Below are 54,562 nucleotides of genomic sequence, written 5' to 3'. Positions count from 1 at the left end.
GGTGTTCTGCGTGGTCCCCGTGTGGACCGACCAGGCCGACTTCGACCGCCACGCGACCACGTGGGGGGCCTGACGTGAGCGGCTTCGAGCGACACCGCAGGTCCGGGCGCGTCATCGCCACGTTCACCGGCTTCGAGGCCGACCTCCTGCGGTCACTGGCCTCGCAGATGGTCGAGCTGCTGCGCAACGAGCGCGCCGAGCCCGCCGCCCCGAGCGCCGACCCGTTCGACGCGATGATGGCCGAGTTCTCCGGCGCCACGACGATCCCCGACGACCCGGTGCTCGCCCGGCTCTTCCCCACCGCCTATCCCGACGACGAGGAGGCGGCCGCCGACTTCCGCCGCTTCACCGAGGGCGGCCTGCGCGACGGCAAGGCGGCCACGGCCGGCTCGATCATCGACACCCTGGAGGAGGCCGGGCTGCCGTCCGAGCTGGACCAGGACGGCCTTGTCATCGACGTCGAGCTCACCGACGCCGAGGCCGAGACGTGGATGCGCGCCTTCACCGACATCCGGCTCGCGCTGGCCACCCGGCTCGGCGTCGAGGCCGGCGACGAGCACTACTGGCACTCGCTGCCCGACGACGACCCGCGGGCGCAGGCCCACGACATCTACGAGTGGGTGGGCTACCTCCAGGAGACCGTGGTCGAGGCGCTCACCTCGTGAGCGGACGGTGAGCCGCCCGTGAGCCCGGTGCCCGACTTCGTCCTGGCGCTGCGCGAGAAGATCGGGCACGACCCGCTCTGGCTCCCCGGGGTCACCGCGGTCGTCCGCCGCGGCGACCAGGTGCTGCTGGTCAAGCGCGCCGACAACGGCCACTGGACGCCCGTCACCGGGATCCCCGAGCCGGGGGAGGAGCCGGCCGAGGCCGCCGCCCGGGAGGCGCGGGAGGAGACCGGCGTCCGGATCCGGGTGGACCGGCTGGCCTCCACCGGCGTGCACGGCGAGATCGTGCACGCCAACGGCGACCGCGCGTCCTACCTCGACCTCACCTTCGCCTGCACCTGGGTCGAGGGCGAGGCCCACGTGGCCGACGACGAGTCGAGCGAGGTGCGGTGGTGGCCCGTCGGTGCGCTGCCGCCGATGTCGGAGCTGATGACCGCCCGCATCGAGGCCGCCCTCGGCGACGACCCCGAGGCACGGTTCGTGCGCCCGCCGGGCCAGCACGACGTCGAGCCGCCGCCCGTCCTCGCGCCGCCGGTGCCCGTCCTCGGCGTCGACGCCTGCCCGGCCGGCTGGGTGGGGGTGGTGCTCGACACCGGGCTGCGCGCCTCCGTCTACGTCGCACCCGACATCGCCGGGCTCGTCGAGCTGGTCCGCGATCAGCACGACGTCGCGGTCGCGGCCGTCGACATCCCGATCGGACTGCCCGACGCGGGCGGCCGGAAGGCGGACGCGCAGGCCCGGCGCGCGCTGGTGGGGAAGGCGTCGTCGGTGTTCTCCACGCCGGTGCGGGCCGCGCTCGAGGCGGAGACCTACGAGCAGGCGCGCGCGGCCAACCTCGCCGCGACCGACGGGCGCACCAGCGTGAGCGCCCAGGCCTACGCGCTGCGGGAGAAGGTGCTGCAGGTCGACGCGTGGGTGCGCGGGCGGCCAGGCGTCCTCGTGATCGAGGTGCACCCCGAGCTGAGCTTCGCCCGGATGGCGGGCGCGCCCGTGCGGGCGCGCAAGAAGGACGCCGACGGCGTCCGCGCCCGGCGCGAGGCGCTCGCCGCCCACGGGGTCGTGGCGCCGGCGTGGTTCCGCGGCGCGGGCTTCGGCGAGGACGACCTGCTCGACGCCTGCGCGGCCGCGTGGACGGCCGTGCGCCACGCGCACGGGGTCGCGGAGTCGTACCCCGAGGAGCCCGAGGTCTTCTCCGACGGGGTCCCGGCCGCGATCTGGGCCTGAGCGGCGTACGCCCACCCTGCCCGGGGCGCTGCTCAGCCCGAGTGGGTCAACACGCCGTAGCGCTCGCGCGAGGCGAGGGCCCAGCGCGAGACGGGCACCGACACCAGCGCCACCGCGAGCATCAGCGCGGCCAGCACCAGCCAGCCGGTCTCGCCCATCTCGACGCAGAGCAGGGTCACCACGGGCGGGCCGACGACGGCGATCACGCTGAACCCCAGCCCGGCGAACCCCTGGTACTGGCCCTGCTTCTCGTGCGGTGCGAGACCCATCTGGAGCCCCCACTGGCCGCCGGAGCCGATCATCTCGCCGACGACGTGGACCAGCGAGCCGACGACCAGCACGACCACCGCGAAGGTGGCGTCGCCCCGGTCGGCCAGGGCGACGATGGCGAAGCCGGCGGCGATCCACACCGCGCCGCGCACCAGCGCGCGGGCGCCCGCCTCGACCGAGTCGGCGCGCCGGGACAGCCGGACCTGGAAGAGCGCGACGCAGGCGGTGTTGACGATGAGCAGGATCGCGACCATGACCGGCGGCGCGGAGGTGCGCTCGGAGATGTAGAGCGCCAGGCCGAGCTCCATCACGAAGAAGTGCAGCGAGAACAGCCCGGTCAGCGCCACCACGACGACGTAGGGCCAGTCGCGCAGCACCGCCAGGCGCGGCTCGCCCTCGACGCGGACGTAGGCCGGCAGGTCGGGCAGCCGCGTGGTGTTCCACGCCGCGAAGCCGGTGAAGACCGCGTTGAGGACGAACACCGAGATGTAGGCCCACGGCTCGTCCACGACGAGGGCCGCGCCGCCGAAGACCGAGCCGAGGCCGATCGCGGTGTTGGTCACCGCGCGGAGGTAGGCCTTGAACTGCACGCCGCGCCCACCCGTGGCGAGCTGGGCGATGACGCCCTGCTGCACGGACCCGGCCGAGCGTTCGAAGAAGGTGAGCAGCGCCAGCAGCAGCGCGAGCTGCCACGGCGTGCGGGCCAGCGCCGGCAGCGCGCTGGTGAGGGCGGCGCCGACCATGAACGCCGTCAGCACCCGCCGCGGTCCCCGGCTGTCGGCGAGCTGGCCGGCCGGCACCTGCACGACGATCCCGACCACGGCCGCGACGGCCATCGCCAACGCGACCTCGGCGGCAGAGAAGCCGACCTGTCGGGTGAAGTAGAGCGCGCTGGTGGTCATCACCGCGCCGGCCCCGAACCGGTTGGCGAACGACCCCAGCGCCAGCACCCGCAGGTCCCGCTCGAGCGGGATCCCCCTCCGGGTCAGCGGCGCGTGCGCCTGCGACGACGACATGACTCTCCTCGACAAAGTATCTCGACGTCGAGACTATGTCGTGAGACGCGGGCCGGCCGCATCGGCCTCGTGCCTACGCTTGGCTGCGTGCTGACCTTGGACCAGGAGATCTACGACGCGATCGTGGCGCACGCGCGCCGCGACCACCCCGACGAGGCCTGCGGAGTCGTCGCGGGTCCCGAGGGCAGCGACCGTCCCGAGCGGTTCGTCCCGATGGTCAACGCGGCCGGCAGCCCGACGTTCTACGAGTTCGACTCCAGCGAGCTGCTCGCGCTCTACAAGGAGATGGACGCCCGCGACGAGGAGCCGGTGGTGATCTACCACTCCCACACCGCCACCGAGGCCTACCCCAGCCGCACCGACATCAACCTGGCCAGCGAGCCCCACGCCCACTACGTGCTCGTCAGCACACGCGAGCACGGGAATAGTGAGGGCCCGGTGGAGTTCAGGTCCTACAGGATCGTCGACGGGGTCGTGACCGAGGAGGACGTCACGGTCGCACCGACGACAGAGACGCCAGAGACACCCGAGCAGACCGAGGAAGCGAGCACCCCCTGATGGCCATCGAGGTCCGGATCCCCACCATCCTGCGCACCTACACCGACGGCGCCAAGGCCGTCGAGGGATCGGGCGGCACGCTGTCCGCGCTGATCGACGACCTCGAGGGCAGCCACCCCGGCATCAAGGACCGCCTCGTCGAGGAGAAGGCCGGCTCGGTCGACCTGCGCCGCTTCGTCAACATCTACATCAACGACGAGGACGTCCGCTTCATCGGTGGCCTCGACGCCGAGCTCTCCGACGGCGACCAGGTCGTCGTGCTGCCCGCCGTCGCGGGCGGCTGCTGAGCCAGAGCGCTCAGCCCAGGATCCCGCGCTCGTAGGCCCTCGCCACCGCGGCGGCGCGGTCGCTGACGCCGAGCTTGTCGTAGGCGTGGACGAGGTGGGTCTTCACCGTCGCCTCGCTGACGAACAGCTCCTCGGCGATCAGTCGGTTGGAGCGCCCCCGCGCCACCAGCGTGAGCACCTCCCGCTCGCGCGCGCTCAGCACGCCCGACGCGGCCGGGCGGCGTACGTGCGAGGCCAGCCGCGCCGCCACGGCCGGGGACAGCACGGTCTCCCCGGCGGCCGTGGCGCGCACCGCGTCGAAGAGCGTCTCGGCGGGAGTGTCCTTGAGGAGGTAGCCCGTCGCCCCGGCCTCGATCGCCGCGACGGTGTCGCTGTCGGTGTCGTAGGTCGTCAGCACCAGGACCGCGGCCCGCGAGCCGCGCTCGCGCAGGGCGCGGACCGCGTCGACGCCGCCACCGCCGGGCATCCGCAGGTCCATCACGACCACGTCGGGGTCGGTCGCGACGACCCGCTCGACCGCCTCGGGACCGCTCGCCGCCTCGCCGACGACCTCGAAGCCGTCGACGCCGGCGAGCATGCTGCGCACGCCGTCGCGGACGACGGGGTGGTCGTCGACCACCACGATGCGCACCGTCATGCCGCCTCCCTCGCCAGGGCGGGGAGGCGGGCGGAGACCGCGGTGCCGCGACCCCGCTCCGACTCCAGCGCCAGGGCGCCTGCCAGCCGCGCGACGCGCTGGCGCATCCCGCGCAGGCCGAACGAGCTCGACGCCGTCGGGGCGGCGACGTCGAAGCCGACCCCGTCGTCGCGCACGTCGAGGACGACCTCGTCGCCGTCGTAGGACAGCGTCACCCCGACCCGGGTCGCCTCGGCGTGCTTGGCGACGTTGGCCAGCGACTCCTGCGCGATGCGCAGCACGGTCGCCTCCACCTCGGGGTGCAGCGGCACGGCGTCGCCGACGACGACCGCGTCCGCGCGCACCTCGTGCTCGGCGGACCACGAGGCCACCACGCCCGCCAGGGCCTCGGCCAGGGTGGTGCCGTCGAGGTCGCCGGGGGACAGGTCGAGCATCGAGCGGCGCGCCTCCGCCAGCGCCTGGCGGGCCAGGCCGAGGGCGCGCTGCTGGCGCTCGCCGCCGACCGACGCCTCGAGCTGGGTGACGATGCCCGCCAGGCTCTGGGCGATGGTGTCGTGGATCTCGCCGGCCAGCCGGGCGCGCTCCTCCTGCACTCCGGCCTCACGCGCCTGGGCGACCAGCTGCTCGTGCAGGCTGCGGTTCTCCGCCAGCGCCTCCTCGAGCCCGGCGTTGAGGCGCTCGAGCTCGGCGGTGCGCTGCTCGGTGCGCAGCGACACCTTCATGAAGGCGGTGGCCAGACCGGCGTTGAGCAGGATGAGGGCGCCGAAGACGGATGCCTGGGCGGGATCCTGTGGTGGGAAGCCGCCGGACTGCGAGCCCGCCTGGGTGATCCCGACGACCACCATGCCGGCGTAGACCCAGCGTCCCTTGAGCGACTCGAAGGCGTCGAAGAAGCCGGCGACGCCGAAGATGCCGTAGAACGGGTTGAGCCAGCAGAGCACGAAGGCCAGCGCGGTGCGCCCCGCGTAGTGGATCGCGCTGGGTCTGGGCGTCGCGATCATCCACGCGGCGGTGAGGGCCGAGAGGGCGAGCGTCCAGCGGACGTCGGCCGCGCCCACCCCGAGTGCCGGGGCGGCCGCGGTCGCGACGACGGTGGCGAGCCCGAGCAGTCCGAACGGCAGCCAGCGCAGCCACCGCTCGTCGCTGGCCTGCTCGTGCGCGAGGGCAGCGGCCCACCCGCCGCTCTGCCCGCGCGCCCCCTCGCTCATGGCCTCATCCTTGCAGTCCGTGGCGCTCCTCTCACTCCCATCGGAACCGCCGCACGGCCACGAGGGAGAGCACGACCGTCCAGGCGAGCATCACGGCGAGGTCGGTGAGGTCGGGTGCGCGTCCCACGAGGGAGTCGTTGAGAGCCTCCGCGGCGGCGCCGAGGGGCGTGGCGACCACCAAGTCGTGCAGCCAGCCGCCCATGCCCTGCACCGGCAGCCACACGCCGGAGGTGAACATCATCGGGAAGAACACGATGGTGCCGACGGTCTGGACCACGCGCGTGTTGGAGGACACGGCGGTCACGACCGCGCCGACCGAGAACGCCGCGGCCGTCGCCAGCACCATGCTGACGGCGTACCACCCCAGGGAGGAGGGCAGCGGCACGTCGTAGACGAGGCGGGCGCTCGTGAGTGCCAGGACGATCGCGGCGAGCACGGCGGCGGCATGCAACCCGACCTGGGCGCCGAGCAGGGACGCGGGATGCATCGGCGTGGTGCGCAGCCGCCGCAGCACGCCGCTCTCGCGGTAGCCGGCGATCACCGGTGGCATCGCCATGATCGCGGCCATGATCATCGCCAGGATGGCGCAGACCGAGGCGTAGAGGTCGATGACGCGCTGGCCGCCGAGATCGTCCTCCGGCGTTCGGTAGCCCGGCACCAGGCCGATGATCAGCAGCAGGATGGTCGGGAACAGCAGGATCCAGAAGAGGGACCCGAGCTCGCGGCCGAACAGCCTCGCCTCGGTGCGTACGACCGCGGCCGTGGGGGAGGTGCGCGGCGTGCGGGCCGTCTCGGTGGGCGTGCCGGGTGTGGTCGAGGTGCTCATGCGGGGGTCTCCTCGAGGGTCTCGGTGAGCTGGAGGTAGGCGGTGTCGAGGGTGCCGTCGACCACGCGCAGGCCGTGCGGGGTGACCTGCTGGCCGGCCAGTCGCTCGAGGACCTCGAGCGCGGCGCCGTCTCGCCCCTCCACGACGATCCGGTCCGACTCGGTCCGGACCGCGGAGACCGACGCGAGCTCGCGGAGCGACTCGAGGTCGAGCGGGTGGTCGGTGGTGAAGGAGGTGACCGTGGCGGCGCTCGCTCCGGCGATGAGCGCGTCGGGGGTGTCGAGCGCCCGGATCCGGCCGCCGTCGATGATGGCGATCCGGTCGCACAGCTGCTGCGCCTCCTCCATCGAGTGCGTCACGAGCAGCACCGTGACCCCGTCCGCGCGCAGGTCGCGCACGATCTGCCACACGTCGCGGCGGGCGCGGGGATCGAGCCCGGTGCTGAGCTCGTCGAGGATCACCACGCGCGGACGGCCCACCAGGGCCAGCGCGATGGAGAGACGCTGCTGCTGGCCCCCGCTCAGGTCGCGGAACCTCGTGCGCAGCTGCTCCTCGAGCCCGAGCCTGCCGAGGAGGTCCCCCGACGGCAGCGGGTCGTCGTACAGCGCGGACCACAGTCGCAGCGCCTCGTCGACGGTGATCTTCGGCTGTAGTCGGCTCTCCTGCAGCTGGACGCCGAGCAGCCGGGTGAGCGCGGCGCGCTCCGTGCGCGGGTCGAGGCCGGCGACGCGCACGGTGCCCGCGTCGGGCACCCGCAGCCCGGCGACGCACTCGACGGTGGTGGTCTTGCCGGCCCCGTTGGGGCCGAGGACGCCGAGCACCTCGCCCTCGGCGACCTCGAGGGAGACGTCGTCGACGGCGAGGGTGTCGCCGTAGGCCTTGCGCAGGTGCGAGATCGAGATCATGGCGCCAGCCTCGTCGTCGGCGCCGTCTCGCACATCGGGCAACCGGCGCCTCCGGCCATCCACCGATCGGTGGATGTCATGCTGGACGCATGCGCTTCGACAGCCTCCTGGAGTCGGTCGGCGGCACGCCCCTCGTCGGGCTGCCCCGGCTCTCGCCGAGCCCGGACGTCCGGATCTGGGCCAAGCTGGAGGACCGCAACCCGACCGGCTCCATCAAGGACCGGCCGGCGCTGAGGATGATCGAGCAGGCGGAGAAGGACGGCACGCTGCGGCCGGGGTGCACGATCCTCGAGCCGACCAGCGGCAACACCGGCATCTCCCTGGCGATGGCCGCCAAGCTCAAGGGCTACCGCATCGTGTGCGTCATGCCGGAGAACACCTCCGAGGAGCGGCGCCAGCTGCTGCGCATGTGGGGTGCGGAGATCGTCTCCTCGCCCGCTGCCGGCGGGTCCAACGAGGCCGTGCGCGTCGCCAAGCAGGTCGCGGGGGAGCACCCCGACTGGGTCATGCTCTACCAGTACGGCAACGAGGCCAACGCGCTCGCGCACGAGGAGGGCACCGGCCCCGAGCTGCTCGCCGACCTCCCCGAGATCACCCACTTCGTCGCCGGCCTCGGCACCACCGGCACCCTGATGGGGGTCTCCCGCTTCTTCCGCCGCGCCAAGCCCGACGTGCGCATCGTCGCCGCCGAGCCGCGCTACGGCGAGCTGGTCTACGGACTGCGCAACCTCGACGAGGGCTTCGTCCCCGAGCTCTACGACGCCTCGCTCATCGACTCGCGCTTCAGCGTCGGCCCGCGCGACGCCGTACGCCGGGTGCGCGAGCTGCTCGAGCTGGAGGGCATCTTCGCCGGCATCTCCACCGGTGCGATCCTGCACGCCGCGCTCGGGCAGGCAGCCCGCGCGGTCAAGGCGGGGGAGCGCGCCGAGATCGCGTTCGTGGTGTGCGACGGCGGCTGGAAGTACCTGTCGACCGGCGCCTACGAGGGCACCGTCGACGAGGCCGAGGACCGCCTCGACGGCCAGCTCTGGGCCTAGGAGCCCGCTCCCGCATCGCCGCCCGGCCCGTGACGGAGGCCTCTGGTGGCTACCGGCTCCCCTCCTTACCGTCAGGGCATGAACGCGCCCGCCCACCTCTCGGGACGCTCCGTCGAGCCCCCCGGCCGCACCGCGTCGCCCAAGAGCCACAAGCGCGACAGCCGTCCCGCCCGCGCGAAGGGCAGCCCGATGCTGATCGTGCTGATGATGATCGTGGTGCTTCCCTCGGTGCTGCTCGCCGACCACTGGGGCGCCGGCGCGGCGGGGATCATCGGCGGCCTGACGGGCATGTTCTCGCTCGTGGCGTTCATGGGCGGTCCGCTCCGACCCGACCTGCGGGTCGCTGCCGTGCTGGGCCCGCTGCTCGTCGTCGCCGCGGCCGTCCCCCGGCTGGTCGCGGAGGCGTCCCGCCCGGCGGCGATCGCCCTCGTGGTGCTGCTGACGTTCGTCGCGGCGCTGCTGCCCCTGGTCGGTGCCCGCTTCGCCAACGCGGGGATGGGCCTCGGGATGACCACCATGTTCGGCTACGGCTACGCGCCGATGGGCGGGGCCGACCATCGGCAGGTCTTCGCCGCCGCCATCGCGGGTGTCGTCGTCGCCCTCCTGCTGCGCATCCTCATGGGCATCGCCGACCCGTCCAAGCCGACGCGCGAGCAGGTGGCCGCGGTGCTGGTCGCCGACGACGTCGCGGGCGCCACCGCCACGGCGTTCAGCACCTGGCTCAGCGACGGCAGGCAGCGCTGGCTCGCCGACTCCCTCGAGGCGGCCTCCGACTACCGGCTCGCGGTGCGCGCCGCCCAGGTGGACGGGCTGGCTGCCGACGATGTGGCCGGGCTCCGGGCCCGGGCCGAGGAGCTCGCGGGGGAGCTGCGGGCCAAGCCGGGTCGTGACAAGGGCGGCACGGCCGACACGTCGGGCGAGGCCGCCGCGACCGCAGCCGTCGGGGCGCCGGCGCCGCGGCCGGTGCCGTCCGCCACGGACGGGCCCCTCGCCGACGCCGTCCGGGCGCTCGACACCATCGAGCGGGCCGTGCGCGAGCGCGACGCCACGCCCGTCGAGCTCGAGCGCACCCGGCGCCACGAGCTCCAGGACGCACTGCTGCACCCCTCGGCCAGGCTGACCTCGATCCAGCTCCGCCACGCGCTCCGCACGGCGCTCGCCGTGCTGCTGATGCTGATCATCACCTCGGGCCTCGAGCGCGGCGACCCGCTGGTCTCGACCTCGCTGCTCGCCACCTTCAGCATCCTCCAGGCCAGCTGGAGTGACACGGCGACCAAGACCCGCAACAAGATCGTCGGCGTGGTCGCCGGCTCGCTCACGGTCGCGGTGGTGCTGCTGGTCGTGCCGTCCGACCTGCTCGTCGCCGTCGCGGCGATCTCCCTGTGCCTGGGGCTGTGGTACGTCGTGACCCGCCCGGCGCTCGGCAACGCCTTCATGGTCGTGGTCAGCGTCGGGTTCAACTCGGTCAGCCGCGACCTCGACCCCGTCGCCCTCCTCGTGCAGTACGTCGGGCTCACCGCCAGTGCCGTGCTGGTCGGGGTCGTCCTGGGGTTCACCGTCATCCCGCGCTTCCGGCCCGCGCCGCTGCGGCGACGCATCGAGACAGCCGCCGAGGCCACCGCGACCGCCCTCCGGGCCTCGTCGGACGGCTCCCGGCCGATGGGAGCGGAGGTGATCACGCTGTTCCGCGACGCTGCCCGCACGCAGGACGACCTGGTGCCCGACCGCGAGGACCTCGACGAGCGGCAGCGCGCCGAGCTCGACACGCTCCGCACCGTGCTGGGCGACCTGACCGTCCTCGCCGGCGCCACCGACCTCGCCCGCGACGAGGTCGACCGGGTGGTGCGCGCGCTGAGCCCCGAGGGGACAGCGGCCCCGGGTGCGCCGACAGTGTCGCTCCCGGGCGACGAGCGGACCTCGCCCACCCCGGCATCCTCGACCGTGTGGGAGCTGGCCCAGCAGGCCGGCTCGGCCGAGCGCTACCTCCTCGAGACGCTGCCGGCCGGCGCCTGAGCCCGACGGCGCTGATCGTGGCGGACGTCAGCGGGTGTTGGCCGCGATGGCCACGACGGCCGTCGCGGGCGAGCCGACCACGAGGTCGGATGAGGCGCCCGTGAGCACGACCTGCACCGTCTCGCGGGCCTCGGTCTCGCGGTCGTCGAGGATCCGGACGGGCACACGCTGCTCCACCTGCCCGGCGGCGAAGTCGAGCTGACCCTGCGCGGCCACGAAGTCCTCGCCCGGGCTGGCCGTGCCGGCCTGGACGGCGTAGGTGACCTGCACCGGCGCGCTCGGCGCCGACTGCAGCCGCACGGGCACCCATATCGTGTGCTCGCGCTCGGTGGCGCGGTGCCGGATGCCGCCGAGGCGCACCTCGTTGAGGCTCAGCCACTGGATGCGCCGGGTGAGCCAGTCGCGGAGGAAGTCGACCTCGGCCTGGCGGTCGCGCCCGCGGTGGGTCCAGTCCAGGTCGCCCGCGGCGTGCCACCGGTCCCAGTCGGCCTCGGCGGCGGGAGCCAGCGTCGCCGCCGCGGAGGGGATCTGGGAGACGACCTCGCGCACCCCCGGCTTGAGCCGGGCCCAGCGGCTCTTGACCCGCTCCGAGAACGCCGGGTCCTGGAGCATCCGCGTGATCCAGTGCCGCCCGAGACGGGTGTGCCAGGTGTCGGGCTCGCTCGAGGCGCGCCACCGCGTCCCAGCGCTGAGGTCGAAGTCCCAGACGGGGCCGAAGACGAAGCGCTTGCCCGGCACCCAGCTGAAGTGCACGCTCGACTGGAAGTTGGAGTCCTGGTTGGCGAAGAGCTCCTGCACGATGTACCAGTCGATCATCCTGCCGACGTCGACATGGGCGGCGTACCCACGCTCGGGGTCGGCGAAGTCGGGACCGTAGAGGACGTCCTCGAAGCGCGACACCGCGCGCCGGACCTCGCGGCGCTGTCGCTTGGTGACCTCGTCGGGGTCCTTGAACGCCACGGGCGTCCCGCGCCGGGTGCGGAAGCCGGGCTCGTCGTCGCGCAGGTAGCGCTGGTTGACCTCGAGCAGGTAGCCGTCGTCGGGCAGGTCCACGCGACCCGCGCCGACCTCGACCTGCTCGGTGAGCAGGTAGAGGCCCTGGGGCTGGCCGTTGAGGACGACCTCGACGAAGCGGAACTGCGGCGTCCACCGCAGCCGCGTCTGCGCGGCCACGGCGAACGCGGCGGCCGTGCGCAGCGAGCTGCGGTCGCCGTAGCCCGCCAGCAGCACCCACTCGTCGAAGGCGCGCGTGCCGACGAGCGCGGCGTCCTGCTCGAGCTTGAGCTTGTAGGGCTTCTTCGACCAGCCCCAGGTCGAGTTGCCGCGCCCGCGGACCTCGGTGACCCGCGTGACGCCGTCCAGCGTCACCGTGCCCGGCACGTAGTCCTCACGACCGACGGCGACCCCGCCGGTGTCGATGACCAGCTGCGAGGGGGCGGCCGGCGGCCAGCCGACCGCGGCGGCGGTGCCGTCAGGACCTGCGGCCCGGGCGGACGCCGGTGTGAGCGCCAGCGTCGACGCCGTGACCGCGAGGGCGACCACCGTGGAGAGCTTCTTCAGGACGGACACGACGTCTCCTCTGCCCGTTGTGTGGGCGATCGGTGGTCAGGCAGGTGGACGTGAGACGTCGAGGTCGAGGCGCAGGTTGTGCTCGCTTCCCGGCACGGCGCCGAGGTCGAGCAGGTCGAGCGCGAGGTTGGCGAGGTCGCCGTTGCGGACGGGCTGGACGGACTGCCGGTAGGTGGTGCGCCGCATGCCCGGGTCGAGGTAGTCGTCGGCGTTGAGCTCGTAGAGGTCCGCCCCGGCCTCGACGCCCGGACCGGCCACCATGAAGGGCACCCGATAGTTGGCGAGCCGGCGGGGGTCGGAGTGGCTCGCGCCGAGTCCGCCGTGGTCGCTGGTCAGGATGATGGCGGTGCGGCCGACGAGCTCGGGGTCGGACCGCACGGCACCGACGATGACCCCGAGCAGCCCGTCGACCTTCTCGACGGCCCGCAGATAGCGCGAGGACATGAAGCCGTGGTCGTGACCCGCCGAGTCGGGGAGCGAGAGGTGCACGAACCGGAAGGCGCGCTCGTGGTCGCGCAGGTCGCGCCGGACCGACCGGGCGAGCAGGGTGTTGTCGAGCTGGATGCGGGTGGTGTCGATGCTCCGCGGCCAGCTGCGCTTCCACAGGGAGAACTTCGTCTTGCTCGCGAAGAGCGCCGTCGAGCCCCCTGCGGCCTTGACCTGGGTGAACACGGACTCGACCCGCTGCCCGGCCGCCGACTGGACGGTCGCCGGGCGGCGCCGGTCGTCGTTCCACGTCACGCCGTGCCCGCCCGTGCTGGCCTCGACCCGGCGGCCGGTCACCATGCCGGTGTGGTTGGGCAGCGTGATGGTGAGCTCGCGCTCGGTGCGGGCGTTGAGCGTCGAGGCGCCGGAGTCCATCAGGTCGTGCAGGTGCGGGGTGCGCTCTCGCCCCAGCTTGGCGAGGGCGTCGGTGTTGAGCCCGTCGACCGAGATGGCGACCACGGAGTCGATGGCGTCGTCGGCCGACACCCGCGGCGTGGGTGGCGGCAGCTCGCCGTCGGGGACCGCGGCCGGGGCCGACGCCGGGCACACCGCGAGGGCGGTGCAGGCGAGCAGGGAGGCGAGCACGGAGCGCAGGGTCACCGGGCGACCCTAACCCGGAGGGAGGGGGTGTGACGGGGCCGACGCACGTGATCGCGTGACCGACGCCAGCCCGAGCGCCTAGCCTGCTGCCTGTGCCGACGCCCCCCGCGAGAGAGACCGCAGACGCCCCCATCGGCATCTTCGACTCCGGCTTCGGCGGGCTCACCGTCGCCCGCTCGGTGATCGACCAGCTCCCGCACGAGTCGGTCACCTACCTCGGCGACACCGCCCGGCAGCCCTACGGCCAGAAGCCCATCGGCGAGGTCCGCGAGTATGCCCTCGAGTGCCTCGACCACCTCTACGAGCAGGGCGTCAAGGCACTGGTCATCGCGTGCAACTCAGCCAGCGCGGCGATGCTCCGTGACGCCCGCGAGCGCTACGACGTCCCGGTCGTCGAGGTGATCCTGCCGGCGGCGCGACGGGCCGCGGCCGCCACCCGCAACCAGCGGGTGGGCGTCATCTGCACCCGGGCGACCGCGAGCTCGATGGCCTACGACGACGCGTTCGCCGCCGCTCCCCACCTGGACCTCCACATCCGGGCCTGCCCGCGGTTCGTCGACTTCGTCGAGCAGGGCGTCACCGGCGGCGACGAGCTCCTCGCCGCCGCGCACGACTACCTCGACCCGCTCGCGGACGCCGGCGTGGACACGCTCATCCTCGGCTGCACCCACTACCCGCTGCTCACCGGCGTCATCTCCTACGTGATGGGCGACGAGGTCACGCTCGTGAGCTCGGCGGAGGAGTGCGCCAAGGACGTCTACAAGATGCTGGCCGGCACGGGCCTGATGCGACCCGACGGGGAGCCGACCTACACGTTCTCGACCACGGGCAGCCCCGACGACTTCGCCACGGTCGGGCGCCGCTTCCTCGGCTCCGAGCTGCTCGGGGCGACGCAGTTCGCCGGAGGTCGGGCGTGAGCCCGCACCCGCTGCGGCTCACCGTCGTGGGCTGCTCGGGCTCCTATCCCGGTCCCGAGTCGGCCGCGAGCTGCTACCTGCTCGAGGCCGAGCAGGACGGCCGCACGTGGCGGATCCTCCTCGACCTGGGCAACGGCGCGCTCGGCCAGCTCCACCGCTACGTCGACCCGCTGAGCATCGACGCGGTGTTCCTCAGCCACCTCCACGCCGACCACTGCCTCGACCTGTGCGGCTACTACGTGATGCGCAAGTACCACCCGACCGGTGCACAGCCGTCGATCCCGGTGTGGGGCCCCGACGGCACGGCCGCGCGGATGGCACGCGCCTACGATCTGCCCCTCGAGCCGGGCATGACCGAGGAGTTCGACTTCCGCGTCTACGGCGACCGCGACGACGGTGACCGCGCCGAGGTCGAGCTGGGCCCGTTCCGGGTCGAGGCTCGCCGGGTGGTCCACCCGGTCGCGGCCTACGCACTCCGCGTCACCGCCGGCGGCCGCACACTCGTCTACTCCGGCGACACCGCTCCGTGCGCCGAGCTCGACGAGATCGCAGCCGGCACCGACCTGCTGCTCGCCGAGGCGTCGTTCCGCACCGGGGACCCCAATCCCGCCGACCTCCACCTCACCGGCGCCGACTGCGCCCGCACCGCCGCACGTGCCGGCGCCGAGCGGCTCGTGCTCACCCACGTCCCGCCGTGGCACGACCCGGCCGACGCCGAGGCCGAGGCCCGCGCCGCGTGGGACGGCCCGGTCGAGCTGGCCCGCGCCGGGGCGACGTACGACGTCTAGACGAGGCCCGCGTCGTGCACGACCATCGCCACCTGCACGCGGTTGGTGCACTCGAGCTTGGTGAGCAGGCGTGACACGTGCGACTTGACGGTCGGGATCGACAGGTAGAGCTCCGAGGCGATCTCGGAGTTGCTGAGCCCGCGGCCCACGCACACGGCGACCTCGAGCTCACGCTCGGTCAGCACCGTCAGCCGGTCGGCGGCGGTGGAGGTGCGCGCGCTCGGCGAGCTCCCGCGCAGCCGCGAGACCAGGCTGCGGGTGGCGGACGGTGACAGCATCGCGTCGCCCGCCGCCACGGTGCGGATGGCGCCGACGATGTCGGCGGGCGCGGTGTCCTTGAGCAGGAAGCCGTCGGCGCCCGCCGCCACGGCGCGCAGGACGTGGTCGTCGGCGTCGAAGGTGGTCAGCACGACCACGGCCGGCGGCGACGGACGCGAGTGGAGCACCTGCGTGGCCTCCAGGCCGTCCATCACCGGCATCCGGATGTCCATGAGCACCACGTCGGGCTCGTGCTGGGCGACCTGCGCCAGGCCCTCCTCGCCGTCGGCGGCCTCGCCCACGACCTCGAGGTCCGACTGGCCCCCGAGCATGAGGGTGAGCGCAGAGCGCACGAGCGGGTCGTCGTCGACGAGCAGCACGCGGATCACGGCGCCCACGGTAACCAAGCCTCCAGGACGAACGTCGCCCCCTCCGTGCGCTTCTCGAGCCGGCCGCCGCGCAGCTCGGTGCGCTCGCGCAGCCCGACGAGCCCGAGGCCGGCCCCCGGCGCCGCGCTGGGACGCTCGCCCAACGGGTTGCTCACCACCACCGTGATGCCGCGCTCCTCGTCGCCCGCGGAGCGGATCCGCACCTGCGCGCCGGGCGCGTGCTTGCGCACGTTGGTGATGCCCTCCTGCACGATCCGGTAGACCGTGCGACCGGTGGCGGGCGGGACCGCGGCGGTCGTGTCCACCTCGTCGTCCCAGTCGACCTCGAGGCCGAGCGAGCGCGCCTCGTCGATGAGCGCGGGGACGTCGTCGTACGTCGGCTGCGGGCGGGCGGTGGGCGGACTCGGGTCGTCCTGGCGCAGCACGCCCAGCACCCCGCGCAGCTCGTGGAGCGCGTCGTTGGCCTGGCGCTGGATCTCACCGAGGCCCTCGCGGAGCTGGTCGGCGTGGAGGTCGGCGCGGAAGGCGAGGGCTCCGGCCTGCATGGAGACCTGCGTGATGCGGTGCGCCACCACGTCGTGCATCTCGCGCGCGATGCGGGCCCGCTCCGCCGAGCGGGCCTTGCCGACCCGCAGCTCCTGCTCGTGCTCGAGCCGCTCGGCGCGGTGGCGCAGGTCGCCGAGCAGCTCGCGTCGCGACCCGATGTAGAGGCCCCACCCCATGACCCCGGCGTTGACCGCCACGTTGACCAGGGCGGTCACCACGAGGTCGTCGCCGCGGACCGGCGCGACCGTCGCCCACGCCTGCGCCGCGACGATGCTGGTGCCGCCAACCAGCAGCACCTCGCGCCAGCGTCGGCGGGTGGCGACCGACAGCGCCGCCAGGGTGGCGGGCCCGGCCGCGATGCCGGAGAGGGCGCTCAGCCCGGCGACCGCCAGCGCGACCTGCACCGGGGCCTGCCGGCGGAAGTGGACGAGGACATAGGAGGCTGCGCCGAGCGCGAGCTCGACGCCGAAGAGGAGGCGGTGCTCGCGCCACTCGGTCGCCGCCACCACCTGCCAGACGGCCGCGGAGAACACCAGGCAGGCGGCGTAGCGCCATGTGTGCGACACCCACGTGAGCTCGGGTTGGGTGTCGGGGCGTGGCGTCACGGCGCACAGGTTAGCCAGCGCTGGCCCTACTTTGGTCGGCTTCACGATGCGACCTGGGACCGATGCACGCGACGCCTCCACAACGCAAGGTGGGACTCCCCGGCCGGGTGGAGCGATCCGCGCGGACGCGGGGGCCGGCTCCCGCAGACGGTCCCCCGGGGGACGGGGCCTCGGATCAGGGCCCCGGACCGGGTCCGGTAGCACACGGGGGTGACCGGACCCGGCTCGGCCACGTCTAGGGTCGGGGCCATGACTTCTGCTGCCCGCGCCGACGGCCGCGCCGACGACGAGCTCCGCCCGATCACGATCACGCGCCACTGGCTCGACCACGCCGCGGGGTCGGTCCTCGTCGAGTTCGGCGGCACCAAGGTGCTCTGCGCCGCGTCCGCCTCCGAGGGCGTGCCCCGCTGGCGCAAGGGCTCGGGCCTGGGGTGGGTGACCGCCGAGTACGCGATGCTGCCCGCCGCGACCAACACCCGTTCGGACCGCGAGTCGGTCAAGGGCCGCATCGGCGGTCGTACGCACGAGATCTCGCGCCTCATCGGCCGCTCGTTGCGCGCCGTCATCGACTACCAGGCCCTCGGCGAGAACACGATCGTGCTCGACTGCGACGTCCTCCAGGCCGACGGCGGCACCCGCACCGCCGCGATCACCGGGGCCTACGTCGCCCTGGCCGACGCCGTGGCGCACCTGCGCGAGACCGGCGCCCTCGCCGGGGAGCCGCTCACCGGCTCGGTCGCCGCCGTCAGCGTCGGCATCATCGACGGAGTGCCCCGCCTCGACCTGCCCTACGAGGAGGACGTCCGCGCCGAGACCGACATGAACGTCGTGATGACCGGCGAGGGCGCCTACGTCGAGGTGCAGGGCACGGCCGAGGGCGCCGCCTTCGACCGCGCCGAGCTCGACGCGCTGCTGAGCCTCGCCGAGAAGGGCTGCGCCGACCTGACCCGCCTCCAGCACGAGGCGCTGGCCCGGTGAAGGTGTTCCTGGCCTCGGCCAACGCCAAGAAGATCGTCGAGATGCAGCGGATCCTGGCCGAGCACGCGCCCGGGATCGAGGTCCTCGGCATCGGTGACGTCGAGGGCTACGTCGAGCCCGTGGAGGACCAGCCGAGCTTCGAGGGCAACGCCCTGCTCAAGGCGCGCGCCGGTGTCGCCGCCACCGGTCTGCCGTCGATCGCCGACGACAGCGGGCTGTGCGTCGACGCCCTCAACGGCATGCCGGGGGTGCTGTCGGCCCGGTGGTCGGGCCAGGGCAAGTCCGACGCCCGCAACAACGAGCTGCTGCTCGACCAGCTCCGCGACGTCCCGGACGAGCGGCGCGGCGCGCACTTCACCTGCGCCGTGGCCTGGGTGATGCCCGACGGGCGCGAGCGCGTGGTCGAGGGCCGCATGGACGGCCGGATCACCCGCGAGGTGCGGGGGAGCGGCGGCTTCGGCTACGACGTGGTCTTCGTCGCCGTCGAGCACGAGGCCGACGACCTCACCTCCGCCGAGCTCGAGCCGGGGGAGAAGGACCGGATCTCGCACCGGGGGCGGGCGCTGCGCGCCCTGGCGCCGCAGGTCGCGTCCGACCTCTCAGGCGACTGAGTCGGCATCGAGGGCTGCGCCCTCCCGGGCGCCGACCTGCCGGCTGACCCACGCGCCCCACAGGGCGGCGAAGGCGAACATCACCAGCGAGTAGACGGCCGCCGGCACCGAGATCTCGACCTCGTCGAGCACCTCGACCGCGACGAAGATCGCGAGCGTCGCGTTGTGCACGCCGACCTCCATCGACGAGGCGATCGCCTGCGGCCCGGTGACGCCCAGCGCCTTCGGCACGTAGTAGCCGACGACGAGGCTGATCGCGCAGAAGAGCGCGGCGATGAGGCCGACGTCGGCGAGGTAGTCGGCGACGTTCTCCCGCTGGTCGAGCAAGATCCCGAGCACCAGCACGGCGAGGATCACCGCGGAGCCGATCCGCACGGGCTTGTCCATCCGGCGGGCGAAGGCGGGCGCGCGGTCGTTGACCACCATGCCGATGCCGACGGGCAGGAGGATCAGCGCGAACACCTTGACGATCTCGACCAGCGGCATCGAGACGTCGTCCTGCCGGTCGTAGTAGGCGATGGCGAGCCCGGTGATGAGGGGGAGCGTCACCACGGCGATGACGGTGTTGATGGCCGTCAGCGTGATGTTGAGGGCGACATCGCCGCGGAAGAGGTGGCTGAACAGGTTGGCGGTCGTTCCGCCCGGCGAGGCGGCGAGCAGGAGCATGCCGATGCCGAGCAGGGCCGGCAGGTCGAAGAGCACCACCAGCGCGAAGCAGACGAGCGGCAGCAGCAGGACCTGGCAGGCCAGCGAGACGGCCACCGCCCGCGGTGCCCGGCCGATGCGCTTGAAGTCGCCGACCGTCAGGTCGAGCCCGAGGCCGAACATGATGATCGCCAGGGCGACGGGCAGTCCGACGGTGGTGAGCGCGGAGTCCATGCGCGGACCCTAGTGGTGACGTGGCTCACACCGCAGCCACTCGCGCGCATCGCGCGGACGGGAGCAGCCGCACGGACGGTGGGGGTGGTGGGACGGGCGGGAGTGCCGCGCGGTGCGCCCGGTGAGAGTCGAACTCACACTGTCACGGACCTAAACCGTGTGCCTCTGCCTGTTGGGCTACGGGCGCTGGACCGAATCAGGCCAACCCTAGGTCCCGACGCAGCTTGGCGACGTGGCCGGTGGCCTTCACGTTGTACTGCGCCAACTCGACCGTGCCGTCCTCGTCGATCACGAAGGTCGAGCGGATCACGCCCTCGACCTCCTTGCCGTAGAGCTTCTTGGTGCCGAACGCGCCGTAGGCCCTGTGCACGGCCAGGTCCTCGTCGGAGAGCAACGTCAGCGTCAGCGCGTCGCGCTCGCGGAACCTCGCGAGCTTGGCGGGGGCGTCCTTGGACACGCCGAGCACCTCGTAGCCCTCGCCGTGCAGCGACTCGAGCGACTCGGAGAAGTCGCAGGCCTGCGTGGTGCAGCCGGGCGTCATCGCGGCGGGGTAGAAGTAGAGGATCACCTTCCGGCCGCGCAGGCCCGACAGCGAGACGGGCTCGCCGGTGTCGCTGGGGAGGGTGAAGTCGGGTGCGGCGTCGCCGGGGGAGAGGCGGTCGGGCATCGGGGGCTCCTGTGCGCTGGTCGGCCCGGACCGCGGCCCGGGTGTGGTTGTTGCAAGACATTTGCAATAAGGTCGAGGGTGTCGGAGCGGCATCGGGGGATCCGCGCCGGACACCACTCATCCAACCAGTCGCGGCCAGTGCCACCCACGGCCGCCATCCATCCGAGACACCCACCAGCAGGAGCGACCCGTGCACGTGCCCGACGGTTTCCTCGACGCCCCCACCTCGGTGGCCACCGGGGTCGTGGCGGCCGCCGCGGTCGCCCTGTCCCTGCGCGGTGCGCGACGCGAGCTCGACGACCGCACGGCGCCGATGGCGGGGCTGGTCGCGACCTTCGTGTTCGCCGCGCAGATGATCAACTTCCCGGTGGGCGCGGGCACCAGCGGCCACCTCATGGGCGGTGCTCTCGCCGCGGTCCTGGTCGGACCGTGGACCGCGGTGCTGTGCCTGTCGGTGGTGCTCCTGGTCCAGGCCCTGCTGATGGCCGACGGCGGCATCACCGCGCTCGGCACCAACATCACCCTCATCGGCATCGTCACCGTCGCCGTCGGCTGGGTGGTGTTCGTCGGCCTGCGCCGCGTGCTGCCCAAGCGCCTCGGCATGGTCGCGCCCGCCGCCGCGGTCGCCGCCCTGGTCAGCGTGCCGGTCGCGGCCCTCGTCTTCACCGGGCTCTTCGCCGTCGGTGGCAACGTCGAGGTCGACCTCGGCGCCGTCCTCACCGCGATGCTGGGCTGGCACACCGTCATCGGCCTCGGGGAGGCCGCCGTCACCGGCCTCGTGGTCGCGAGCGTCGTCGCGGCCCGCCCCGACCTCGTCCACGGCGCCCGACCACTGCTCGTCGAGCGCGAGCTCGAGCTCCGGGAGGGAGTCCACCGATGAGCACCCGCCGCTTCTTCGCCGTCGCCCTGGTCGTCAGCCTGCTCGTCGCAGGCGTCGCGAGCTACTACGCCAGCTCGCACCCCGACGGCTTGGAGTACGTCGCCGAGCAGACCGGCTTCATCGACTCCGCGGAGGACTCCGCGACCGCCGACAGCCCTCTCGCCGACTACCAGACCTCCGGCGTCGACGACGCCCGGATCAGCGGTGGGCTCGCCGGCGTGATCGGCGTGGTCGTGATGCTGCTGCTGAGCACGGGCCTGTTCTGGCTGGTGCGCCGACGCGGGCCCGACGGGCCCGACGCCGCGCCCCGCGAGGCGTCCCACGACGACACCCCCTCGACGCGCACGCCGGGGTCCTGATGGGTGCCGGGCACGGGCACCGGCTCCACTTCCACGGGCACAGCCCGGTCCATCGCGCGCCCGCGCACCTCAAGGTGCTGGCGCTGCTCGGCTTCATGCTCGTGGTCGTCGCCACCCCGCGCGAGGCCTACCCGCTGTTCGCGGTCGAGGCCGCGGTCCTGCTGGGCGTCATCGCGCTCTCCCGGGTGCCGCTGCGCTACCTGCTGCCCCGCATGGTCGTCGAGCTGCCGTTCGTGGTCTTCGCCGTGCTGATGCCCTTCATCGCCCACGGGCCGCGCACCGAGGTGCTGGGGGTGACCGTCTCCGAGCCCGGGCTCGTCGCCGGCGTCGCGCTGCTGGTCAAGGGCAGCATCGGCGTTCTCGCCTCGCTCACGCTCGCCGCCACCACCGAGCCGCAGGACCTCCTCCGGGGACTGCAGCGGCTGCGCGCGCCCGACCTGGTCGTGCAGATCATGGGCTTCATGATCCGCTACCTCGACGTCGTCACCGACGAGCTCACCCGGATGATGACGGCGCTCCGCTCGCGCGGCTGCGACCCCCGCTCGCCGCGCCACTGGCCGGTGCTGGGCCGTTCGCTCGGCGCGCTGTTCATCCGGTCCTACGAACGGGGCGAGCGCGTCCACCTCGCGATGCTCTCGCGCGGCTACGACGGGAAGCTGCCGTCGTGACCACCCCCGTCCTCGACGTCCGCGGCCTGGCGTTCGCCTACCCCGACGGCCACCAGGCGCTCTTCGGGGTCGACCTCCACGTCCACCGGGGCGAGCGGGTCGCCCTGCTCGGTCCCAACGGCGCGGGCAAGACCACCCTCGTGCTCCACCTCAACGGCATCCTCACCGCGGGCCGGGGTTCGGTCACGGTCAGCGGGCTCCCGGTCGCCAAGCAGCACCTCCTCGAGATCCGGCGCCGCGTCGGCATCGTCTTCCAGGACCCCGACGACCAGCTCTTCCTCGGCACCGTCCGCCAGGACGTCGCCTTCGGGCCGGCCAACCTCGGGCTCAAGGGCGCCGAGCTCGACCGCCGGGTGATGGACGCGCTCGACCGGGTCGGCATGGCCGACTTCGTCGACCGGCCCCCGCACCACCTGTCCTACGGCCAGCGCCGCCGCGTCGCGGTGGCCACCGTGCTGGCGATGGAGCCGGAGGTCCTGGTGCTCGACGAGCCCTCCTCCAACCTCGACCCCGCCTCGCGCCGCGAGCTCGCCGACATCCTCCGCAGCCTCGACGTGACGGTGTTCATGGTCACTCACGACCTGCCCTACGCCCTCGAGCTGTGCCCGCGCAGCGTCGTGCTCAGCGAGGGGGTCGTGGTCGCCGACCGGCCGACGTTCGACGTCCTCACCGACGACGAGCTGATGGCCGCCCACCGGCTCGAGCTGCCGTGGGGGTTCGACCCGCGTCGCATTGATAGCCTTCCCGGGTGACCCAGGACATGAGCGCGCTCGAGCGCGAGATCGAGGAGACGCGCGAGCGGCTGGCCTCGACAATCGACCAGCTCGCCTACCGTGCCCACCCCAAGACGATCGTGGGCCGTGAGGTGACGAGGGTGAAGGCGCACTTCGTCGACCTCGACACGGGCGAGCCGCGCACCGACAACATCCTCCAGGCCGCCGGCATCGTGGTCGGCGTCGTCGTCCTGCTCGGCATCGTCCGGAAGGTCGCGCGCTGAGCGCCGTGCCGGGTGTGGGGGGCAGCGCCCCGATCAAGATGCTCCACGACCGCATCCTCGTCGAGGTCGACCAGGAGGCCGGGGAGCGCCGGTCCACCGGCGGCATCGTCATCCCGGCGACCGCCGCGATGGGCGCACGGCGACTGGCCTGGTCGCGCGTGATCGCCGTGGGCCCCCACGCCCGCGCCGTCGAGATCGGTGACCGCGTGCTCTTCGACCCCGAGGACAAGGCCGAGGTCGAGGTGCAGGGCGAGGTCTACGTCGTCATGCGCGAGCGCGACGTCCACGCGGTCGCCGCGGAGCGCCTCGAGGGCGGCTCCACCGGGCTCTACCTCTAGCCCTCCAGCCCTCCAGCCCGACCCCCTTCTCCGTCCAGCCAGGAGCGCCCGATGGCCTACTTCGTCAAGCAGTCCCACCGCGCCCCCGCGGTCACCTCGCCCGTCCCGGTCGACGAGTCGCTCCCGCGCGCGTGCATCATCGGGGCCGGCTCGTCGGGCATCGCCGCGGCCAAGCAGCTCTACCTCGCCGGAGTCCCGTTCGACTGCTTCGAGAAGGGTCGCGACATCGGCGGCACCTGGGTCCTCGACAACTCCAACGGGCAGTCGGCCTGCTACGACACCCTCGAGATCAACACGTCCTGCCCGCGGATGGCATTCTCGGACTTCCCGATGCCCGAGGACTACCCGCCCTACGCACGGCACGACCAGGTGCGCGCCTACTTCGAGCAGTACGTCGACCATTTCGGCTTCCGCGACACGATCACGTTCGACACCACCGTCGAGGACGTCTCCCGCTCGGCCGACGGGCGCTGGGACGTGCGGATCTCCGGACCCGGCGGCACCGAGACCCGCACCTACGACGCGGTGCTCGTCGCCAACGGCCACCACTGGGACCCGCGGTGGCCCGAGCCGGCCTATCCCGGCACGTTCGACGGAGAGCAGATCCACGCCCACGACTACCGATCGGGCGAGCAGCTCGCCGGGCGCGACGTCGTCGTGGTCGGCGCCGGCAACTCCGCGATGGACATCGCGGTGGAGTCGTCGCTCGTGGCGCGTACGACGACCTGGTCGGTGCGGCGCACGGAGTGGGTGCTGCGCAAGTTCCTCCTGGGCCGGCCGAGCGACCAGGTCGCCCTGCCGGGGTGGCTGCCGTGGTGGGTCACGGCGGCGCGCCTGCGGGTCGGCGCCGCGTACGCCGGCAGCATGACGAAGTACGGCCTGCCGGCCCCGACCCACAAGCCGGGTCAGTCGCACCCCGTCCAGTCCGACCGGATCCGCGAGCGACTCGACGCGGGCGCGATCACCGCTCGGCCCGGCATCGAGCGACTCGAGGGGGACCGGGTGGTCTTCGTCGACGGCAGCGAGGCGCCGGCCGACCTGATCGTGTGGGCGACCGGCTACCGGGTCAGCTTCCCGTTCCTCGCGCCCGACCTGGTGTCCCCTCACGACAACGACCTGCCGCTGTGGAAGCGCACCGTCCACCCGGACCTGCCGGGCCTCTACTTCGTCGGCCTCGTCCAGGCCATCGGCGCGGTGATGCCGATCGCGGAGGCGCAGTCGGCGTGGATCGCGGACACGCTCGCCGGTCGCTACGTCCCGCCGGCCGGCGACGTCGTACGCCGCCAGATGGACGCCGAGCACCGTCGCGACAAGCGGCAGTTCTACGCCTCGCCGCGCCACACGATGGAGGTCGACTTCGACCACTACCTGTGGGACCTCGACCGCGAGCGCAAGGCCGGTCGGGCGCGGGCCGCGACGCGTACGCCGTCCCTCGGCTCGGCCGCTGGGCCGGCGGCCTCCGCGTCCGTTGCGGCTGCCGCGCCGACGTCAGGCGGTGGGGGAGTGCGCCGCACGCTCGCCCGCGTCCTGCTGGGCGCGGCCCGCTGGCGGGCCGTGGGCGAGGTGCCCCAGCGCGCCGTCCTCGTCGGCGCCCCGCACACCTCCAACTGGGACTGGGTGCTCACCATCCTCCTGGCGTGGCGCTACGGCATCGACATCCGGCTGCTCGTCAAGAAGGAGCTCTTCGTGGGCCCCCTGGGCTGGCTCCTGCGCCGCACCGGCGCCGTCGCGCTGGACCGGAAGAACCCGTCGGCGACCATCAAGGCGCTGCTCGCCGAGGCCGAGGGCGACGACCCCTGGTTGCTCGGCCTCGCCGCGGAGGGCACCCGCTCGCGCGGGGAGTACTGGAAGTCGGGGTTCTACCGGATCGCCCGCCAGACCGGCCTCCCGATCACCCTCGCGTTCATCGATGCGCCGTCCCGCACGGTCGGCTGGGGGCCGACCTTCCACCCGACCGGCGACGTCCGCGCCGACATGGACCTGGTGCGCGCCTTCTACGCCGACAAGACCGGCATCCGCCCCGACGACTTCACGCCGCCCCGCCTGCGCGAGGAGGACTGAGGACCCATGCCGTTGTACCCCCCCCCCCCGAGGGGTGTGATCGGCTCGCCCCGATCACGCGCCCCCCGCTAGGTTGACCGTTCAACCGAAGGGAGCATGCGAAATGGCATTTCTGCTGTGGATCCTTGCCGTCATCCTCGTGGTGTCCGGCATCGTCTCGTTGATCAGGGGTCAGATGCTCTGGGGCATCGTGCTCATCATCGTCGGGCTGCTCGTCGGCCCCGGTGGAGTCAGCCTGTTCACGTAGCAGCCCTTGCGGGAGGACGTGCGAGGAGTCGGTCCGTCAGGACCGGCTCCTCGCTCCCATTTACGGGGCGTTCGCGTCCGCTGTCGGAGTCCCCGCCTCCGCTGTCGGAGTCCCGGCTCCGAGCTGTCGGGGTCCCCGGCTCCGAGCTGTCGGGGTCCCCGCCTCCGCTGTCGGAGTCCCCGCTCGAGCGGGGACTCCGACACTTGGAGGGGGTTGCAACGGCCTCCAGGTGTCGGACTCGCCCACCAAGTTCGCGTTACGTCAACGCGTCTCGTTGGCGCGCCCGAGTGGGGTCCGGTCGCCGCTGCCCCCGCACCGAGTCCACAGCGAGGCGGCATCACGCGAAGAGTGCGTCGCCGTAGCGCAGCATCACCACCAGGACCAGCCCGAGCAGCCACGCGACGACCACCATCGCGTCGAGTCGTGCGCTCACCGCCTCCTCGAGCGCTCTCTGGGCCCGCGGCGGAAGCGGGAGGTGTCCTGCCCGGATGTTGATCCGCGTCATCTCGAAGAAGACCAGCGTGGTCGCGACCGTGACCAGCAGACACCACGGGCACAGCGCGCCGATGGCGAAGAGCCCCTGGTAGAACAGCCAGTACGCCAGGACGACGCCGAGCGCGTACACCGCCTGGGCGCAGAGCATGAACCACCGGGGGAACCTGACCCCTCCAAGGCTGGCGACGGCCAGCGTGATGACCACGGGCTCGGCGACCAGGCCCAGGTAGGCGTTGGGGAACCCGAACAGCGACGCCTGCCACGAGCTGCCCACGGTGCCGCAGCTGATGACGGCGTTGATGTTGCAGCCGAACTCCGCGCTCGCGTTGGCGGCCAGCTCGAGCGCGTCGACAGCGAGGACGAACGAGGCGACCAGGCTCACGACCGCCCCGGCCAGCATCATCGCCCAGTCGCCGCGGTCGGACGCGACACCCGCCCGGGGCGCGCTGCTGCTGCTCCCGCGGCCGCGGGGGATGCGACTGCCGGCGGCGGCGGAACGCGAGGCGGTCATCGGTCCGACCGCCCCGCGGCTGCCCGCACCGCCTCGGTGAGGTCACCGGGCGCGTAGAGGTTGCCGTCGAAGACGACACCGTCCACCCGGACGGTCGGGGTGCCCGTGATGCCGTCGGAGTCGAACGCGTGCTGGGTGACGTCTGCGACCCACGTGGCGTACGCGCCTTCGGCGAACCGGGCCGCGGTGTCCTGCGGCACGCCGGCCGCTACGGCCAGGTCCGCGAGCTCGTCATCGGTGTGGCCGGCGCCGCCTTCGATCGGCTGCGAGGCGAACAGCGCGGCGTGGAAATCGAGAACGCGGTCGGGTGCTGAGTCCGCGACGGTGGCGACGGCGTTGGCGGCACGCGTCGAGTACTGGGTGCCCGATGACGCACGGTCGAGGAACGACAGGGGCCGCAGGTTGAGCTGTACGACGCCTTCCTCGACCAGGGCGTCGAGCTCGGCGCCGTTGGCGGCCTCGAAGTCCGCGCAGTACGGGCACAGGTAGTCGTAGAACACGTCGACGATGACCGGGGCGTTGCCGCTGCCGACGGGGATCGCGGGACCCTCCGTGTTGCGCGGCGTCGTGGACGAGGTGTCGCGAGCGGTGTCCGCTGCGGTGCTCGGGCCTCCCGCGCGTCCGGATGCGCCCACCACCACGACGACGACGGCGACCAGCAGGACCGCGACGATGGCCCCGCCGGCAGCCTGCAGCTGTCGGCGTCGGCGCTCGCGCTGCTGCTGCTCGCGCGCCAGGCGCTCCCGAGCCGTCGTGGGTCCCGCGTGCCCGTTCACCTGCGCCTCGCTCTCGCTGCCGGCGGCTCCCGGGTGGGAAGCGGTTGCGCCGGACTGTCGCCCCGGGTCCGCCGGTGTCGTTGCCGAGTCGGCGGAACGGACGGCCGCGTCCCCGGCGGATCGACGGGGCTGCGGAGGCGGCTGCCGTTCGCATCCCCCACTCTGACGGGCCGACGAGTTGCACCCACAAGCACAAGGTCCCGACCTGGGCGCCCGAAGGTCCCGACCTGGCTGCGTCCGCCGAACAGCGGCCGCGCGGGGCCGGTGACGGCGCACCCTCCCGTGCCAACGGGCGAGCAGGTGCACGAAGAGCTCGCGACGCAGAACGGCAGAGGCCCTTCCGGATCTCTCCGGAAGGGCCTCTGCTGTGTTCGGTACGCCATCAGGGACTCGAACCCCGAACCCGCTGATTAAGAGTCAGCTGCTCTGCCAATTGAGCTAATGGCGCGCGCGGTGAAGCGAGTAGAACTCTACCCCGTGGCCATCGGCACGCGAAATCGAGGTGGCTCAGAGCTCGGCCAGGACCGCTTGAGCGGCGTTGTGCCCGCCCAGGCCCGACACCGCTCCGCCGCGTCGCGCGCCGGAGCCGCACAGCAGGACGGTGTCGTGCTCGGTCTGTACGCCCCACTGCCGGGCCGGCGTGTCGAGGCGGGAGCGGTTGGGTGCCCAGGGCCACTCCAGGTCGCCGTGGAAGATGTGCCCGCCCGGCATGGCGAGGTCCTGCTCGACGTCCTGGGGCACCTTCGCCTCCACGCACGGCCGGCCGTCGGCGTCCGTGGCGATGCAGTCGGCGAGCGGCTCGGCCAGCACCGCGTCGATCGAGGCGAGAGCCCGCTGGACGGCGACGTCGCGGGCGCCGGGATCGGCGTCGAAGAGCCCGTCGGGGGTGTGCAGGCCGAAGTAGGTCAGGGTGTGCGCCGAGCCGGCCCGGTCGCCGAGGATCGAGGGGTCGGTGAGGCTGTGGCAGTAGACCTCGCCCGGCAGCGGGTCGGGCACCGAGCCGCCGGCCGCGGCGGCGTACCCCTGCTCGAGGAGCGAGTAGTCCTCGGCGAGGTGCAGCGTGCCGGCGAACGCGACGGCCGGGTCGACGCCCGACCTGAGGGCGGGCAGCCGGTCGAGAAGGACGTTGATCTTGAGCTGAGAGCCCGACGGCTTGGTCTCGCCGTCCTCGCCCTCGCCGAGCAGGATCCGCAGCACCCAGGGCGCGACCCCGGACAGCACCCGCCGACCGGTCACCGCGTGCTCGCGCTCCCCGTCGTGCCAGGTGACCTCGGCGCCGTCCGCGCCGGGGGTGATGGAGCTGACGCCGGCCCCGGTCACGATCTCGGCACCGGCCTCGACGGCCGCCCGGGCGAGGGCGTCGGTCACCGCGCCCATCCCGCCGATCGGCACCCGCCACTCGCCCGTGCCGTTGCCGATGAGGTGGTAGAGGAAGCACCGGTTCTGCACGAGGGAGGGGTCGTCCATCGACGCGAACGTGCCGATCAGCGCGTCGGTGGCGACCACCCCGCGCACCGTGTCGTCGGCGAAGCGCCGGGTGATCGCGCGCCCGAGCGGCTCCTCGACGACGTCGGCCCAGATGCGCTCGTCGACCCGGTCGCGCAGCTCGCGCTCGAGCGGCAACGGCTGCATCAGGGTCGGCGCGACGACGCCGGCGAGCTGGCCCACCTCGTCGTAGAAGGCCTGCCAGGCGGCGTACTCGTCGTCGCCGCCCGTGAGCTCGCGGAACGACGCGCGCGTCGCCTCGCCCTCGGGTCGCTCGACGAGGAGCCCACCGTCGCGGCCCGCGCGCGTCCAGGGCGTGTACGACGCCGTGGTGCGCGAGGCGAGCCGGACGTCGAGGTCGAGGTCGGCCATCAGCTGCTGCGGCATCAGGCTCACCAGGTAGGAGTACCGGGAGAGCCGGGCCGGGTGACCGGCGAACGGCTCGACCGACACGGCGGCGCCGCCGATGTGCCCGAGCCGCTCCAGCACGACCACCGAGAGGCCGGCGCGGGCGAGGTAGGCGGCGCTGACGAGGGCGTTGTGCCCGCCGCCGACGACCACGACGTCATAGCTGCCGGTGCCCTGGTCCACCGCACCAACGTAGTCCCCCGGGCGCTCCGACCGGCGGCCGGCCGTGCCCGCCGCGGGGCGCCAGCAGCAAGGCCCTTCGCCGCCGGGGTGGGGTCCAAGGACCCTTCGTCCCGCGTCCCGCGCGGCGAAGAGTGGAGGCACAGCACCAGTCGAGGAGGACGTCATGACCGAGCAGCTCACCGCCACCCGCGGACCCAGGATCGTGGTAGGGGTCGGGCCCGAGGACGTGGAGTCCGCGCTGGCGTTCGCGGCCGCCGAGGCCGTACGCGCAGGGTGCGGGCTGCACCTGTTGCACGCCCTCGACCTGGCGCCGGCCGGTCCGGAGGCCTGGCTGGTCGCCGCCGATCTCCAGGCCTGGGGCGTCGAGCACCTCGCCGACGCCGTGAAGCGGGCCGAGGGCCTGGTCGACGGAGCGGTGCCCGTGACCCACGAGCTGGTCCGTGGCACGGCGGTCGGCTCGCTGGTCGAGGCCGGACGGTCGGCGCGGATGGTCGTGCTGGAGCACCGGCACCTGTCGCGGCTCTCGCGGATCGTCAACCGCACGGTCGCCGGCGGCGTCGCCGCGCACCTGCGGGTGCCGGTCGTGGCCGTGCCGAGCGGGTGGCGTCCCGACGGGGCGCAGCGCGTCGTGGTCGCGGGAGTCGACGTGCCCGAGCGCTCCGACGAGGTGCTGCGCGCGGCCCTGGCCGAGGCGCACGCGCGCGGCGCGCAGCTGCGGGTCGTCCACGCGTGGTCCCTGCCGCGCCCCTACGAGGGGGTCACCAGGGCCGAGGAGGTCGGGCGCTGGTCGGACTCCGTACGGGCCGAGGTGCTGTCCGCGCTGGACCGTGTCGGCGACCTCTCCGCGGCGACCGACGCGGAGGTGCGCATCGAGCAGGGCCGCGCGGCCGACTGCCTGGTGCGGGCCTCACTGGACGCCGAGCTGCTGGTCATCGGTCGCCACGACCCGCTCGTGCCGATCGGGTCGCACGTCGGACCGATCGCGCGCGCGGTGCTCCGGGAGTCCGGTTGCCCGGTGCTGCTCGCGACCCCGCGATCCCACCCGGCGGCCTACCACCCGTGAGGTCAGCGGCCGAGGAGCCGTGAGAGGAACCCCTTGCCCGCCCCCGCGGCGGCCTTCTCCTCCGCGGTGTGCTGGCCGTTGCACCACTGGCCGGCGGGGACGCCCGCCCTGACCTGACCGATGTGCTGGCCGCAGCCGGCCCACGTGGTCTTGCCGCAGGTCTTGCAGCGGACTGCTCGACACATGTCGTACCTCTTTCTCGGTGAGGGATGGGTGGGTCAGACGAGGGCGGGGAACGCCGTCACTTCTCCACCACGACCTCGCGCCCGGACGCCAGCCAGCCCTTCGTCCCGCCGGCCACCGACACCGCGTCGAAGCCGCTGGCCACCAGCAGGTCGGTCATCGCCTTCGACCGGTTGCCCGAGGCGCAGATCACGTGCACGCGGGCGCCACGGTCGAGCTCGCCGAGGCGGGACGGGAGCTGGCCCATGGGCACGGAGAGCGCCCCCGGCACGTGGCCCTCGACGTACTCGCTCGTCTCACGGACGTCCACGGTGACGCCGCTGTCGCGCTCGGCGGCGTACTCCTCGACGGTGATCTCGGGCGTGCGGTGTGACATGCGGTCCTCTCAGGGTGCTTCGTCCACCGCCGATTTTATCGCCGTGGGACGGGCGCACCGAAACCGAGAGATACCCCCGGTGGTATGCACTCGCGGCTGGTCCCGGCACCGCGCCTCGGCGGGAGTCGTAGGGTCGTCCGCCGAGGAGAGGAGCGTCGGTGAGGGAGAAGCGGAGGACGAGGTGGAGGGAGCGCGTCGACGACCGGCTCGCTGACCCGATCTGGTGGAACGACGTCCTGCAGCTGTTCAAGACCGTGCTGGCGGCGGTCGCCGCCTGGGTCATCGCGGCGAGCGTCCTCGACCTGCCCCAGCCGTTCCTGGCGCCCTGGTCCGCGCTGCTCGTCGTCCACGCCACCGTCTACCGCACGTTCTCGAAGGGGATGCAGCAGGTCGCGGCCACCGTCGTCGCCGTGCTGCTCGCGACGCTGGTGGGCGAGGCGTTGGGGCTGAGCACCTGGGCCGTCACCCTGCTGCTGGTCGTCGCACTCGTGCTGGGGGCCGTCCCGTGGTTGGGCGCCGAGGCCACCACCATCGCGACGACGGGCCTCGTGGTGCTCACCACCGGCTTCGATGACGACGTGATGCTCGTCGCGCGCCTGCTCGACACCGCGATCGGGGTGGGTGTCGGCCTGCTGGTCAACGTCCTCGTCTGGCCGCCCCTGCGCCGGCACACCGCGGCCAAGGCGCTCGAGCGCGTCGACGAGAGCATCGGTGAGCTGCTCGTCGACATGGCGGGCGGTCTGGGCGACGGGTGCCAGGACGAGGACGTCACGGGCTGGGTCGACCGCACCCGCGACATCGACGCCGACCTCGACCACGCCTGGGCGCTGGTGCGGCAGGCCGAGGAGAGCGCCCGGATGAACCCGCGCCGCTCGGCGCGCCCGATGAGGAACCCGGAGGAGTGGCACGAGCTGCTGCGCCGCATGGAGCAGGCGGTGGCCGAGACCCGGAGCCTGGCGCGCACCCTCGGCGGCCAGCGGGCCCACCGCGAGACGTGGGGGGACTCCTTCGCCGTCCCGTGGATCTCCATGCTCGGCGCCGCCGGCCGGGCGACGAGCGCCGCCGACCCCGCGGCGCTGCTCGACGTGCGCCGCCGGCTGGTGGAGTTCACCGAGGAGCTGCGCTCCACCGAGCGCTCGCCCGAGTGGCCCGTCTACGGCGCGCTCATCATCAACCTGCGCAACATCGTCGACGCCATGGACCAGGTCGCGGAGGCGAACCCGATCGGCGGACCGCCGCTGCCGCTGCGGATCCCGCAGCGCCGCGCTTGACCTTGCCGCAGGGGCAGGGCACACGCTCGGGCAGCCGGCGGCGCAGGGTCGCCGGCAGGAGAGGAACGACGATGCTGTCCATCGGTGAGTTCGCCCGGGCGACCGGGCTCAGCGCCAAGGCGCTGCGCCTCTACGACGACCTCGGGCTGGTCACTCCGGCCGAGGTCGACGAGCGCACGGGCTACCGCCGCTACACCGCCGACCAGGTGGAGCACGCGCGCCTGGTCGCCCGGCTGCGGGTGGCCGGGGTGCCGCTGCGCACCATCGCGGCGGTCGCCGGTGCGCCCACGGGAGAGGTGGCGGCGGCCGAGCTGCTGTCCTACTGGCGCCGGGTCGAGGCCGACACGGCATCGGCCCGCAGCATCGTCGCGTCGCTCCTCGCCCAGATGAGAGGACGTCACGCCATGACCGACACGACCGAGACCACCACGCGGACCCCGAGGTCCGCCCACCGCGCCGGGCGGGGGGCGCGCGACGCCCAGCGCGACGCCGTCCATCCCCGCACCCACCGGATCACGGGGCAGGTCACGGGCCAGCGGCTCTTCGCTGTGGCGGACGGCTTCGGGGACGCCGAGGGGGCTGCGGGGGTCGCCCTCGACGCCCTCGCGGCCCTCGATGCCGCGCCCGCCGGTGTCGACCCGCTCGGGGCCCTGGACGCGGCGGTCCGCACTGCCGCCGACGCCGTGGCCCGCCGTGCCGAGGACGGTGCGCCGGACAGCGGCACCACCCTGACCGCGCTGCTCCTGGTCGGCGATCGCGCGCTGGTCGCCCACGTCGGCGACTCGCGCGCGTACGCCGTCGGCGAGGACGGGCTCGTCCGGCTCACCCACGACCACACGGTCGTGCAGTCGATGCTCGACCAGGGACGGATCACGCCGGAGGAGGCCGGTGACCAGCCGTCGCCGGCCATCCTCAACCGCGCCCTGGGGCACGGCACGCCGACCGCGCCCGACCTGTCCGTGCGCCCGGTCTCCCCGGGGGAGCGGCTGGTGCTCACCACGGACGGCGTCCACGCGGTGCTCGAGCCGCGACTGCTGGCCGAGCTGCTCACCGCACCGGGGGAGCCGGACGAGGTCGCCGCGTCGGTGGAGGCGGCCGTCCTGGCCGCCGGGGCGCCGGACAACTACGCCGTCGTCGTGGTGGAGGTCTGAGCGGGCCGCCCCGTACGACGATCGAGCCCCCGACCGGATCCGGTCGGGGGCTCGATCTGCCTGGGGTGAGTAACGGGACTTGAACCCGCGACATCCGCCACCACAAGGCGGCGCTCTACCAGCTGAGCTATACCCACCATGTCCCTCAGCTCGCGCTGTGGACGACGAGAAGTGTAGGGCACTCAGTCCGGAGAGCCGGAATCGGCGTCCGCGTCCGGGCCGAGGCCGGTGAGCTGGCCGCCGTGCCGGGCCGCGATCTCCCGGGCGGTGGCGCTGTCGGGGCCGGGCGGGGGCACGAAGACGGCCTCGCGGTAGTAGCGCAGCTCCTCGATGCTCTCCTGGATGTCGGCGAGCGCGCGGTGGTTGCCGCGCTTGGTCGGGGCCGCGAAGTAGGCCCGGGGATACCAGCGGCGCGAGAGCTCCTTGATCGAGGAGACGTCGACGATGCGGTAGTGGAGGAACGACTCGAGGCCGGGCATGTCGCGGGCGAGGAACGCGCGGTCCGTGGCGACGGTGTTGCCGGCCAGCGGGGGCCGGCTCCCGTCGGGGCAGTGCTCCTTGATGTAGGCGAGCACCTCCTGCTCGGCGTCGGCCAGCGTGGTCCCGGCGGCGAGCTCGTCGAGCAGCCCGGACTTCTCGTGCATCGAGCGGACGAACTCCACCATCTGGTCGAGCGCCTCCTGGGAGGGCTTGATGATGACGTCGACGCCCTCGCCCAGCACGTTCAGCTCGAAGTCCGTGACGAGGGCCGCGACCTCGATGAGCGCGTCAGCGCCCAGGTCGAGGCCGGTCATCTCGCAGTCGATCCACACCAGTCTGTCGCTCACGACGTGTCACCCTACTGGGGGGTTCTCAGGGACGACTCAGCCTCACCTCCTAGGGTCATGGGCGTGAAGGACTGGTTCGGCCTCGTCGCTCGTCTGGCGGCGGGAGGCGTGTGGGTCGTGGCGGGGGCGCTCAAGCTGCCCTATCCCGCCGAGAGCGTGCGCGCCGTGCGGGCCTACGACCTGCTGCCCGAGGCGATCGTCCCTGCCGTGGGGCACCTGCTGCCCGTGCTCGAGGTGGTCATCGGGCTCTGCCTGATCCTGGGCGTGCTGGTGCGCGGCAGCTCCGTCGTCTCCGCGCTGCTCTACCTGGCCTTCATCATCGGGATCTCGAGCGCGTGGGCGCGCGGGCTGTCGATCGACTGCGGCTGCTTCGGCGGCGGGGGCGAGATCCCCGACGCCGCTGCGAAGTACCCCCGCGAGATCGCCCGCGACGTCGTCCTGATGGCGCTGAGCGGGTGGCTCGTCGTCCGCCCCGCGTCCCGGCTGGCGCTCGACAACGTGCTGTTCGCCTCGACCGCCGATCCCGGCACCCACCCCCCGACCGATGACACCTCCGACCACGAAGGAAGCCTCGATGGCGCAGAAGAAGACCACGCACAGGACCGCTGAGGAGAAGGCCGCCACCGCGGCCAAGCGGGAGGCGCGGCGGGCGCGGACCGAGCGGGCCCGTGCCCAGGCCGAGGAGCGACGCAAGAAGGCCAAGCGCAAGGAGCAGCTCACCCGCTTCGGGCTGATCGCCGGTGTGCTGGTCCTCGTCGTGGGCGGCTACTTCCTGATCAGCAACCTCGGCTCCGACAAGCCCGACACCGCTCCCGCTGGCGCGAGCGACGACTACGGGCTGGTCCTCGGTGAGGACGACGCGCCGAAGTCGATCGTGGTCTACGAGGACTTCCTGTGCCCCTTCTGCGGCCAGCTCGAGCAGACCGTCGGCGACCAGCTCGACGAGGCCGTCGAGGCCGGCGAGGTCAAGGTCGAGTTCCGGGCGCTGCCGTTCCTCGAGCGGATCAGCGACTTCTCCCCGAAGGCGGCCAACGCCCTCGCCGTGGTGCTCGACACGTCCGGACCCGAGGTCGCCAAGTCCTTCCACGACCTGCTCTACGACAACCAGCCCTCGGAGTCGGGCCCGTTCCCCGACGACGACCAGCTCGTCGCGTGGGCCGTCGAGGCCGGTGCCGACGAGGACGCCGTGCGTCCCGGCATCGAGGACATGGCCTTCGAGGGCTGGGTCGACGCTGCCGGCGAGGCCGCGTCGAAGGCCGGGATCAAGTCCACGCCGACGGTGCTGGTCGACGGCAAGAAGGTCGAGGGCCAGACCCTCGCCGAGATCGCCGAGGCGATGGTCGGGCCCACCAGCTGACCCGCGCCCTGCGACACTGCGGGGCGTGAGCCTCCAGTCGTTCGTCGCGGGCCTGCCCAAGGCCGAGCTGCACGTGCACCACGTCGGGTCGGCGTCGCCGCGGATCGTCTCCGAGCTCGCGGCGCGCCACCCCGACGCGGGGGTGCCGTCCGACCTGGAGGCGTTGCGGGAGTTCTTCACGTTCCGCGACTTCGCCCACTTCATCGAGGTCTACCTCTCCGTGGTCGACCTCGTCCGCACACCCGAGGACGTGCGGCTGCTGACCTACGAGGTCGCCCGCGACATGGCCGAGGGCCAGAACCTTCGCTACGCCGAGCTGACCTGCACCCCCTACACCTCCGTCCTGCGCGGCGTCCCGATCGAGGCCTACACCGAGGCGATCGAGGACGCGCGGATCGCCGCCGAGCGCGACTTCGGGCTGGTGCTGCGCTGGATCTACGACATCCCGGGGGAGTCCGGTCTGCCGGCCGCCGATGCGACGCTGCGGTACGCGCTCGAGCACCGCACCGATGCGCTCGTCGGCTTCGGGCTGGGCGGACCCGAGGTGGGGGTGCCGCGGGCGCAGTTCCGCGAGCACTTCGACACCGCACGTGCCGCCGGGCTGCGGTCGGTGCCGCACGCGGGTGAGACCACCGGGCCGGAGACGGTCTGGGACGCGGTGCGGCTGCTCGGCGCCGAGCGGATCGGTCACGGCTGCTCGGCCGCGACCGACCCCGACCTGCTCGCCCACCTCGCCGACACCGGCGTGGTGCTCGAGGTGTGTCCGACGTCCAACGTCGCCACGCGCGCCATCGACCGCATCGAGGACCATCCGCTCCGCACGTTCGTCGAGGCCGGCGTCGTGGTGACGATCAACTCCGACGACCCGCCGATGTTCGCGACCACCCTCAACCACGACTACGAGGTGGCCGCGCGCCTTCTCGACCTCGACGAGCGGGGTGTCGCCGCTCTCGCGCGGGCCGCCGTCGACGCCTCGTTCGCGCCGGCGGACGTCAAGGCGCGCATCGGCGCGGAGATCGACGCGTACGCCGCCCGGTAGCGGCCCGCCAGCTCCACCGGCCGGGCGGCGCGGGCAAAGGTGAAGGCCCCGCTACCTCATACGTGGCGGGGCCTGACGACCACTCTGGCGGAGCCGGGCGGCATCCGCGGGGACGCCGCCGGGCGTGTCGGTGACCTGTGGCGCCCCCGGCAGGACTCGAACCTGCAACCCACGGATTAGAAGGCCGTTGCGCTATCCGTTGCGCCACGGGGGCTGGGCGCGGTCAGTATCCCAGTAGCGCACGGCCCGCGCTCCGCAAGGTGGTTGCGGAGCGCGGGCCGTGGTGGCGGCAGACGGTCAGGCAGCGGCGGGCGTGACGCCCCTCGCGTCGGTGTCGGCGTCCTCGCGCCACGCCTCGCGCCCGCGGGGGGCGTCGTACGTCGACTGGTCGAGGATGCCCTCGCGCTTGGCGACGATGGTCGGGATCAGCGCCTGGCCGGTGACGTTGACCGCGGTGCGGCCCATGTCGAGGATCGGGTCGATCGCCAGGAGCAGGCCGACGCCCTCGAGCGGCAGGCCGAGCGTGGACAGCGTCAGCGTGAGCATCACGGTGGCGCCGGTGACGCCGGCCGTCGCGGCGGAGCCGATCACGGAGACGAACGCGATCAGCACGTAGTCGGTGATCGAGAGGTCGAGGCCGAAGAACTGCGCCACGAAGATCGCCGAGATCGCGGGATAGATCGAGGCGCAGCCGTCCATCTTGGTGGTGGCGCCCAGCGGCACGGCGAACGACGCGTAGGCGCGCGGCACGCCGAGGTTGCGCTCGGTGACCGACTCGGTCACCGGCATGGTGCCGATCGAGGACCGGGACACGAAGGCGAGGGAGATCGCCGGCCAAGCGCCGGAGAAGAACTGGCGCACCGAGAGGCCGTTGAGGCGCAGCAGGGCGGGGTAGACGCCGGCGATGACGATCGCCAGCCCGGCGTAGATCGCGACGGTGAACATGCCGAGCGAGCCCAGGGCGTCCCAGCCGTAGCTGGCGACGGCGTTGCCGAGCAGGCCGACGGTCGCGATCGGGGCGAGCAGGATGATCCACCACAGCACCTTCTGGACGACCGCCAGCGCGGAGCGGACGAAGGCCAGGAACGGCTCCGCTGCCTCGCCGACCTTGAGGGTCGCGATGCCGACGGCGATGGAGACCACGAGGATCTGCAGCACGTTGAACGACAGCCCCACCGAGCCGTCGTCGGACGCCGAGCCCTCGAGACCCAGCACGTTGGCCGGCACCAGGCCGGTCAGGAAGTCGAGCCACGAGCCCGTGCTCGACGGCGCCGCTGCCGCCTCGGAGGTGACGCTGGTGTGGTCGCCGGGCTGCAGCACCAGGCCCAGCACGATGCCGATGACGACCGCGATGAGGGCGGTGATGGCGAACCACATGAGGGTGCGCCACGCCAGTCGGGCGGCGCCCGCGACGTCGCGGAGGTTGGCGATCGAGGCGACGATCGCGAGGAAGACCAGCGGAGGCACCACCGCCCGCAGGAGGGTCACGAACGTGCCGCCCACGGTGGAGAGGGTCTCGGTCAGCCAGTTGGGGTCGACCTCGCCGGTGCCGGCGTCGACGCCGTCGGCGCCCATGCTGCGGGCCACGAGGCCGAGGACCACGCCGAGCACCAGTCCGATCAGGACCTGGGTGCCGAACGAGGGGAGCCGTAAGCGGGTGCGCTTCTTGTCGGCCGTAACAGAAGTAGTCATACTGAAAAGATAGCCTTTCCGAGGCAGCCCGTCGACGCGGGCGCCGGGACCGGGTGGTGCGGGAGACGGTCTGAGGGCGCGCGGTCAGCGACAGAGGGCGCTCTGGGTGCGCGCCAGGTCCACCGCGCGACGCTGCGTCAGCAGCTCGCCGACGGTCGCGGGGACGAGGAGGGATGGGCGCACGAGAGGCACAACCCCGCCCGGCGTCCGTCGATTCCCGTGACCCGCCTCACACCGTCGGTCCAGGCCCTGAGCGCGCCCGCTCACCGCGACAGCAGCGTGATGACCTCGTAGTGCGTGGTGTGCGGGAACATGTCGAGCACCCGCGCCTCCACGGGCCGCAGCGACGGCATGAGGGCGAGGTCGCGGGCCAGGGACTGCGCGTTGCACGAGGAGTAGACGACGTGGCGCACCCCGCAGGACTCGAGCCATCCGGCGAGCTCGGCGCCGATGCCGCGCCGGGGAGGGTTGACGACCACCAGGTCGGGCACGGTGCCGGCGGCGAGTGCGTACGCCGTCGCGTCGGCCGCGACGAACCGGGCCGGGGCGCCCGACGCGGCCGCAGTGGCGCTCGCCGCCCCGACCGCGTCGGCGGAGGCCTCGACGCCGAGCACCTCGCGGCCCTCGGAAGCGAGGTGGAGCGCAAAGCCGCCCACGCCGCAGTAGAGGTCCCAGACCGTGCGGACGTCGGGCAGGTCGCTCACCCAGGCGCGGGCCTGGTCGTACAGGGCCTCCGCGACCGGGGTGTTGGTCTGGAAGAACGACCGCGGCCCCAGCCGGAGCGTCACCCCGGTGGCCAGCCGCATGGGCAGCACCCCGGCGTCGGTCAGCACGATCTCGCGCTCGCCCTCCAGCACCGCCTTGTGCTCCGGCTGGACGTTGACCGTCACGACCCGCAGCGCCGGCACCGCCTCGAGCAGCGTGGGCAGGCGGGAGCGGATGCGTGCCTCCAGTGCCGTGGACCGCATCACGAGCCGGAGCATCGTCTCGCCGTCGGGCGACTCGGTCAGCAGCACGTGCTTGAGCTCGCCGCGGCGCGTCGCGACGTCGTACGGCGTCAGCCCGGCCTCGGCGATCCAGGCGGCGACGCGCTGCAGGCTCGCGCGCAGGCCGTCGGAGTGCAGGCCGCAGTCGCGCAGGTCGACGCCGGCCAGGTCGCGGTCGAGGATGCCGAGGGTGGGCGCCTCGACGGTGCCCCCGACCACCATCTTGGCCTTGTTGCGGAAGCCGACGTCCGCCCCGGCCACGGTCGGCAGCCACCCCCCGGCGTCGACCAGCGAGCGCGCGTGGGCCTCCTTGTCGGACAGCTGGCGCTCGCGCGGGATCCCGAGAAGGGTGCAGGAGCGACAGCGGAAGGCGTCGTAGTGGTGGCAGCGCGGCACGCCGTCGACGACGCGGAGGCTGGGCGCAGGCGGCGGGTCAGCCACCGATGCGGGAGCCCATCCACTCCTCGACGTCGGCCGAGGTGCGGGGGAGCGAGGCCGAGAGGTTTCGGTGACCGTCGGCGGTGACGAGGATGTCGTCCTCGATGCGGATGCCGATGCCGCGCAGCTCCTCGGGGACGAGCAGGTCGTCCTCCTGGAAGTAGAGACCAGGCTCCACGGTCAGCACCATGCCCTCGGCGAGGTCGCCCTTGGGGTAGATGTCGGCCGAGGAGCGACCGCAGTCGTGGACGTCCATGCCGAGCATGTGCGAGGTGCCGTGGAGGGTCCACCGCGAGTAGAGCTTGGACTCCGGGTCGAGCGCCTCCTCCGCGGAGACCGGCAGGAGTTGGAGGTCCTCCAGGCCGTGCGCGAGCACCTCCATCGCGGCGTGGTGGGCGGCGAGGAACGCCGCGCCCGGGCGTACGGCGTCGATGCCGGCCTGCTGCGCCTGCTGCACGAGGTCGTAGAGGTCGCGCTGGAGCGGCGTGAAGCGGCCGTCGACCGGCAGGGTGCGGGTGACGTCGGCGGTGTAGAGGTTGCGTCCCTCCACGCCCATGTCGAGCAGCACGAGCTTGCCGGGCTCGATCGCGCCGGTGTTGTCGATCCAGTGCAGGGTCGTCGCGTGGGACCCGCCCGCGCAGATCGAGTCGTAGCCGATGTCGTTGCCCATCGCGCGGGCGCGGCGGAAGAACGTGCCCTCGATCCAGCGCTCGCCGAACTCCAGGACGCGGTCCCACTCGCGCACCGAGTCGTCGAAGCCGAGGGCCGTGATGTCGCACGCCTCCTGCAGCTCGCCGATCTCCCAGTCGTCCTTGACCAGGCGCAGCTCGTCGGCGACGCGGGCGAGGTCCTCGTCGCGGGTGAGGTCGCGGGTCTTGCGGTCGTCGTCGAAGGACGGCAGGTCCTTGACGTGGCGGACCTCGATGCCGAGGGAGTCGGAGATCTCCTGCGCCGACGGCCGGCGGCCCGCCCAGAGCTCGCCGTACTGGCGGTCGCGGAAGAACTCGTCGGTGTCGCGCTCGGAGCGGGGCCGGGCGTAGAGCACCGACTCGCCGTCCTCGATCACCAGGACCGCGTCGGAGGTCTGGTTGCCGGAGAAGTAGGTGTGGGCGGTGTCGGGCCGGAACCGGTAGTCGGTGTCGTTGGCGCGGACCTTGTAGGTGCCGGCGGGCAGCACGAGCCGGTCGTCGGGGAAGGCGTCGGCGAGCCGCGCGCGACGGGCGGCGGCGAGGTCGGCCACCGGGTGGCGCGGCATGTCGAGCGCCCGGTCGCCCCAGCCCTTGCGCATGAAGGCGGCGTAGGCGGCGGGGACCGCGGGGTCGTGCGACTCGGTGCGGGGGTGCTCGTCGGCGTCGGGGGTCTGGACGCTCTCGGCGGGGATCTCGGCAGTCGGCTCGCTCACGCGGCCACTCTACGCCGGGCCGGGGCGTCGACCCGACCGCGCGCCGTCCCTCCCGACGGGTGCGCCAGCACCGGCGGACGGACGCTGCTCCGTTAGGGTCGAGTCCATGCAACGAGGCCGTCGCGACAGTGTCGCGTTCACCGTCGTGGTGGCTGCGTTGGTCCTCCTCGGGGGCCTCCTCATGGCCGCGGTCATCGCACTCTCCGGCGCTCCCGGGTCCCTGGCGCTGGCGGCACTCCTCGCCGCGATCCCGGTCGGCCCGCTGGTCGGCTGCTTCATGTGGCTCGACCGCTACGAGCCCGAGCCGCGCAACCTGCTCCTGGCCGGCCTGCTGTGGGGCGCGTTCGCCGCCACGGGAGCGGCGATCGTCTTCCAGGGCATCAGCTTCGCCGGCGGCGCGAGCGAGCCCGAGACGCTCAGCGTCGTCGCCCCTGTCACCGAGGAGCTGGCCAAGGGCGCCTTCCTCTTCCTGCTGCTCTGGTGGCGGCGCCACGAGCTCGACGGCGTCCTCGACGGCATCGTCTACGCCGGGATGGTCGGCATCGGCTTCGCCTACACCGAGAACATCCTCTTCCTCGCCGCCGCCTACGACGGCACCGACGGCCTCGGCCCCGGCGGCACGACGGCGCTCACCGCGACGTTCGTCGTGCGCTGCCTGATCAGCCCCTTCGCCCACCCGTTCTTCACGGCGTTCATCGGCATCGGCGTCGGCCTGGCCATCGCGTCGCGGCGGACGTCGGTGCGGCTCCTCGCGCCGCTCGTGGGGCTGCTGCTCGCGGCCTTCCTCCACGGGGTCTGGAACACCTCGACGCTCACCGGCACGGGCGACTTCGTCGTCGTCTACGGCACCTTGATGTTCCCGGCGTTCGTCGGGGTCGTCGCCTTCGCCGTCTACCGCCGCCGCTCCGAGCGCCCGATGCTCGCGCTCGCCCTCCAGGACGCCGCCGACCGCGGGCTGCTCCCCGCCACCGACATCCCGTGGCTGGTCGACCTGCGCGCCCGCCGCCACGCCCGCCGCTGGGCACGCCAGCAGGGCGGCCCGCTCGCCGAGCGCGCCATGCGCGACTACCAGGCCGCCGCCATCGAGCTCGGCTACCTCCACCACCGCTACCTGCGCGGCACGGCGCCCGACGACTTCGCCGCGCGCGGACAGGAGCACGTCGACGAGCTCCGCCGGATCCGCCCCTACATCTCCTTCCCCGGACAGGTGGTCCCCACCCGATGAACGACAACGACGACGCGACCCCTGGTCAGCCCGCCGACCAGCAGCCGGCCGAGCCGACGCCGGGACGCCGCGACGACGACACCACGACCGCCATGGTGACCGCGCTCGTGCGGCTGCGCGGGGCGCTGCAGGAGGCCCGGCTGCCGCTCGAGCTCCCCGGCGCCGCGGAGCAGCGGGCCGCGCGGGCCGAGATGGTCGACCAGCTCGAGGACTACGTGATCCCGCGGCTGATGACCCTCGACGCGCCGCTGCTCGCGGTCGTCGGCGGGTCCACCGGCGCGGGCAAGTCCACGCTCGTCAACTCCCTCGTCGGCACCCGGGTGACCACCCCCGGCGTCCTGCGCCCCACGACCCGCTCGCCGGTGCTCGTGCACCACCCGTCCGACGCCAAGTGGTTCGGCCAGGACCGGCTGCTGCCCGAGCTCGAGCGCGTCGACCGGCAGACCAACGACCCCGCCGCGCTCCAGCTCGTGCCCTCGCCCGTGATGGCGCCCGGGCTGGCGATCCTCGACGCCCCCGACATCGACTCGGTCGAGGAGCAGAACCGCGTGCTGGCGGCCCAGCTGCTCGCCGCCGCCGACCTGTGGCTGTTCGTCACCTCCGCCGCGCGCTACGCCGACCAGGTGCCGTGGGACTTCCTGCGCAAGGCCGCCGAGCGCTCGGCGGCCGTCGCGATCGTGCTCGACCGCACCCCGCCCGAGGCCGTGGACACCATCACCACGCACCTGGCCCGGATGCTGGCGAGCCGCGGCCTGAAGGACTCGCCGCTCTTCGTCGTCGAGGAGGGCGAGGTCTCCGACATGGGCCTGCTGGCCTCGTCGTCGGTGAGGGAGATCCGGCAGTGGCTGCGCGCGCTCGCCGAGGACCAGGAGGCGCGCCAGTCGGTCGTGCAGCAGACCCTCGACGGCGCGATCCGCACGCTGGCGCGTCGTACGCACGCCGTGGCCGACGCGGCGACCGAGCAGGTCGACGCCGTCCGCCGCCTCCGCGAGGACGCCAACGAGGCCTACGACCGTGCCGTCACGGCGGTGGGCGAGGCCTCCGCCGACGGCACCCTGCTGCGCGGCGAGGTGCTGGCGCGCTGGCAGGAGTTCGTCGGCACCGGCGAGCTGCTGCGCACGCTGGAGACCCGGGTCGGCTGGATCCGCGACCGCGTCGTCAACGCGGTCAAGGGCAAGCCCCAGCAGGCCGAGCGGGTCACGGTCGCCGTCGAGTCGGGCCTCGAGACGCTCATCCTCGAGCACGCCGAGGCGGCCGCCGAGCGGGCCGAGGCCTCGTGGCACGGCACCGCCGCCGGGCAGGCCCTGCTGCGCGACGCCGGGGAGGACCTCGGCCGGGCCTCGCGCGACTTCCGCCGCCGCGCCGAGCGCGCCGTGCGCGACTGGCAGTCCGACGTCCTCGACATGGTCCGCACGGAGGGCGCCGAGAAGCGCTCGACCGCGCGCTTCCTCGCGTTCGGCGTCAACGGCCTCTCCGTCGCGCTGATGATCGTGGTGTTCGCCCACACCGCCGGCGTGACCGGCGCCGAGGCGGGCATCGCCGGTGGGTCGGCGATCCTCGGGCAGAAGCTGCTCGAGGCCGTCTTCGGCGACCAGGCCGTGCGCTCGCTCGCCGAGCGGGCCCGGCAGCGTCTGGAGGCCTCGGTCAACGACCTGCTCGACTCCGAGCGCCGGCGCTACACCGACCTGCTCGACAGCCTCCAGATCGCCCCCGAGTCGCCCGAGCGGATGCGGGCGGCGGCGCGCAAGGTCGACGACCTGCGCTTCGCGGAGGCGCAGCGACCTCCCCGGGTGTCGGGTGGTGGTGACGACGCCCCCTAGGGTTGTGGTCACAAGCACCGCAGCCCGGACCGTGAGGGAGACATGACGTCGTTGCTCGAAGGGGCCAAGAAGCTGGTCACCAGGAGCTCTGACATCGGCGCACGCGTCGACGGACTCGAGCGCGCAGCCGAGGCGGCCCGCGGCCGGGTCGACGACGACGTCGTCGACGACGCCACCGCGGTCGCCGCGCGCGCCGCGAGCCGGCTCAAGCTGTCGGCCGACCACACGGTCGTCGCGCTGGGCGGCGCCACCGGCTCGGGCAAGTCCTCGACGTTCAACGCCCTCAGCGGGCTCGAGCTCGCCGCGGTCGGCGTACGCCGTCCCACCACGTCGTGGGCCACTGCCGTCGTGTGGGGCAAGGAGGGCGCCGAGGAGCTGCTGGAGTGGCTCGGCATCCCGCCGCGCCACCAGGTCACCCGCGACTCGATGCTCTCCCAGGCCGACGAGGACGCCGAGATGCGCGGTGTCGTGCTGCTCGACCTGCCCGACCACGACTCCACCGAGGTCTCCCACCACCTCGAGGTCGAGCGGCTGGTGCAGCTCGCCGACATGCTGGTCTGGGTGCTCGACCCGCAGAAGTACGCCGACGCCGCCATCCACGACCGCTTCCTCAAGCCCCTCGCGGGCCACCAGGACGTGATGCTGGTGGTGCTCAACCACATCGACACCGTGCCCGAGGACCGTCGCGCCGGCATGGTCGACGACGTGCGCCGCCTGCTCGAGGCCGACGGCCTCTCCGGCGTCCCGGTGCTGCCCGTCAGTGCCCGCCAGGGCTGGGGCATCGAGGAGCTGCGCGGCATGATCGCCAAGCGGGTGGCGGAGAAGAAGCTCACCCGTGCTCGGCTCGAGGCCGACGTCCGCTCGGCGGCCCAGCGCCTCGAGGAGGCCACCGGCACGGGCAAGGTCCCGACGCTGTCCAAGGAGCGGGTCGCCGCGCTCGACGGCGCGTTCGCCGACGCGGCCGGCGTCCCGACCGTGGTCAAGGCCGTGGCCGACTCCACCCGCATCCGCGCCAACCGGGCGACCGGCTGGCCGGTCACGGCGTGGTTCTCGCGCCTCAAGCCCGACCCCCTCAAGCGCCTTCACCTCGACCTCGGCGCGGCCGGCAAGGAGCTCACCGGCACCGCACGCACCTCCGTCCCGAAGGCGACCGGGGTGCAGCGTGCCCGGATCGACACCGAGGTGCGCGCGCTGGCCGACCAGGTGGGTGAGGGCATGGCGCCGCCGTGGGCCGCGGCCGTGCGCGCGGCGTCGGTGTCGCGCCTGCCCGACCTCGGCGACCGACTCGACCGCGCCGTGGCCGGCGTCGACCTCGGCGCCGCCAGGATCCCGGCGTGGGCCGGGCTGGTGCGCGTCCTGCAGTACGTCCTGATCCTCGCCGCGATCGTCGGGGCCGGCTGGCTGGCCCTCCTCGCGCTCGGGTCCTACGCCCGGCTGCCCGAGCCGCCCACGCCGGAGGTCGGCGCCTTCCCGCTGCCCACCCTGCTGCTGCTCGGCGGGATCGGGCTGGGCCTGCTCCTCGCCCTCGTGTGCCGCTGGCTGGTGGCCGCGACCGCGCGCAAGCGGGCGCGCACGGCCGACAAGCGGCTGCGCGATGCGATCTCGGAGGTGTCCGCCGAGCTGGTCGTCGCCCCGATCGAGGCCGAGCTGGCCTCCTACGCGACCGTCCGCGAGGGCCTCGCCGCCGCCCTGCGCTGACCACTCGCGGGCCGGAGAACGTCCCCAGGCCGCGCCGACGGCGGGTTGTCCCCAGCCTCGCGCCGGTGCGGCCCGTCCTGTCGGCCGGGGCGGCGAGCCTTGGGTGATCGCGGCGGGAGGGCCGTCGCCCGAGCCAGGAGGCACCGATGTACGACACCCAGATCACCCTGACCGGCCGGGTCGGCGGCGACGTGACGCTGCGCGAGATCGCCGACGGTCGCGCCGTCGCGACGTTCCGTGTGGCGTGCAGGCCGAGCCGCTACCGAGACGGCGAGTGGGTCAACGGCGCCACGTCGTGGCACACCGTCAAGGCGTGGAACCGGCTGGCCCGCCACGCGGCCTCCTCGCTGCACAACGGCGACCCGGTCGTCGTGCACGGGCGGCTGGTGGCCGACCTGTGGGAGCGCGACGGCGCACCACAGACCTCGTTCGAGGTGGTGGCCTCCGCCGTCGGCCACGACCTCTCCCAGGGCACGACCAGCTTCACCAAGGCGGCGCCGGCCGAGTCGCGAGACTCGGCGTCGCAGGTCGGCGGGGAGGCCGGGGAGCAGGCCATGCAGCAGGGCGGGCAGCAGGGCGGGGAGCAGGGCGGCCAGCAGGCCGCTTGACCGGGGCCTTGCGCGTCGGTGCGATTGTCGGCCGGGGGTCGCTTCCCCGTAGGCTCGGCCGCATGGCTGAGTACGTCTTCACACTGCGCAATGTGCGCAAGGCCCACGGCGACAAGGTCGTCCTCGACAACGTCACCTTGTCGTTCCTCCACGGCGCCAAGATCGGAGTCGTCGGCCCCAACGGCACGGGCAAGTCCTCGCTGCTCAAGATCATGGCGGGGCTCGACCACGCCAACAACGGCGACGCCATCCTCGACCCCGAGGCGACGGTCGGGATGCTCCAGCAGGAGCCGCCGCTCACCGAGGGCAAGACCGTCCTGGAGAACGTGGAGGAGGCGGTCGGCGACCTCAAGGCGAAGATGAAGCGCCTCGAGGAGGCCTACATGGAGATGGGGGAGCCCGACGCCGACCAGGACGCCCTGATGAAGGAGACGGGCGACCTCCAGACCGAGCTCGACAACGCCGGTGCGTGGGACCTCGACAGCCGCCTCGACCAGGCCATGGACGCCCTGCGCTGCCCGCCGCCCGACGTCCTGGTCGACAACCTCTCCGGTGGTGAGCGCCGCCGGGTGGCGCTGTGCAAGCTGCTCCTCCAGCAGCCCGACCTGCTCCTGCTCGACGAGCCCACCAACCACCTCGACGCCGAGTCGGTGCAGTGGCTCGAGGGCCACCTCGCCTCCTACCCCGGCGCCGTCCTCGCCGTCACCCACGACCGGTACTTCCTCGACAACGTCGCGCAGTGGATCCTCGAGCTCGACCGCGGCAAGGCGCACCCCTACGAGGGCAACTACTCCACCTACCTCGAGACCAAGAAGGACCGGCTCAAGGTCGAGGGCCAGAAGGACGCCAAGCGCGCCCGGATGCTGGAGAAGGAGCTGGAGTGGGTCCGCTCCAACCCCAAGGCCCGGCAGGCCAAGAGCAAGTCGCGTCTGGCCCGCTACGAGGAGATGGCGGCCGAGGCCGACCGGATGCGCAAGATCGACACCTCCGAGATCAACATCCCGGCCGGCCCGCGCCTCGGCGACATCGTGCTCGAGGCCGAGGGGCTCGGCAAGGGCTTCGACGACCGCACGCTGATCCACGACCTGTCCTTCAAGCTGCCCCGCGCGGGCATCGTCGGCGTCATCGGCCCCAACGGCGTCGGCAAGACCACGCTCTTCCGGATGATCACGGGCTCGGAGCAGCCGGACGAGGGCACCCTCACCGTCGGCCAGACGGTCAAGCTGTCCTACGTCGACCAGTCCCGCGGCGGCATCGACCCGCACAAGAACGTCTGGGAGGTCGTCTCCGACGGTCTCGACTTCATCAAGGTCGCCAACTTCGAGATGAACAGCCGCGCCTACGTCGCCTCCTTCGGCTTCAAGGGCCCCGACCAGCAGAAGAAGGCCGGCATCCTGTCGGGCGGCGAGCGCAACCGCCTCAACCTGGCGCTGACGCTGAAGATGGGTGGCAACCTGCTGCTCCTCGACGAGCCCACCAACGACCTCGACGTCGAGACCCTGTCGTCCCTCGAGGACGCGCTGCTCGACTTCCCGGGCTGCGCCGTGGTCACCTCCCACGACCGGTGGTTCCTCGACCGCGTGGCGACCCACATCCTGGCGTGGGAGGGCGACGACGAGGACCAGGCCAAGTGGTTCTGGTTCGAGGGCAACTTCGCATCCTACGAGCAGAACAAGGTCGAGCGGCTCGGCATCGAGGCGGCCCGTCCGCACCGCGTCACCCACCGCCGGCTCACCCGCGACTGACCGGCTCCGTCGGCCGGCGGCGCGCGACGCCCGCCGGCCGGCGACCCGGCGCGCGTTCGCCCGCCGTCCGGCGTGCGTACGGCGGAGTGGTCAGGCGGGCCGGATCTCCGACTCCGGGTGCCGGTTGACCAGGTGGTCGGCGACGCGGTTGAACACCCGCCCGACGGCGGCGAAGTCCTCTTCGGGCACCAGGTCGACGATGTTGCGCCGCACGCTCTCGACGTGGCAAGGCGCCGCGCGCACCAGCAGCTCGTAGCCCTGGTCGGTCATGGTCGCCACCACCCCGCGCCCGTCCTCCGGGGTCGTGCCGCGGGTGACGTAGCCCGCGGCCTCCATCCGGGCGACGGTGTGCGTCACCCGGCTGCGCGAGTGGGCCATCGCGTCGGCCAGCTGGGCCATCCTCATCGCCCGCCCGGGTCGCTCGGAGAGCCGGACCAGCACCTCGTACTCCGTCAGCGACATGCCGAACTCGCGCCGCAGGTCGTCGTCGAGGCGCTCCTCGAGGAGCGTCATGCCCATCATCAGGGCGCGCCAGGAGTGCTGCTGGTCGTCGTCGAGCCAGCGCGGCTCCCCCGTCGTGGTCATGGGGCCAGCGTAGTGCTGGCGGGGGCGGGACTTCCTCAGGAGAGCCGCTCGAGGATCATCGCCATGCCCTGGCCGCCGCCCACGCACATGGTGATCAGGCCGGTCGTCTTGTCGTGCCAGTCGAGGCTGTTGAGCATGGTGTTCTGCAGGCGGGCGCCGGTCATGCCGAAGGGGTGGCCGACCGCGATCGCGCCGCCGTTGACGTTGAGGCGGTCGAGGTCGATGCCGAGGTCCTGGTAGGACGGGACGACCTGGGCGGCGAAGGCCTCGTTGATCTCGACGAGGTCGATGTCGCCGATGCTCATGCCGGCGTGCTTCAGCGCGTTCTTGGTGGCCTCGACCGGGCCGAGGCCCATGATCTCGGGGGACAGGCCGGACACGCCGGTCGACACGATGCGCGCCAGCGGCGTCAGGCCGAGCTCGGCGGCCTTGGTGTCGGACATGATGACCACCGCCGCGGCGCCGTCGTTGAGCGCGCAGCAGTTTCCGGCGGTGACCACGCCGTCGGGGCGGAAGACCGGGTCGAGGGCGGCGATGGCCTCGTAGGTCACGCCGGCGCGGGGGCCGTCGTCCTTGCTGACCACGGTGCCGTCGGGCGTGGTGACGGGGGTGATCTCGCGCTCCCAGAAGCCGTCGGCGATCGCCTTCTCGGCGAGGTTCTGCGAGCGGACGGCGAACTCGTCGAGCTCCTTGCGGTCGAGGCCGCGCAGCCGGGCGACGTTCTCGGCCGTCTGGCCCATCGCGATGTAGATGTCGGGCAGCTCGCCGTCCTCGCGCGGGTCGTGCCAGTCGCGCCCGCCCTTCGCGTACTCGGCGGTGCGTGCGGCGGCGTCCTCGAAGCGCGGGTTGCGCGTGTCGGGGATGTGGTCGGAGGTGCCCTTGGCGAAGCGGGACACGGTCTCCACGCCGGCGGAGACGAAGATGTCGCCCTCGCCGGCCTTGATCGCGTGGAACGCCATCCGGGTGGTCTGCACCGACGACGAGCAGTAGCGGGTCACGGTCGCGCCGGGGACCTCGAGGCCGAGCAGCGTGGTGACCACCCGCGCCATGTTGTTGCCCGACTCGCCACCGGGGAGCCCGCAGCCGAGGAGCAGGTCCTCGATCGCGGCGGGGTCGAGCGCCGGGATCTTCTCCAGGGCGGCCTGCACCACGAGGGCGGTGAGGTCGTCGGGGCGGAAGTCCTTGAGCGAGCCCTTGTTGGCGCGTCCGATGGGGGAGCGGGCTGCGGAAACGATCACTGCCTCGGGCATGGAGGACTCCGGTGGCTCGGTGGGTGGTGGGAGGTCGTGCGGGTGTGCCATCGCACCTTAGTGCGGCACGGGGCGCCAGGTCGGCGCAGGGTGGGGTCGTCGTCTGCGACGATCGGCACGTGCGTCATCTCTATCGCTGCCCCCTGAGGTGGGCCGACCTCGACCTGCTCGGCCACGTCAACAACGTCACCTACGTCGACTACCTCCAGGAGGCGCGGGTCGACATGTTCCGCACCCACGCCCCTGCGAGCCGGGCCGACGACCTGGCTGAGGGGGTCGTGGTGGTGCGGCACGAGGTCACCTACCTCTCGTCGCTGACCTTCGGCTCCGAGCCGGTCTCGATCGAGTGCTGGGTGACCGAGATCCGCGCCGCGAGCTTCACGATGGCCTACGAGGTCTTCGAGGAGGACGCGTCGGGCGAGCGCACGGTCTACGTCCGCGCCCGGACCGTGCTCACGCCCTACGTCTTCTCCACCGAGCGACCGCGGCGCCTGCACGCCGAGGAGCACGAGTCGCTCGGGCGGCTGTTCGAGCCGGACGAGCCCGTGCGTACGCCGAGGCTGCCCGACGTCGTCGACGTGCCCGGCGGGCGCTACTCGGTGCACGTCCGCTTCAGCGACGTCGACGTCTACGGCCACGTCAACAACGTCAAGTACTTCGAGTACTTCCAGGAGGCGCGGATCCAGCTCATGATGGCCAGCGGCGCCGAGCTGGGGCAAGGGCACCACCTCGTGGTCGCCCAGGTCGACGTCGACTACCGGCGCCCGATCCTGTTCCGCCCCGAGCCCTACGACTGCCGCACCTGGATCTCACGGATCGGCACCACGTCGGTCGTCTTCGACTCGGTGGTGCGCGACGGCGAGGAGGTGCTGGCCCGTGCGCGGGTGGTCGGGGTGTGCATGGACAGCGCCACCGGGCGTCCGGCGCCCGTGCCCGACGTGCTGCGCGACCTCGCGGGGGAGCTCAGTCCGGGGAGTTGACCATGAACTGCGCGGCGTGGGTGACGTAGTCCCAGAACCGCTCGTCCTGCTCGGGAGTGAGGCCGGCCTCGTCGAGACCGGCGCGGAAGTGCCGCAGCCAGTGCTGCGCCGACTCCGGCGTCACGCTGAACGGCGCGTGGCGCATCCTCAGCCGCGGGTGGCCGCGCGTGTCGCCGTACGTGGTGGGGCCGCCCCAGTACTGGATGAGGAACAGGGCGAACCGGTCCTCGGCGGGGCCGAGGTCCTCCTCGGGGTACATCGGGCGCAGGACCTCGTCGTCGGCGACGCCCTCGTAGAAGCGGTGCACGATCCGGCGGATCGTCTCCTCGCCGCCGATCTCGTCGTAGAAGGTCGTCGTCACGCGACCATCCTCCCGTGCCACCCCAGCCGCGTCAGGACGGGGTCTCCCCGGTGGGCGCGATCTCGGCCTCGGTCTGCGCCGGACCCCGCGCCGGCGGGTGCGCGTCGTCGGGAGCGGACGGGGCCTCGGGGCGCTGCTGGTCGCGGATCCACAGCACGCGCTGGGCGAACGGGATCTCGATGCCCTCCAGGTCGAACCGGGCCTTGATCCGCTGGCGCATCTCGCGGGCCACGGCCCACTGCTCCAGCGGCGCGGTCTTCAGGGCGACGCGCACCAGCACGCCGTCCGGGCCGAGCTCCTGCACGCCCCACACCGACGGCTCCTCGATGACCCGACCGGTGAAGTCCTCGTCCTGCCAGAGGTCGTGCGCGACGTCGGCCAGCACGCGCTGCACGCGGGCCAGGTCCTCGCCGTAGGCCACCCCGACGTCGAGCACGGTGCGTGCCCAGTTCTGGCTCATGTTGCCGACCCGGAGGATCTCGCCGTTGCGGACGTACCAGACGGTGCCGTTGACGTCGCGCAGCCGCGTCACGCGCAGGCCCACCGCCTCCACGGTGCCGGAGGCCTCACCCAGGTCGACCTCGTCGCCGACGCCGTACTGGTCCTCGAAGATCATGAAGATGCCCGACAGGAAGTCCTTGACCAGCGCCTGCGAGCCGAACCCGATGGCGACGCCGATGATGCCGGCGCTGGCGATCAGCGGGCCGATGTCGTAGCCGAGCTCGGCGATGACCATCAGTGAGACCACGGTGAGGACGACACCGGTGATGACGCTCTTGAGCAGCGAGCCCATCGTCGCCGCACGCTGCACCCGCCTGGTGTAGCCCGGGTCCTCACGCAGGTTGAGGGCCGCGCCCATGCGCCCGCCCGAGATGGCGCGGCTCAGGCGGTCGGGCAGCATCCCGTGCTCGGCCCTGCGGACGATCCGGTCGACGAGCCGGTGGAGCGCCCACCGCACCACGAGCCCGATGATCACCAGGCCGGCCAGGGCCAGCGGCTTGCCGACGATCCAGTCGACCACCGTGGACAGCGACGCGTCGCTGGTGCGCTCCCAGGTCCAGTCGCACAGCCGCGCGTCGGCGTCGCAGGGGTTGGTCTCGCTCCCGGAGGCCTCGGTCATGAGCATGATCGGGGTGGTGAGGGGGTGAGGCATGCCCGCCAGTATGGGCGATACGCTGTGACCCGTGACCACGCACGTCAGCCCGTCCCGCTCACCCCGACGCGCCCGCGCCCGCTGGGGCGGCCGTGCCGCAGCCCTCGCCGGGGGCACGGCCCTCGCCCTGCTCGCCGCGCCGGCCCACGCCGACGTCCCCGAGGGCTGGGGTGGCCAGACCGAGCGCCTCCAGCTCGACTCGCTGCACTCCCTGGCGCTGTTCGTCGGATTCCCGCTCCTGGCCTTCGTGGTGATCGCGGTCGCGGTCTACCTGCCGCCGATGATCCGCGGCGAGCGGCTCCTGCCCGACCACTCGGCCGGTGAGCCCCAGTGGATCGGCGGTCCGCGACAGGGCGTCGCCGAGCTCCCCGCCCCCGACGGCGAGGACTCCCGAGCAGGTGGCGCAAGTGGCCGCTGGTGAGGCCCTGAGCGACACCGACCGGCTGGCCCTCGACAAGTCCATCCGGCTCGCCGAGCAGGCCTCCCGCTTCGAGTTCTCCGTCTACGTCGGCCCGGTCGAGGGCGACGACGCCCGCACCTGGGCCACCCGCCTGCACAACCGCCTGGTGGTCCCGGCGCGCAGCGTGCTGATCCTCGTCGACCCCCGCCGTCGGGTGGTCGAGGTCGTCACCGGCGGCGACGTACGCCGCGTCCTGACCGACGCCGAGGTCGAGCGCGCCGTCGAGGCCATGACGTCGGACTTCGCCGCCGGCCACCTGCTCGCCGGCCTCCAGCGGGGCATCGCCCTGCTGGCCGAGCGCACCCAGCCCCAGGGCTCCCCCCAGGCCTGAGCCGAGGCGGCTCGTCCTGACGCCGCAGTCGGGTCGAGTCGGCTCGTCCTGACTCCGAAACAGCGCCGAGTCGGCGCGTCCTGACCTCGATGATGTCAGGACGCGCCGCCTCGACCCTGGTGGGGTGTCAGGACGCGCCGCCTCGACCCTGGTGGGGTGTCAGGACGCGCCGACTCGACTGCTGCCTCGACTGCTGCCTCGACTGCTGCCTCGACTGCTACTGGGCGTCGCACTCCTGCGCGGCCAGGGCGCGGGCGATCTCGGCGCGCGCCTCGCCGACGTAGCGCTGCGCCTGCTTGGGCGCCGAGCCGTCGGCCAGCCACTCGTCGAGCCGCGCGAGGGTGGCGGCGGAGCCGAGAGGGCGCGGGAAGCCGTACTCGAGGATCGTCGAGGCCTTGTGGAAGCCCAGCGTGTCGACGAGCGTCTGCGACGCGGTGAGGAACTTCTCGAGGTAGGGCTCGAGCACGTCCTCCTGCCCGAAGCGGAAGATCGAGAACGCGATCTCGCGCGAGGTCTCGTTGGGCGTCGACGGGTCGAGCAGCGCGTCCCAGGCCGCGGCCTTGGCCTCCGCGGTCGGCTGGGCGGCCCGGGCGGCGGCCGCCTGCTCCTTGCCCGAGATGGTCCGGTCGACCTCGAGCTCGGCGTCGATCTCCGCGTCGCCGAAACGACCCTGCTTGGCCAGCGCGGTGATGAGCACCCACCGCATGTCCTGGTCGATCGCCAGCCCCTCGACCTCGAACGACCCGTCGAGCAGGCCGATGAGGTCGTCGAGCGCCGCGTCGCTGTGGGCGGCCCCGGCGTAGGAGCGGGCGAAGGTGAGCTGGTGGTCGCTGCCGGGCTCGGCCGCGAGCAGCAGCTCGCGCAGGCCGGTCTCCCACTGCGCCCTGAGCTCGGGTCGGTGCGCGGGGTCGGAGTAGAAGTTGACGGCGAGCGCGGTCGACGCCGGGATCCGGGTCACCGCCCACGCGTCGCTCTCCTGGCCGATGTTGGCGAGCACCAGGTCGACCCAGTCGCGGGTGCGCATCTCGGCGTCACGCGTCATGTCCCACGCCGCACCCCACACGAGCGCGCGGGGCAGCGAGTCCTCGAACGTCGACAGGCCCGAGATGGCGGTCGCGAGGGAGCGCTCGTCGAGGCGGATCTTGGCGTAGGCGTGGTCCTCGTCGTTGAGCAGCAGCAGCGCGGGCTGCCGCACGCCGACGAGCTCGGGGACG

General features: G+C 73.0%; 58 protein-coding genes and 4 tRNA genes (2 of these 62 cut by a window edge). 33 read left to right on the top strand and 29 right to left on the bottom strand.

Features of this window, described 5'->3' with window-relative positions; genetic code table 11:
* The 3 genes in view from AC54T2_RS13115 to AC54T2_RS13105 are tightly spaced (at most 18 nt apart) and all read left to right on the top strand, a layout consistent with a single transcriptional unit that may run on beyond the window.
* On the top strand, positions 1-73 hold the final stretch of the coding sequence (locus tag AC54T2_RS13115) for a VOC family protein (protein ID WP_496666381.1). 287 nt of this gene lie to the left of the window's left edge; only the last 73 of its 360 coding nucleotides appear in the window; the start codon falls outside the window, past its left edge; it ends in the stop codon at positions 71-73.
* 1 nt (position 74) lies between these two features.
* Positions 75-665 carry a DUF2017 domain-containing protein gene (locus tag AC54T2_RS13110; protein ID WP_186340724.1) on the top strand — a complete coding sequence of 197 codons (591 nt, stop codon included), beginning with the start codon at positions 75-77 and terminating at the stop codon, positions 663-665.
* A gap of 18 nt (positions 666-683) precedes the next feature.
* Positions 684-1,889: a DUF429 domain-containing protein gene (locus AC54T2_RS13105; protein ID WP_496666380.1), complete on the top strand. Its 1,206-nt coding sequence runs from the start codon at positions 684-686 to the stop codon at positions 1,887-1,889.
* A gap of 32 nt (positions 1,890-1,921) precedes the next feature.
* On the opposite strand, the gene AC54T2_RS13100 is transcribed toward AC54T2_RS13105, so the two are convergent.
* The gene (locus AC54T2_RS13100) at positions 1,922-3,175 is read right to left on the bottom strand and encodes an MFS transporter (protein ID WP_496666379.1); all 1,254 of its coding nucleotides are present in this window, start codon (positions 3,173-3,175) and stop codon (positions 1,922-1,924) included.
* An 87-nt stretch (positions 3,176-3,262) separates the two neighbouring features.
* Here AC54T2_RS13100 and AC54T2_RS13095 point away from each other — a divergent pair, with 87 nt between their 5' ends.
* On the top strand, positions 3,263-3,733 hold the full coding sequence (locus AC54T2_RS13095) for a M67 family metallopeptidase (protein ID WP_186340727.1): 471 nt from the start codon (positions 3,263-3,265) through the stop codon (positions 3,731-3,733).
* Positions 3,733-4,020, top strand: coding sequence for a MoaD/ThiS family protein (locus AC54T2_RS13090; protein WP_186340728.1), 288 nt, complete (start codon positions 3,733-3,735; stop codon positions 4,018-4,020). The genes AC54T2_RS13095 and AC54T2_RS13090 overlap by 1 nt, the downstream gene beginning before the upstream one ends.
* Positions 4,021-4,030: 10 nt before the next feature.
* On the opposite strand, the gene AC54T2_RS13085 is transcribed toward AC54T2_RS13090, so the two are convergent.
* The 4 genes from AC54T2_RS13085 to AC54T2_RS13070 are packed head-to-tail and all read right to left on the bottom strand — an operon-like array spanning position 4,031 to position 7,596.
* The gene (locus AC54T2_RS13085) at positions 4,031-4,657 is read right to left on the bottom strand and encodes a response regulator (protein WP_186340729.1); all 627 of its coding nucleotides are present in this window, start codon (positions 4,655-4,657) and stop codon (positions 4,031-4,033) included.
* Positions 4,654-5,865: a sensor histidine kinase gene (locus AC54T2_RS13080; RefSeq protein WP_496666378.1), complete on the bottom strand. Its 1,212-nt coding sequence runs from the start codon at positions 5,863-5,865 to the stop codon at positions 4,654-4,656. The genes AC54T2_RS13085 and AC54T2_RS13080 overlap by 4 nt, the downstream gene beginning before the upstream one ends.
* A gap of 31 nt (positions 5,866-5,896) precedes the next feature.
* A complete protein-coding gene (locus AC54T2_RS13075) occupies positions 5,897-6,691 on the bottom strand; it encodes an ABC transporter permease (protein WP_496666377.1) in 795 nt (264 codons plus the stop codon).
* Positions 6,688-7,596, bottom strand: a complete 909-nt coding sequence (locus AC54T2_RS13070) for an ABC transporter ATP-binding protein (RefSeq protein WP_496666376.1) — start codon at positions 7,594-7,596, stop codon at positions 6,688-6,690. The genes AC54T2_RS13075 and AC54T2_RS13070 overlap by 4 nt, the downstream gene beginning before the upstream one ends.
* A gap of 89 nt (positions 7,597-7,685) precedes the next feature.
* Between AC54T2_RS13070 and AC54T2_RS13065 the strand changes: the two genes are divergently transcribed.
* Together AC54T2_RS13065 and AC54T2_RS13060 are read left to right on the top strand one after the other, a co-directional pair.
* The gene (locus tag AC54T2_RS13065) at positions 7,686-8,633 is read left to right on the top strand and encodes a PLP-dependent cysteine synthase family protein (RefSeq protein WP_186340733.1); all 948 of its coding nucleotides are present in this window, start codon (positions 7,686-7,688) and stop codon (positions 8,631-8,633) included.
* Between the two features lie 78 nt (positions 8,634-8,711).
* A complete protein-coding gene (locus AC54T2_RS13060; RefSeq protein WP_496666375.1) occupies positions 8,712-10,646 on the top strand; it encodes an FUSC family protein in 1,935 nt (644 codons plus the stop codon).
* 27 nt (positions 10,647-10,673) lie between these two features.
* Here AC54T2_RS13060 and AC54T2_RS13055 read toward each other — a convergent pair whose 3' ends face one another.
* Together AC54T2_RS13055 and AC54T2_RS13050 are read right to left on the bottom strand one after the other, a co-directional pair.
* Positions 10,674-12,215 carry a CotH kinase family protein gene (locus AC54T2_RS13055; RefSeq protein ID WP_496666374.1) on the bottom strand — a complete coding sequence of 514 codons (1,542 nt, stop codon included), beginning with the start codon at positions 12,213-12,215 and terminating at the stop codon, positions 10,674-10,676.
* Between the two features lie 36 nt (positions 12,216-12,251).
* Positions 12,252-13,301 carry an alkaline phosphatase family protein gene (locus AC54T2_RS13050; protein ID WP_496666373.1) on the bottom strand — a complete coding sequence of 350 codons (1,050 nt, stop codon included), beginning with the start codon at positions 13,299-13,301 and terminating at the stop codon, positions 12,252-12,254.
* 86 nt (positions 13,302-13,387) lie between these two features.
* Here AC54T2_RS13050 and murI point away from each other — a divergent pair, with 86 nt between their 5' ends.
* Positions 13,388-14,218 (top strand): glutamate racemase, encoded by an 831-nt coding sequence (murI, locus tag AC54T2_RS13045; protein WP_222129567.1) that lies wholly within the window; start codon positions 13,388-13,390, stop codon positions 14,216-14,218.
* On the top strand, positions 14,215-15,006 hold the full coding sequence (locus AC54T2_RS13040) for an MBL fold metallo-hydrolase (protein ID WP_241005165.1): 792 nt from the start codon (positions 14,215-14,217) through the stop codon (positions 15,004-15,006). The genes murI and AC54T2_RS13040 overlap by 4 nt, the downstream gene beginning before the upstream one ends.
* On the opposite strand, the gene AC54T2_RS13035 is transcribed toward AC54T2_RS13040, so the two are convergent.
* Complete coding sequence (locus tag AC54T2_RS13035; RefSeq protein ID WP_206054399.1) at positions 15,003-15,653, bottom strand: response regulator; 651 nt, start codon at positions 15,651-15,653, stop codon at positions 15,003-15,005. The two genes, AC54T2_RS13040 and AC54T2_RS13035, sit on opposite strands and share 4 nt — an antisense overlap.
* Positions 15,650-16,804 (bottom strand): sensor histidine kinase, encoded by a 1,155-nt coding sequence (locus tag AC54T2_RS13030; protein WP_241005164.1) that lies wholly within the window; start codon positions 16,802-16,804, stop codon positions 15,650-15,652. Before AC54T2_RS13030 ends, AC54T2_RS13035 begins: the two co-directional genes overlap by 4 nt.
* Positions 16,805-17,053: 249 nt before the next feature.
* Here AC54T2_RS13030 and rph point away from each other — a divergent pair, with 249 nt between their 5' ends.
* Both rph and rdgB read left to right on the top strand, forming a co-directional pair.
* The gene (gene rph / locus AC54T2_RS13025; RefSeq protein ID WP_186340738.1) at positions 17,054-17,782 is read left to right on the top strand and encodes a ribonuclease PH; all 729 of its coding nucleotides are present in this window, start codon (positions 17,054-17,056) and stop codon (positions 17,780-17,782) included.
* Positions 17,779-18,393 carry an RdgB/HAM1 family non-canonical purine NTP pyrophosphatase gene (rdgB, locus tag AC54T2_RS13020; RefSeq protein WP_496666372.1) on the top strand — a complete coding sequence of 205 codons (615 nt, stop codon included), beginning with the start codon at positions 17,779-17,781 and terminating at the stop codon, positions 18,391-18,393. The genes rph and rdgB overlap by 4 nt, the downstream gene beginning before the upstream one ends.
* Here the strand turns inward: rdgB and AC54T2_RS13015 are convergent.
* The 3 genes from AC54T2_RS13015 to bcp form a co-directional block, all read right to left on the bottom strand.
* Positions 18,382-19,272 (bottom strand): AEC family transporter, encoded by an 891-nt coding sequence (locus AC54T2_RS13015; RefSeq protein WP_489974864.1) that lies wholly within the window; start codon positions 19,270-19,272, stop codon positions 18,382-18,384. The genes rdgB and AC54T2_RS13015 overlap by 12 nt on opposite strands.
* Before the next feature lie 113 nt (positions 19,273-19,385).
* Positions 19,386-19,459 (bottom strand) — tRNA-Leu (locus tag AC54T2_RS13010).
* Positions 19,460-19,468: 9 nt separating this feature from the next.
* On the bottom strand, positions 19,469-19,939 hold the full coding sequence (gene bcp, locus AC54T2_RS13005) for a thioredoxin-dependent thiol peroxidase (protein WP_496666371.1): 471 nt from the start codon (positions 19,937-19,939) through the stop codon (positions 19,469-19,471).
* A gap of 190 nt (positions 19,940-20,129) precedes the next feature.
* Between bcp and AC54T2_RS13000 the strand changes: the two genes are divergently transcribed.
* The 8 genes from AC54T2_RS13000 to AC54T2_RS12965 all read left to right on the top strand — a co-directional run bounded on the left by AC54T2_RS13000 (position 20,130) and on the right by AC54T2_RS12965 (position 25,489).
* Complete coding sequence (locus AC54T2_RS13000; protein WP_496666370.1) at positions 20,130-20,819, top strand: energy-coupling factor ABC transporter permease; 690 nt, start codon at positions 20,130-20,132, stop codon at positions 20,817-20,819.
* Positions 20,816-21,178 carry a PDGLE domain-containing protein gene (locus AC54T2_RS12995; protein WP_186340743.1) on the top strand — a complete coding sequence of 121 codons (363 nt, stop codon included), beginning with the start codon at positions 20,816-20,818 and terminating at the stop codon, positions 21,176-21,178. The genes AC54T2_RS13000 and AC54T2_RS12995 overlap by 4 nt, the downstream gene beginning before the upstream one ends.
* Positions 21,178-21,846: a cobalt ECF transporter T component CbiQ gene (cbiQ, locus tag AC54T2_RS12990; RefSeq protein ID WP_496666369.1), complete on the top strand. Its 669-nt coding sequence runs from the start codon at positions 21,178-21,180 to the stop codon at positions 21,844-21,846. Before AC54T2_RS12995 ends, cbiQ begins: the two co-directional genes overlap by 1 nt.
* On the top strand, positions 21,843-22,598 hold the full coding sequence (locus AC54T2_RS12985; RefSeq protein WP_489974861.1) for an ATP-binding cassette domain-containing protein: 756 nt from the start codon (positions 21,843-21,845) through the stop codon (positions 22,596-22,598). Before cbiQ ends, AC54T2_RS12985 begins: the two co-directional genes overlap by 4 nt.
* Positions 22,595-22,843, top strand: coding sequence for a DUF3618 domain-containing protein (locus AC54T2_RS12980; RefSeq protein ID WP_496666368.1), 249 nt, complete (start codon positions 22,595-22,597; stop codon positions 22,841-22,843). Before AC54T2_RS12985 ends, AC54T2_RS12980 begins: the two co-directional genes overlap by 4 nt.
* A gap of 38 nt (positions 22,844-22,881) precedes the next feature.
* Positions 22,882-23,181, top strand: coding sequence for a GroES family chaperonin (locus AC54T2_RS12975; protein ID WP_186341225.1), 300 nt, complete (start codon positions 22,882-22,884; stop codon positions 23,179-23,181).
* Positions 23,182-23,232: 51 nt separating this feature from the next.
* Positions 23,233-25,242: an NAD(P)-binding domain-containing protein gene (locus tag AC54T2_RS12970; protein ID WP_496666367.1), complete on the top strand. Its 2,010-nt coding sequence runs from the start codon at positions 23,233-23,235 to the stop codon at positions 25,240-25,242.
* 103 nt (positions 25,243-25,345) lie between these two features.
* A complete protein-coding gene (locus AC54T2_RS12965; protein ID WP_186340748.1) occupies positions 25,346-25,489 on the top strand; it encodes a GPGG-motif small membrane protein in 144 nt (47 codons plus the stop codon).
* Between the two features lie 337 nt (positions 25,490-25,826).
* Here AC54T2_RS12965 and AC54T2_RS12960 read toward each other — a convergent pair whose 3' ends face one another.
* The 4 genes from AC54T2_RS12960 to AC54T2_RS12945 form a co-directional block, all read right to left on the bottom strand.
* Positions 25,827-26,495, bottom strand: a complete 669-nt coding sequence (locus tag AC54T2_RS12960) for a vitamin K epoxide reductase family protein (protein ID WP_496666366.1) — start codon at positions 26,493-26,495, stop codon at positions 25,827-25,829.
* Complete coding sequence (locus AC54T2_RS12955) at positions 26,492-27,271, bottom strand: DsbA family protein (protein WP_496666365.1); 780 nt, start codon at positions 27,269-27,271, stop codon at positions 26,492-26,494. Before AC54T2_RS12955 ends, AC54T2_RS12960 begins: the two co-directional genes overlap by 4 nt.
* 375 nt (positions 27,272-27,646) lie before the next feature.
* A tRNA-Lys gene (locus AC54T2_RS12950) sits at positions 27,647-27,719 on the bottom strand.
* 59 nt (positions 27,720-27,778) lie between these two features.
* The gene (locus tag AC54T2_RS12945) at positions 27,779-29,347 is read right to left on the bottom strand and encodes a phytoene desaturase family protein (RefSeq protein WP_496666364.1); all 1,569 of its coding nucleotides are present in this window, start codon (positions 29,345-29,347) and stop codon (positions 27,779-27,781) included.
* Positions 29,348-29,510: 163 nt separating this feature from the next.
* On the opposite strand from AC54T2_RS12945, the gene AC54T2_RS12940 reads away from it, so the two are divergent.
* On the top strand, positions 29,511-30,410 hold the full coding sequence (locus AC54T2_RS12940) for a universal stress protein (RefSeq protein WP_186340752.1): 900 nt from the start codon (positions 29,511-29,513) through the stop codon (positions 30,408-30,410).
* Positions 30,411-30,412: 2 nt separating this feature from the next.
* On the opposite strand, the gene AC54T2_RS12935 is transcribed toward AC54T2_RS12940, so the two are convergent.
* Both AC54T2_RS12935 and AC54T2_RS12930 read right to left on the bottom strand, forming a co-directional pair.
* Positions 30,413-30,595 (bottom strand): DUF8730 family Cys-rich protein, encoded by a 183-nt coding sequence (locus AC54T2_RS12935; RefSeq protein ID WP_186340753.1) that lies wholly within the window; start codon positions 30,593-30,595, stop codon positions 30,413-30,415.
* 56 nt (positions 30,596-30,651) lie between these two features.
* Positions 30,652-30,969: a rhodanese-like domain-containing protein gene (locus tag AC54T2_RS12930; RefSeq protein WP_186340754.1), complete on the bottom strand. Its 318-nt coding sequence runs from the start codon at positions 30,967-30,969 to the stop codon at positions 30,652-30,654.
* Positions 30,970-31,127: 158 nt separating this feature from the next.
* Here AC54T2_RS12930 and AC54T2_RS12925 point away from each other — a divergent pair, with 158 nt between their 5' ends.
* The gene (locus AC54T2_RS12925) at positions 31,128-32,240 is read left to right on the top strand and encodes an FUSC family protein (RefSeq protein WP_496666363.1); all 1,113 of its coding nucleotides are present in this window, start codon (positions 31,128-31,130) and stop codon (positions 32,238-32,240) included.
* Positions 32,241-32,311: 71 nt separating this feature from the next.
* On the top strand, positions 32,312-33,391 hold the full coding sequence (locus AC54T2_RS12920) for a MerR family transcriptional regulator (protein WP_496666362.1): 1,080 nt from the start codon (positions 32,312-32,314) through the stop codon (positions 33,389-33,391).
* Positions 33,392-33,452: 61 nt separating this feature from the next.
* On the opposite strand, the gene AC54T2_RS12915 is transcribed toward AC54T2_RS12920, so the two are convergent.
* Together AC54T2_RS12915 and orn are read right to left on the bottom strand one after the other, a co-directional pair.
* Positions 33,453-33,528 (bottom strand) — tRNA-His (locus AC54T2_RS12915).
* 45 nt (positions 33,529-33,573) lie between these two features.
* Positions 33,574-34,218 (bottom strand): oligoribonuclease, encoded by a 645-nt coding sequence (orn, locus tag AC54T2_RS12910; RefSeq protein WP_489974855.1) that lies wholly within the window; start codon positions 34,216-34,218, stop codon positions 33,574-33,576.
* Between the two features lie 63 nt (positions 34,219-34,281).
* On the opposite strand from orn, the gene AC54T2_RS12905 reads away from it, so the two are divergent.
* The 3 genes from AC54T2_RS12905 to AC54T2_RS12895 are packed head-to-tail and all read left to right on the top strand — an operon-like array spanning position 34,282 to position 36,614.
* Positions 34,282-34,827: a MauE/DoxX family redox-associated membrane protein gene (locus AC54T2_RS12905; protein WP_489974854.1), complete on the top strand. Its 546-nt coding sequence runs from the start codon at positions 34,282-34,284 to the stop codon at positions 34,825-34,827.
* Positions 34,793-35,575 carry a DsbA family protein gene (locus AC54T2_RS12900; RefSeq protein WP_186340759.1) on the top strand — a complete coding sequence of 261 codons (783 nt, stop codon included), beginning with the start codon at positions 34,793-34,795 and terminating at the stop codon, positions 35,573-35,575. Before AC54T2_RS12905 ends, AC54T2_RS12900 begins: the two co-directional genes overlap by 35 nt.
* Before the next feature lie 25 nt (positions 35,576-35,600).
* On the top strand, positions 35,601-36,614 hold the full coding sequence (locus AC54T2_RS12895; RefSeq protein ID WP_489974853.1) for an adenosine deaminase: 1,014 nt from the start codon (positions 35,601-35,603) through the stop codon (positions 36,612-36,614).
* A gap of 138 nt (positions 36,615-36,752) precedes the next feature.
* Here AC54T2_RS12895 and AC54T2_RS12890 read toward each other — a convergent pair.
* The 4 genes from AC54T2_RS12890 to AC54T2_RS12875 form a co-directional block, all read right to left on the bottom strand.
* Positions 36,753-36,828, bottom strand: a tRNA-Arg gene (locus AC54T2_RS12890).
* An 83-nt stretch (positions 36,829-36,911) separates the two neighbouring features.
* The gene (locus AC54T2_RS12885; protein WP_489974852.1) at positions 36,912-38,306 is read right to left on the bottom strand and encodes a cation:dicarboxylate symporter family transporter; all 1,395 of its coding nucleotides are present in this window, start codon (positions 38,304-38,306) and stop codon (positions 36,912-36,914) included.
* 263 nt (positions 38,307-38,569) lie between these two features.
* Positions 38,570-39,733 carry a 23S rRNA (uracil(747)-C(5))-methyltransferase RlmC gene (gene rlmC / locus AC54T2_RS12880; protein WP_241005161.1) on the bottom strand — a complete coding sequence of 388 codons (1,164 nt, stop codon included), beginning with the start codon at positions 39,731-39,733 and terminating at the stop codon, positions 38,570-38,572.
* Complete coding sequence (locus AC54T2_RS12875; RefSeq protein ID WP_496666361.1) at positions 39,726-41,132, bottom strand: aminopeptidase P family protein; 1,407 nt, start codon at positions 41,130-41,132, stop codon at positions 39,726-39,728. Before AC54T2_RS12875 ends, rlmC begins: the two co-directional genes overlap by 8 nt.
* A gap of 106 nt (positions 41,133-41,238) precedes the next feature.
* Between AC54T2_RS12875 and AC54T2_RS12870 the strand changes: the two genes are divergently transcribed.
* The 5 genes from AC54T2_RS12870 to ettA all read left to right on the top strand — a co-directional run bounded on the left by AC54T2_RS12870 (position 41,239) and on the right by ettA (position 48,228).
* Positions 41,239-42,357 carry a PrsW family intramembrane metalloprotease gene (locus tag AC54T2_RS12870; RefSeq protein ID WP_186340761.1) on the top strand — a complete coding sequence of 373 codons (1,119 nt, stop codon included), beginning with the start codon at positions 41,239-41,241 and terminating at the stop codon, positions 42,355-42,357.
* On the top strand, positions 42,354-44,177 hold the full coding sequence (locus AC54T2_RS12865; RefSeq protein WP_489974849.1) for a dynamin family protein: 1,824 nt from the start codon (positions 42,354-42,356) through the stop codon (positions 44,175-44,177). The genes AC54T2_RS12870 and AC54T2_RS12865 overlap by 4 nt, the downstream gene beginning before the upstream one ends.
* A gap of 42 nt (positions 44,178-44,219) precedes the next feature.
* Positions 44,220-45,875 carry a YfjP family GTPase gene (locus AC54T2_RS12860; protein WP_496666360.1) on the top strand — a complete coding sequence of 552 codons (1,656 nt, stop codon included), beginning with the start codon at positions 44,220-44,222 and terminating at the stop codon, positions 45,873-45,875.
* Between the two features lie 146 nt (positions 45,876-46,021).
* Positions 46,022-46,483 (top strand): single-stranded DNA-binding protein, encoded by a 462-nt coding sequence (locus AC54T2_RS12855; RefSeq protein ID WP_496666359.1) that lies wholly within the window; start codon positions 46,022-46,024, stop codon positions 46,481-46,483.
* 62 nt (positions 46,484-46,545) lie between these two features.
* Positions 46,546-48,228: an energy-dependent translational throttle protein EttA gene (gene ettA, locus AC54T2_RS12850; RefSeq protein WP_496666358.1), complete on the top strand. Its 1,683-nt coding sequence runs from the start codon at positions 46,546-46,548 to the stop codon at positions 48,226-48,228.
* A 90-nt stretch (positions 48,229-48,318) separates the two neighbouring features.
* Here the strand turns inward: ettA and AC54T2_RS12845 are convergent, their stop codons facing one another.
* Positions 48,319-48,813 (bottom strand): MarR family winged helix-turn-helix transcriptional regulator, encoded by a 495-nt coding sequence (locus tag AC54T2_RS12845; RefSeq protein WP_186340765.1) that lies wholly within the window; start codon positions 48,811-48,813, stop codon positions 48,319-48,321.
* A gap of 35 nt (positions 48,814-48,848) precedes the next feature.
* The gene (locus AC54T2_RS12840; protein ID WP_496666357.1) at positions 48,849-50,063 is read right to left on the bottom strand and encodes an acetyl-CoA C-acetyltransferase; all 1,215 of its coding nucleotides are present in this window, start codon (positions 50,061-50,063) and stop codon (positions 48,849-48,851) included.
* A 119-nt stretch (positions 50,064-50,182) separates the two neighbouring features.
* On the opposite strand from AC54T2_RS12840, the gene AC54T2_RS12835 reads away from it, so the two are divergent.
* Positions 50,183-51,043 carry an acyl-CoA thioesterase gene (locus tag AC54T2_RS12835; RefSeq protein ID WP_496666356.1) on the top strand — a complete coding sequence of 287 codons (861 nt, stop codon included), beginning with the start codon at positions 50,183-50,185 and terminating at the stop codon, positions 51,041-51,043.
* On the opposite strand, the gene AC54T2_RS12830 is transcribed toward AC54T2_RS12835, so the two are convergent.
* Positions 51,027-51,404, bottom strand: coding sequence for a globin (locus AC54T2_RS12830; RefSeq protein ID WP_186340768.1), 378 nt, complete (start codon positions 51,402-51,404; stop codon positions 51,027-51,029). The two genes, AC54T2_RS12835 and AC54T2_RS12830, sit on opposite strands and share 17 nt — an antisense overlap.
* 31 nt (positions 51,405-51,435) lie before the next feature.
* Entirely contained in the window at positions 51,436-52,557 is a 1,122-nt protein-coding gene (locus tag AC54T2_RS12825; RefSeq protein ID WP_241005158.1) for a mechanosensitive ion channel family protein, read from the bottom strand.
* A 31-nt stretch (positions 52,558-52,588) separates the two neighbouring features.
* Here AC54T2_RS12825 and AC54T2_RS12820 point away from each other — a divergent pair, with 31 nt between their 5' ends.
* Together AC54T2_RS12820 and AC54T2_RS12815 are read left to right on the top strand one after the other, a co-directional pair.
* Positions 52,589-52,978, top strand: a complete 390-nt coding sequence (locus AC54T2_RS12820) for a hypothetical protein (RefSeq protein ID WP_186340769.1) — start codon at positions 52,589-52,591, stop codon at positions 52,976-52,978.
* Entirely contained in the window at positions 52,965-53,348 is a 384-nt protein-coding gene (locus AC54T2_RS12815) for a DUF5130 family protein (protein WP_186340770.1), read from the top strand. Before AC54T2_RS12820 ends, AC54T2_RS12815 begins: the two co-directional genes overlap by 14 nt.
* Positions 53,349-53,565: 217 nt before the next feature.
* Here AC54T2_RS12815 and pepN read toward each other — a convergent pair whose 3' ends face one another.
* Positions 53,566-54,562 carry the 3' portion of an aminopeptidase N gene (gene pepN, locus AC54T2_RS12810; protein ID WP_496666355.1) on the bottom strand. 1,571 nt of this gene lie beyond the right edge of the window, so only the last 997 of its 2,568 coding nucleotides appear in the window; its start codon lies beyond the right edge, outside the window; its stop codon occupies positions 53,566-53,568.

Source organism: Nocardioides sp. Z35_8 (assembly GCF_059621125.1).
This window is presented reverse-complemented; position numbering and strand designations above follow the sequence as displayed.

Excerpts from the sequence above, each read along its gene's own strand:
- AC54T2_RS13100 (WP_496666379.1), bottom strand. The coding sequence starts at position 3,175 with ATGTCGTCGTCGCAGGCGCACGCGCCGCTGACCCGGAGGGGGATCCCG.
- AC54T2_RS13090 (WP_186340728.1), top strand. The coding sequence starts at position 3,733 with ATGGCCATCGAGGTCCGGATCCCCACCATCCTGCGCACCTACACCGAC.
- AC54T2_RS13085 (WP_186340729.1), bottom strand. The coding sequence starts at position 4,657 with ATGACGGTGCGCATCGTGGTGGTCGACGACCACCCCGTCGTCCGCGAC.
- AC54T2_RS13080 (WP_496666378.1), bottom strand. The coding sequence starts at position 5,865 with ATGAGCGAGGGGGCGCGCGGGCAGAGCGGCGGGTGGGCCGCTGCCCTC.
- AC54T2_RS13075 (WP_496666377.1), bottom strand. The coding sequence starts at position 6,691 with ATGAGCACCTCGACCACACCCGGCACGCCCACCGAGACGGCCCGCACG.
- AC54T2_RS13070 (WP_496666376.1), bottom strand. The coding sequence starts at position 7,596 with ATGATCTCGATCTCGCACCTGCGCAAGGCCTACGGCGACACCCTCGCC.
- AC54T2_RS13065 (WP_186340733.1), top strand. The coding sequence starts at position 7,686 with ATGCGCTTCGACAGCCTCCTGGAGTCGGTCGGCGGCACGCCCCTCGTC.
- AC54T2_RS13060 (WP_496666375.1), top strand. The coding sequence starts at position 8,712 with ATGAACGCGCCCGCCCACCTCTCGGGACGCTCCGTCGAGCCCCCCGGC.
- rph (WP_186340738.1), top strand. The coding sequence starts at position 17,054 with ATGACTTCTGCTGCCCGCGCCGACGGCCGCGCCGACGACGAGCTCCGC.
- AC54T2_RS13015 (WP_489974864.1), bottom strand. The coding sequence starts at position 19,272 with ATGGACTCCGCGCTCACCACCGTCGGACTGCCCGTCGCCCTGGCGATC.
- bcp (WP_496666371.1), bottom strand. The coding sequence starts at position 19,939 with ATGCCCGACCGCCTCTCCCCCGGCGACGCCGCACCCGACTTCACCCTC.
- AC54T2_RS12995 (WP_186340743.1), top strand. The coding sequence starts at position 20,816 with ATGAGCACCCGCCGCTTCTTCGCCGTCGCCCTGGTCGTCAGCCTGCTC.
- cbiQ (WP_496666369.1), top strand. The coding sequence starts at position 21,178 with ATGGGTGCCGGGCACGGGCACCGGCTCCACTTCCACGGGCACAGCCCG.
- AC54T2_RS12975 (WP_186341225.1), top strand. The coding sequence starts at position 22,882 with ATGCTCCACGACCGCATCCTCGTCGAGGTCGACCAGGAGGCCGGGGAG.
- AC54T2_RS12970 (WP_496666367.1), top strand. The coding sequence starts at position 23,233 with ATGGCCTACTTCGTCAAGCAGTCCCACCGCGCCCCCGCGGTCACCTCG.
- AC54T2_RS12965 (WP_186340748.1), top strand. The coding sequence starts at position 25,346 with ATGGCATTTCTGCTGTGGATCCTTGCCGTCATCCTCGTGGTGTCCGGC.
- AC54T2_RS12960 (WP_496666366.1), bottom strand. The coding sequence starts at position 26,495 with ATGACCGCCTCGCGTTCCGCCGCCGCCGGCAGTCGCATCCCCCGCGGC.
- AC54T2_RS12940 (WP_186340752.1), top strand. The coding sequence starts at position 29,511 with ATGACCGAGCAGCTCACCGCCACCCGCGGACCCAGGATCGTGGTAGGG.
- AC54T2_RS12935 (WP_186340753.1), bottom strand. The coding sequence starts at position 30,595 with ATGTGTCGAGCAGTCCGCTGCAAGACCTGCGGCAAGACCACGTGGGCC.
- AC54T2_RS12930 (WP_186340754.1), bottom strand. The coding sequence starts at position 30,969 with ATGTCACACCGCACGCCCGAGATCACCGTCGAGGAGTACGCCGCCGAG.
- AC54T2_RS12920 (WP_496666362.1), top strand. The coding sequence starts at position 32,312 with ATGCTGTCCATCGGTGAGTTCGCCCGGGCGACCGGGCTCAGCGCCAAG.
- AC54T2_RS12900 (WP_186340759.1), top strand. The coding sequence starts at position 34,793 with ATGGCGCAGAAGAAGACCACGCACAGGACCGCTGAGGAGAAGGCCGCC.
- AC54T2_RS12885 (WP_489974852.1), bottom strand. The coding sequence starts at position 38,306 with ATGACTACTTCTGTTACGGCCGACAAGAAGCGCACCCGCTTACGGCTC.
- AC54T2_RS12870 (WP_186340761.1), top strand. The coding sequence starts at position 41,239 with ATGCAACGAGGCCGTCGCGACAGTGTCGCGTTCACCGTCGTGGTGGCT.
- AC54T2_RS12865 (WP_489974849.1), top strand. The coding sequence starts at position 42,354 with ATGAACGACAACGACGACGCGACCCCTGGTCAGCCCGCCGACCAGCAG.
- AC54T2_RS12860 (WP_496666360.1), top strand. The coding sequence starts at position 44,220 with ATGACGTCGTTGCTCGAAGGGGCCAAGAAGCTGGTCACCAGGAGCTCT.
- AC54T2_RS12855 (WP_496666359.1), top strand. The coding sequence starts at position 46,022 with ATGTACGACACCCAGATCACCCTGACCGGCCGGGTCGGCGGCGACGTG.
- ettA (WP_496666358.1), top strand. The coding sequence starts at position 46,546 with ATGGCTGAGTACGTCTTCACACTGCGCAATGTGCGCAAGGCCCACGGC.
- AC54T2_RS12845 (WP_186340765.1), bottom strand. The coding sequence starts at position 48,813 with ATGACCACGACGGGGGAGCCGCGCTGGCTCGACGACGACCAGCAGCAC.
- AC54T2_RS12840 (WP_496666357.1), bottom strand. The coding sequence starts at position 50,063 with ATGCCCGAGGCAGTGATCGTTTCCGCAGCCCGCTCCCCCATCGGACGC.
- AC54T2_RS12825 (WP_241005158.1), bottom strand. The coding sequence starts at position 52,557 with ATGCCTCACCCCCTCACCACCCCGATCATGCTCATGACCGAGGCCTCC.